Annotated in this window: 47 protein-coding genes (2 of these 47 only partly in view); 32 read left to right on the top strand and 15 right to left on the bottom strand. The window is 72.1% G+C overall.

The genetic code is table 11. The features are described from left to right. Both ACFYO9_RS15605 and ACFYO9_RS15600 read right to left on the bottom strand, forming a co-directional pair. Positions 1-850: the 5' portion of an NADH-ubiquinone oxidoreductase-F iron-sulfur binding region domain-containing protein gene (locus tag ACFYO9_RS15605; RefSeq protein WP_358775962.1), read on the bottom strand. Its footprint begins 743 nt before the window's first position; the window shows 850 of its 1593 coding nt (coding positions 1-850); its start codon is at positions 848-850; the stop codon falls past the left edge of the window. Beyond that, positions 847-2004, bottom strand: coding sequence for a hypothetical protein (locus ACFYO9_RS15600; RefSeq protein ID WP_358775960.1), 1158 nt, complete (start codon positions 2002-2004; stop codon positions 847-849). The genes ACFYO9_RS15605 and ACFYO9_RS15600 overlap by 4 nt, the downstream gene beginning before the upstream one ends. 428 nt (positions 2005-2432) lie before the next feature. Here ACFYO9_RS15600 and leuS point away from each other — a divergent pair, with 428 nt between their 5' ends. The 6 genes from leuS to ACFYO9_RS15570 all read left to right on the top strand — a co-directional run bounded on the left by leuS (position 2433) and on the right by ACFYO9_RS15570 (position 12336). Continuing rightward, positions 2433-5333 carry a leucine--tRNA ligase gene (gene leuS / locus ACFYO9_RS15595; protein ID WP_355808363.1) on the top strand — a complete coding sequence of 967 codons (2901 nt, stop codon included), beginning with the start codon at positions 2433-2435 and terminating at the stop codon, positions 5331-5333. A gap of 132 nt (positions 5334-5465) precedes the next feature. Beyond that, positions 5466-6164 carry a hypothetical protein gene (locus ACFYO9_RS15590; RefSeq protein ID WP_358775958.1) on the top strand — a complete coding sequence of 233 codons (699 nt, stop codon included), beginning with the start codon at positions 5466-5468 and terminating at the stop codon, positions 6162-6164. Positions 6165-6254: 90 nt separating this feature from the next. After that, on the top strand, positions 6255-7100 hold the full coding sequence (locus ACFYO9_RS15585; protein ID WP_358775956.1) for a DegV family protein: 846 nt from the start codon (positions 6255-6257) through the stop codon (positions 7098-7100). Positions 7101-7221: 121 nt separating this feature from the next. Further along, entirely contained in the window at positions 7222-8481 is a 1260-nt protein-coding gene (locus tag ACFYO9_RS15580) for a helix-hairpin-helix domain-containing protein (protein WP_388666325.1), read from the top strand. Further along, positions 8478-11147, top strand: a complete 2670-nt coding sequence (locus tag ACFYO9_RS15575) for a ComEC/Rec2 family competence protein (RefSeq protein WP_358775954.1) — start codon at positions 8478-8480, stop codon at positions 11145-11147. Before ACFYO9_RS15580 ends, ACFYO9_RS15575 begins: the two co-directional genes overlap by 4 nt. Before the next feature lie 307 nt (positions 11148-11454). Continuing rightward, positions 11455-12336, top strand: a complete 882-nt coding sequence (locus tag ACFYO9_RS15570; protein ID WP_355809012.1) for a YceI family protein — start codon at positions 11455-11457, stop codon at positions 12334-12336. A 105-nt stretch (positions 12337-12441) separates the two neighbouring features. Here the strand turns inward: ACFYO9_RS15570 and ACFYO9_RS15565 are convergent, their stop codons facing one another. Continuing rightward, positions 12442-12687, bottom strand: a complete 246-nt coding sequence (locus ACFYO9_RS15565) for a hypothetical protein (RefSeq protein WP_358775952.1) — start codon at positions 12685-12687, stop codon at positions 12442-12444. Between the two features lie 62 nt (positions 12688-12749). Here ACFYO9_RS15565 and holA point away from each other — a divergent pair, with 62 nt between their 5' ends. Beyond that, positions 12750-13736, top strand: a complete 987-nt coding sequence (gene holA / locus ACFYO9_RS15560; protein WP_355808379.1) for a DNA polymerase III subunit delta — start codon at positions 12750-12752, stop codon at positions 13734-13736. 555 nt (positions 13737-14291) lie between these two features. Here holA and rpsT read toward each other — a convergent pair. Further along, complete coding sequence (rpsT, locus tag ACFYO9_RS15555; protein WP_355808382.1) at positions 14292-14558, bottom strand: 30S ribosomal protein S20; 267 nt, start codon at positions 14556-14558, stop codon at positions 14292-14294. Between the two features lie 281 nt (positions 14559-14839). On the opposite strand from rpsT, the gene lepA reads away from it, so the two are divergent. Further along, positions 14840-16711 (top strand): translation elongation factor 4, encoded by a 1872-nt coding sequence (gene lepA, locus ACFYO9_RS15550; protein WP_355808385.1) that lies wholly within the window; start codon positions 14840-14842, stop codon positions 16709-16711. Positions 16712-16971: 260 nt separating this feature from the next. Then, positions 16972-18861: a long-chain fatty acid--CoA ligase gene (locus tag ACFYO9_RS15545; protein WP_358775950.1), complete on the top strand. Its 1890-nt coding sequence runs from the start codon at positions 16972-16974 to the stop codon at positions 18859-18861. 47 nt (positions 18862-18908) lie between these two features. Here the strand turns inward: ACFYO9_RS15545 and ACFYO9_RS15540 are convergent, their stop codons facing one another. Together ACFYO9_RS15540 and ACFYO9_RS15535 are read right to left on the bottom strand one after the other, a co-directional pair. Continuing rightward, complete coding sequence (locus ACFYO9_RS15540; protein WP_355808391.1) at positions 18909-19493, bottom strand: response regulator; 585 nt, start codon at positions 19491-19493, stop codon at positions 18909-18911. Between the two features lie 12 nt (positions 19494-19505). After that, the gene (locus tag ACFYO9_RS15535; protein ID WP_355809015.1) at positions 19506-23603 is read right to left on the bottom strand and encodes a HAMP domain-containing protein; all 4098 of its coding nucleotides are present in this window, start codon (positions 23601-23603) and stop codon (positions 19506-19508) included. Between the two features lie 219 nt (positions 23604-23822). On the opposite strand from ACFYO9_RS15535, the gene ACFYO9_RS15530 reads away from it, so the two are divergent. Beyond that, entirely contained in the window at positions 23823-25739 is a 1917-nt protein-coding gene (locus tag ACFYO9_RS15530) for a SpoIIE family protein phosphatase (protein ID WP_388666322.1), read from the top strand. A 40-nt stretch (positions 25740-25779) separates the two neighbouring features. After that, a complete protein-coding gene (gene hemW / locus ACFYO9_RS15525; RefSeq protein WP_355808394.1) occupies positions 25780-27012 on the top strand; it encodes a radical SAM family heme chaperone HemW in 1233 nt (410 codons plus the stop codon). 1070 nt (positions 27013-28082) lie between these two features. Here hemW and ACFYO9_RS15520 read toward each other — a convergent pair. Continuing rightward, complete coding sequence (locus ACFYO9_RS15520; protein ID WP_358778883.1) at positions 28083-28910, bottom strand: DUF3097 domain-containing protein; 828 nt, start codon at positions 28908-28910, stop codon at positions 28083-28085. A 35-nt stretch (positions 28911-28945) separates the two neighbouring features. Then, positions 28946-29686 carry an MBL fold metallo-hydrolase gene (locus ACFYO9_RS15515; RefSeq protein ID WP_388666319.1) on the bottom strand — a complete coding sequence of 247 codons (741 nt, stop codon included), beginning with the start codon at positions 29684-29686 and terminating at the stop codon, positions 28946-28948. 194 nt (positions 29687-29880) lie between these two features. On the opposite strand from ACFYO9_RS15515, the gene hrcA reads away from it, so the two are divergent. From hrcA to ACFYO9_RS15430, 17 genes are all read left to right on the top strand, one after another. Beyond that, entirely contained in the window at positions 29881-30897 is a 1017-nt protein-coding gene (gene hrcA, locus ACFYO9_RS15510) for a heat-inducible transcriptional repressor HrcA (RefSeq protein ID WP_358705168.1), read from the top strand. Beyond that, entirely contained in the window at positions 30898-32037 is a 1140-nt protein-coding gene (gene dnaJ / locus ACFYO9_RS15505; RefSeq protein ID WP_355808403.1) for a molecular chaperone DnaJ, read from the top strand. 416 nt (positions 32038-32453) lie between these two features. Then, positions 32454-33572 carry a nitronate monooxygenase gene (locus ACFYO9_RS15500; protein ID WP_355808406.1) on the top strand — a complete coding sequence of 373 codons (1119 nt, stop codon included), beginning with the start codon at positions 32454-32456 and terminating at the stop codon, positions 33570-33572. Next, positions 33569-34309, top strand: coding sequence for a 16S rRNA (uracil(1498)-N(3))-methyltransferase (locus tag ACFYO9_RS15495; protein WP_355808408.1), 741 nt, complete (start codon positions 33569-33571; stop codon positions 34307-34309). Before ACFYO9_RS15500 ends, ACFYO9_RS15495 begins: the two co-directional genes overlap by 4 nt. 41 nt (positions 34310-34350) lie before the next feature. Continuing rightward, positions 34351-34743: a VOC family protein gene (locus ACFYO9_RS15490; RefSeq protein ID WP_358778882.1), complete on the top strand. Its 393-nt coding sequence runs from the start codon at positions 34351-34353 to the stop codon at positions 34741-34743. A gap of 148 nt (positions 34744-34891) precedes the next feature. Then, entirely contained in the window at positions 34892-35479 is a 588-nt protein-coding gene (locus ACFYO9_RS15485) for a hypothetical protein (RefSeq protein ID WP_358778881.1), read from the top strand. A gap of 105 nt (positions 35480-35584) precedes the next feature. Beyond that, positions 35585-38821, top strand: coding sequence for a S41 family peptidase (locus ACFYO9_RS15480; protein ID WP_358778880.1), 3237 nt, complete (start codon positions 35585-35587; stop codon positions 38819-38821). A 148-nt stretch (positions 38822-38969) separates the two neighbouring features. After that, the gene (locus ACFYO9_RS15475; RefSeq protein ID WP_358705156.1) at positions 38970-39323 is read left to right on the top strand and encodes a histidine triad nucleotide-binding protein; all 354 of its coding nucleotides are present in this window, start codon (positions 38970-38972) and stop codon (positions 39321-39323) included. A 14-nt stretch (positions 39324-39337) separates the two neighbouring features. Continuing rightward, positions 39338-40243, top strand: coding sequence for a ribonuclease Z (locus tag ACFYO9_RS15470; RefSeq protein ID WP_358778879.1), 906 nt, complete (start codon positions 39338-39340; stop codon positions 40241-40243). A 33-nt stretch (positions 40244-40276) separates the two neighbouring features. Further along, positions 40277-41278 (top strand): adenosine deaminase, encoded by a 1002-nt coding sequence (locus tag ACFYO9_RS15465; RefSeq protein ID WP_358778878.1) that lies wholly within the window; start codon positions 40277-40279, stop codon positions 41276-41278. A gap of 167 nt (positions 41279-41445) precedes the next feature. Continuing rightward, entirely contained in the window at positions 41446-42636 is a 1191-nt protein-coding gene (locus ACFYO9_RS15460; RefSeq protein WP_358778877.1) for a macrolide family glycosyltransferase, read from the top strand. A 154-nt stretch (positions 42637-42790) separates the two neighbouring features. Then, positions 42791-44128: a glucarate dehydratase family protein gene (locus ACFYO9_RS15455; protein WP_358778876.1), complete on the top strand. Its 1338-nt coding sequence runs from the start codon at positions 42791-42793 to the stop codon at positions 44126-44128. 23 nt (positions 44129-44151) lie between these two features. Continuing rightward, positions 44152-45258, top strand: coding sequence for a PfkB family carbohydrate kinase (locus ACFYO9_RS15450; protein WP_358778875.1), 1107 nt, complete (start codon positions 44152-44154; stop codon positions 45256-45258). A gap of 200 nt (positions 45259-45458) precedes the next feature. Beyond that, positions 45459-46475 (top strand): PhoH family protein, encoded by a 1017-nt coding sequence (locus tag ACFYO9_RS15445; protein ID WP_358705144.1) that lies wholly within the window; start codon positions 45459-45461, stop codon positions 46473-46475. A gap of 12 nt (positions 46476-46487) precedes the next feature. Beyond that, complete coding sequence (gene ybeY, locus ACFYO9_RS15440; RefSeq protein WP_355808435.1) at positions 46488-46985, top strand: rRNA maturation RNase YbeY; 498 nt, start codon at positions 46488-46490, stop codon at positions 46983-46985. 4 nt (positions 46986-46989) lie between these two features. Further along, positions 46990-48306, top strand: a complete 1317-nt coding sequence (locus ACFYO9_RS15435; RefSeq protein WP_355808438.1) for a hemolysin family protein — start codon at positions 46990-46992, stop codon at positions 48304-48306. After that, entirely contained in the window at positions 48303-48659 is a 357-nt protein-coding gene (locus tag ACFYO9_RS15430) for an MmcQ/YjbR family DNA-binding protein (protein ID WP_355808441.1), read from the top strand. The genes ACFYO9_RS15435 and ACFYO9_RS15430 overlap by 4 nt, the downstream gene beginning before the upstream one ends. A gap of 204 nt (positions 48660-48863) precedes the next feature. On the opposite strand, the gene ACFYO9_RS15425 is transcribed toward ACFYO9_RS15430, so the two are convergent. Next, entirely contained in the window at positions 48864-48992 is a 129-nt protein-coding gene (locus tag ACFYO9_RS15425; RefSeq protein ID WP_355808444.1) for a hypothetical protein, read from the bottom strand. A 421-nt stretch (positions 48993-49413) separates the two neighbouring features. On the opposite strand from ACFYO9_RS15425, the gene ACFYO9_RS15420 reads away from it, so the two are divergent. The 3 genes from ACFYO9_RS15420 (at position 49414) to ACFYO9_RS15410 (ending at position 51043) form a co-directional block, all read left to right on the top strand. Beyond that, positions 49414-50313 carry a helix-turn-helix transcriptional regulator gene (locus ACFYO9_RS15420; protein ID WP_355808446.1) on the top strand — a complete coding sequence of 300 codons (900 nt, stop codon included), beginning with the start codon at positions 49414-49416 and terminating at the stop codon, positions 50311-50313. A 149-nt stretch (positions 50314-50462) separates the two neighbouring features. Then, positions 50463-50693 (top strand): DUF397 domain-containing protein, encoded by a 231-nt coding sequence (locus tag ACFYO9_RS15415; RefSeq protein ID WP_358778874.1) that lies wholly within the window; start codon positions 50463-50465, stop codon positions 50691-50693. Beyond that, the gene (locus tag ACFYO9_RS15410) at positions 50690-51043 is read left to right on the top strand and encodes a cytidine deaminase (protein ID WP_355808449.1); all 354 of its coding nucleotides are present in this window, start codon (positions 50690-50692) and stop codon (positions 51041-51043) included. The genes ACFYO9_RS15415 and ACFYO9_RS15410 overlap by 4 nt, the downstream gene beginning before the upstream one ends. Positions 51044-51200: 157 nt before the next feature. Here ACFYO9_RS15410 and ACFYO9_RS15405 read toward each other — a convergent pair whose 3' ends face one another. Both ACFYO9_RS15405 and ACFYO9_RS15400 read right to left on the bottom strand, forming a co-directional pair. Continuing rightward, positions 51201-51539 carry a P-II family nitrogen regulator gene (locus ACFYO9_RS15405; protein WP_358778873.1) on the bottom strand — a complete coding sequence of 113 codons (339 nt, stop codon included), beginning with the start codon at positions 51537-51539 and terminating at the stop codon, positions 51201-51203. Next, the gene (locus ACFYO9_RS15400; protein WP_358778872.1) at positions 51536-52834 is read right to left on the bottom strand and encodes an ammonium transporter; all 1299 of its coding nucleotides are present in this window, start codon (positions 52832-52834) and stop codon (positions 51536-51538) included. Before ACFYO9_RS15400 ends, ACFYO9_RS15405 begins: the two co-directional genes overlap by 4 nt. Before the next feature lie 155 nt (positions 52835-52989). Between ACFYO9_RS15400 and era the strand changes: the two genes are divergently transcribed. Continuing rightward, positions 52990-53952 (top strand): GTPase Era, encoded by a 963-nt coding sequence (era, locus tag ACFYO9_RS15395; protein ID WP_388666316.1) that lies wholly within the window; start codon positions 52990-52992, stop codon positions 53950-53952. Between the two features lie 66 nt (positions 53953-54018). On the opposite strand, the gene ACFYO9_RS15390 is transcribed toward era, so the two are convergent. The 4 genes from ACFYO9_RS15390 to ACFYO9_RS15375 all read right to left on the bottom strand — a co-directional run. Further along, positions 54019-55257 (bottom strand): MFS transporter, encoded by a 1239-nt coding sequence (locus ACFYO9_RS15390; RefSeq protein WP_358778871.1) that lies wholly within the window; start codon positions 55255-55257, stop codon positions 54019-54021. Next, a complete protein-coding gene (locus ACFYO9_RS15385; protein WP_355808462.1) occupies positions 55254-56624 on the bottom strand; it encodes a GH1 family beta-glucosidase in 1371 nt (456 codons plus the stop codon). The genes ACFYO9_RS15390 and ACFYO9_RS15385 overlap by 4 nt, the downstream gene beginning before the upstream one ends. A 99-nt stretch (positions 56625-56723) precedes the next feature. Next, positions 56724-56990 (bottom strand): protealysin inhibitor emfourin, encoded by a 267-nt coding sequence (locus ACFYO9_RS15380; protein ID WP_355808465.1) that lies wholly within the window; start codon positions 56988-56990, stop codon positions 56724-56726. 43 nt (positions 56991-57033) lie between these two features. Further along, a protein-coding gene (locus tag ACFYO9_RS15375) for a M4 family metallopeptidase (RefSeq protein ID WP_358705132.1) crosses the window boundary here: on the bottom strand, positions 57034-57671 show its 3' portion. Its footprint extends 442 nt past the window's final position; the window shows 638 of its 1080 coding nt (coding positions 443-1080); the start codon falls outside the window, past its right edge — the gene reads right to left on this strand; it ends in the stop codon at positions 57034-57036.

Below are 57671 nucleotides of genomic sequence, written 5' to 3'. Positions count from 1 at the left end.
GATAGCCGCCCGTGAGGACGCCCTGGGAGAGCGCGGGGGCGCCGGCGAGCTGGAGCACGTACTGCAACGGCACTCCGGTGGGCACCTCCACGACCATCGGCCGCGCGACCGCTCCGGAGAGGGTCAGCAGGACCGTGCCGGGCTCGTCGCGCAGACCGGTGCGGCAGTAGCGGTCGGCGCCGGCCCGGGCGGCGACGGCGAGTTGCGCGAAGGTCTCCGCGTTGGAGAGCAGGGTGGGGGCGCCGCCCACTCCGGAGTCGGCCGTGCGCACCTTGCGGCCCGGTGGCAGCGGCGGGCCGCCGTCCGCCGAGCGGACGAGGGCGGAGGACTCTCCGGTGACCATGCGCACCGGATTGCGCTGCACGCGCGCGCGGAGCGCCAGTCCGCGCCGGTCGCCCAGGCCGCGCTCGGCGAGCGCGGTGCGCATCGAGGCCTCGGTGGAGTCGCGTGTCACGCCGACCACGAGAGTGCGCGCCCCGAGGGCCTCGGCGGCCAGCAGGGCGCCGTCCAGGATGAGGTGGGGCGCGCGGTTGATGAGGACGGTGTCCTTGCGGCAGGCGGGCTCGTCCTCGCTGCCGTTGACGACGACCACGGGGCGAACACCGCGCCGTATCGCCGCGTCGGCGACGGCCCGCAGCTTCTGGGCGAAGGGGAAGCCCGCGCCGCCCCGGCCGCGCAGCGAGATGTGTTCCGCGAGCCGGGCGAGCGGCTCGCCCGCCATCGGTTCCAGGGGGCCGTGCACCTTCAGGTGCATGCCGAGGTCGAGGCGTTCGACGAGGTCGAAGCCCGAGGTGAGCAGGGGCAGGCCGACGACACGGACTTCGGGGACGTCGGGCAGCGGCGCGTTCACGGGTGGCCTCCGGTGGCGGCGTTCCAGGGCTCACCGGAGCTGGGGGCCTGGAAGGGCCGGGGCAGCGGCTCGGTGGCGGGGCCGGGGTCGTACACGGGGTCGTACACGGGATCGGGGTCGGGGTCGGGGGCGGGGGCGAGGGGCATGTCGTACGCGGGGTCGTAGACCGGCTGGGGCGCCGTGTCGTACGTGGGTGGCGGTGCGACGTAGGGGGATTCGGCGGGGGGTGGCGGACAGGGGGCGGGCCAGCGGCCGTCGGGGTCGGGGCGGGGCACGGTGACGGTGGGGTACGCGGCCGCGTGGGAGGCCAACGCGCGGTAGGCCGCCGAGATGCCGACGACGGGGTCGGTGGCCGGAGTGGTGGCGGTCGTGCCGGGCGGCGGGACGGAAGCGGTGTCCCGCGCGGGAGGGTCCTCCGGGGGCGGCGCGTCGGGCGCAGGTTCGAGCAGCGCCAGGATCCGCGCGGCGACCTTCCGCTTGATCGGCAGCGGGGCCGCGCGCAGGGCGACGGCCCCGGCGACGGCGACCAGGCACAGGCAGTACAGGGTGACGACCCAGGGCTTCGGCTGGCGGCCCGCGTACAGCCCGTGGACGAGCGCCGAGCACCAGGCGGGGTAGGCCAGCATGTGCAGCGCCCGCCAGCGCGACGCGATCCGCGCGGGAGAGGCGAAGGCGCTGCGCAGGGCGCCGGTGACCCCGGTGACGAGCATCAGCACGCCCGCGAGCGAGCCGAGGCCGATGAGTCCCGCGCTGCCGGTGACGCCGAGCCCGAAGGGCATCACGGCGCCGAACAGCGACACATGGTCGAGGGCGACCTTGATGGTGCCGTGCAGCAGCAGGAAGCCGACGGAGGCCACCGCGGTGGCCCGGTGCACGGCCTGGGCGAGCAGGCGCTGGCGCGAGTGCAGGAAGAGGCGGTCCGTGGCGACCAGGCCCCATAGGACGGCGGCGGTGAGCGAGACCAGGGACAGGACGCCGGCGGTGAAGTCGATGGCGGCCCGCAGGGCGTCGCTGCCCGCGAAGACGAGCACGGGTATCAGGAGCAGCGCTCCGGCGCTCAGGGCCCGCGAGAGCGGGAAGGAACCGGATGCGGACGAACGTGGAGACGATCGAGGGAGGGAACGGCTCTTGCGGTGCGGGTGCAGAGGGTTCATGGGGGCGGCTCCGAGAGGGTTCGGTCCGCCGCATGCTAAGTGGCTCCATACCGGTGGGTACGAGGTTTGAGTTATTGCGTTGTTATCAAAGCGCGACACGATCTTGGTGTTGCCCCGTTAGTGGCCGGTACGCGGAGTAACCCTTGGCCAGAGCTCGGCCCCTGTCGTCCCGGACGGCGTCCTCAGGTCGGGCCCGGGCGTCCCGGGCGGCGTCCGTGGAAGCTCGTCGCGGGCCGCGCGGGCGCTGCGGTACCCTGACGCCATGCGTGCCGTACGCCTTCTGCTTAGCGGGCCGCGCTGATCAGTCCCGACCGCCGGTGAATCGCGGTCGGCATCGGCGCGGCGTCCCCTCCTGTGCGAGGGGCATTTTTGTTTGACCAGCACGGTCAATTCCGCAGGCAGAGACGATCGATGGAGCTTTGAGGATCATGAGCGAGACGAATTCTGCTGCCGCCTCCGAGGTGGCCGCGCCGCACCGCTACACGGCCGCTCTGGCCGCTGAGATCGAGGCACGCTGGCAGGACTTCTGGGACGCCGACGGCACCTACGAGGCGCCGAACCCGAGCGGCGACCTGGCCGCGCGGACCGAGGCCGAGGCCGCGCTGGTGGCCAAGCCCAAGAAGTTCGTGATGGACATGTTCCCGTACCCCTCCGGAGCGGGCCTGCACGTCGGCCACCCCCTGGGATACATCGCCACGGACGTCTACGCGCGCTTCCAGCGCATGACCGGGCACAACGTCCTGCACACCCTGGGCTTCGACGCCTTCGGCCTGCCCGCCGAGCAGTACGCCGTGCAGACGGGCACCCACCCGCGGGTCTCCACCGAGTCCAACATCGAGAACATGAAGGCCCAGCTGCGCGCGCTGGGCCTGGGCCACGACAAGCGGCGGTCGTTCGCGACGATCGACCCCGAGTACTACAAGTGGACCCAGTGGATCTTCGTCCAGATCTTCAACTCCTGGTACGACGCCGACGCCGCCAAGGCCCGCCCGATCGCCGACCTGGTCGCGCAGTTCGAGAGCGGTGAGCGCGCCGTACCGGACTCCCCGCGCGCGTGGAGCGAACTGGACGCCGTGGAGCGCGCCGAGGTCCTGGGCCACTACCGCCTGGCCTACGCCTCCGACGCGCCCGTCAACTGGTGCCCCGGCCTGGGCACCGTCCTGGCCAACGAAGAGGTCACCGCCGACGGCCGCTCCGAGCGCGGCAACTTCCCCGTCTTCAAGGCCAAGCTGCGCCAGTGGAACATGCGCATCACCGCCTACGCCGACCGGCTGCTCGACGACCTGGACGCGCTGGACTGGCCCGAGGCCATCAAGCTGCAGCAGCGCAACTGGATCGGCCGCTCCGAAGGCGCCCGCGTGAGCTTCCCCGTGGGCATCGAGGGCGACGCCATCACCGTCTTCACCACCCGCCAGGACACCCTGTTCGGCGCGACCTACATGGTCCTGGCGCCCGAGCACGACCTGGTCGACAAGGTCATCCCCGAGACCTGGCCCGAGGGCACCCACGAGGTGTGGACCGGCGGCCACGCCACGCCCGCCGAGGCCGTCGCCAAGTACCGCGCGTTCGCCGCCGCCAAGTCCGACGTGGAGCGCCAGGCCGACGCCAAGGAGAAGACCGGCGTCTTCACCGGCGTCTACGCCACCAACCCGGTCAGCGGCGAGCAGGTCCCCGTCTTCATCGCCGACTACGTCCTGATGGGCTACGGCACCGGCGCGATCATGGCCGTCCCTGCGCACGACAGCCGCGACTTCGCCTTCGCCCGCGCGTTCAACCTGCCGATGCGCTGCGTGGTCGAGCCCTCGGACGACCGCGGCACCGACCCGAGGACCTGGGACGACGCCTTCTCCTCGTACGACGCGAAGCTGATCGACTCGGCCAACCCCGAGATCTCCCTGGACGGCATGGACGTCGACGGAGCCAAGGCCCGCATCACCGGCTGGCTGGCCACCCGCGGCATCGGCGAGGGCACCGTCAACTTCCGCCTGCGCGACTGGCTGTTCAGCCGCCAGCGCTACTGGGGCGAGCCCTTCCCGATCGTCTACGACGAGGACGGCGTCGCCCACGCGCTGCCCGAGTCGATGCTGCCCCTGGAGCTGCCGGAGGTCGACGACTACTCCCCGCGCACCTTCGAGCCGGACGACGCGGACACCTCCCCGGAGACCCCGCTGTCCCGCAACGAGGACTGGGTCAACGTCACCCTGGACCTGGGGGACGGGCCCAAGCAGTACCGCCGCGAGACCAACACCATGCCCAACTGGGCGGGTTCGTGCTGGTACGAACTGCGCTACCTGGACCCGCGCAACGACGAGCAGCTGGTCGACGCCGACGTTGAGCAGTACTGGATGGGCCCGCGCGAGGGACAGCCGACCGGCGGCGTCGACCTGTACGTGGGCGGCGCCGAGCACGCGGTGCTGCACCTGCTGTACGCGCGCTTCTGGTCGAAGGTCCTCTTCGACCTGGGCCACATCTCGTCGGCCGAGCCGTTCCACAAGCTGTACAACCAGGGCATGATCCAGGCGTACGTCTACCGGGACGCCCGCGGCTTCCCGGTGCCGGCCACCGAGGTCGAGGAGCGCGACGGGAAGTTCTTCTTCGAGGGCGAGCCGGTCAAGCGCGAGCTGGGCAAGATGGGCAAGTCCCTGAAGAACGCCGTCACGCCGGACGAGATCTGCGACGAGTACGGCGCGGACACCCTGCGCCTGTACGAGATGGCGATGGGCCCCTTGGACGTGTCGCGCCCGTGGGACACCCGCGCGGTCGTCGGCCAGTACCGCCTGCTGCAGCGGCTGTGGCGCCTGATCGTCGACGAGGCGACCGGTGAGGTCACCGTCGCCGACGTGGTCGAGGGCGACATCGACGCGAGCACCCTGCGTGCCCTGCACAAGGCGATCGACGGCGTCCGCCAGGACCTGGACGGCATGCGGTTCAACACCGCCATCGCCAAGATCACCGAGCTGAACAACCACCTGACGAAGGTGGGCGGCGCGGTGCCGAGGTCCGTCGCGGAGCGCCTGGTGCTGCTGATCGCGCCGCTGGCCCCGCACGTCGCCGAGGAGCTGTGGCGCAAGCTGGGCCACACCGACTCGGTGGTCCACCGGGACTTCCCGGTCGCGGACCCGGCGTACGTCGTGGACGAGTCCGTGACCTGCGTCGTGCAGATCAAGGGCAAGGTCAAGGCGCGCCTGGAGGTCTCCCCGTCGATCTCCGACGCCGAGCTGGAGAAGATCGCGCTGGCCGACGAGAAGGTCGTCGCCGCGCTGGACGGCGCCGGGATCCGCAAGGTGATCGTGCGGGCGCCGAAGCTGGTGAACATCGTTCCCGCGTAGCCGCGTAGCGCACGGCCGCATAGGGGTCTTCCCCTACGGGCAGGTTGGGGGTTCCGCTGGAACCCCCGGCCTGCCTTCTCCGTTTACCGTGGAAGGAGCCGAAGTTCCGGACGGGATGCGGAGAGGAGCGTCATGGAAGCCGTGGGCGCAATCGTGGCGCTGCTGGTGGTGCTCTTCCTGGTGCTGGGGGTGTACGCGACGGTGAAGGTGGTCCGCGCCGCCAAGCGAGGAGTGGACCGCACCATCCTGGAGGCCCGCAGGACCGTGGAGGACACCACGCTGCGGGCGAAGAGCTTCGGCCAGTTCGGCACGGCCGCCGAACTGGCCCAGCTGCGGCTCTCGTTGCGCTCGTCCATGCGCGCCACCCAGGACGTCCTGCACGCGGGCGCCGCCGAAGACGCCTCCCTGAAGGAGACGCTGAGCCTCTTCGACCGGCTCAGCACCCATGGGCACGAGCTGGACGACGAGCTCCGGCGCCTGGAGCGCGACCCGGACAAGGCCGCGCTCGCCGCACGCCTCCCCGATCTGCGGGAGCGCACGACGCAGATCACCAAGGCGGCCGACTCGCTGCGCTGGTCCGCGCGCGACCGGGCCCGCCGGTTCGCGGGCGACGACCTGGACGACCTGAGCACGCAGATCGATATGGAGGCGGGCGCGCTGCGGCACTGGACGACGGAACCGTCTTCCACCCAGTCCGCGGGACCGTCCGCGTCGACCGCCGGGCCGTCCCAACCCGCCGACTCGTCCGCACCGACCCCCGCGATCAACCCGCCCGCCTCTAGGCCCACCTATCCGTGGGAGAAGAAGACCAAGCCCGAAAGCACGACCTGATCCATCCGCCCGTCCGAGCAGTTTTCTCCGGAACCGGGTGCTCAGGGGCCGGGCTGCCGCCCGGCGGCACAGACAGGTAATCTCCAGCTCATGTCCCGCCATGTCGCGATCGTCACGGATTCAACGGCCTACCTGCCGCAAGGGACGATGGAGCGGCACGGCATCACCGCGGTGCCGCTGACCGTGGTCCTGGGGGACCAGGCGCTGGAAGAGGGTTCCGAGATCTCGGCCCGCTCCCTCGCCCAGGCGCTGCAGAAGCGGAAGTCGGTGACCACGTCCCGGCCCAGTCCCGAGGTCTTCGCGCAGACGTACCGCGAGGCGGCGGAGGCGGGCGCCACGGCCATCATCTCGCTGCACCTGTCCGCCGAGTTCTCCGGCACGTACGACGCCGCGGTCCTCGCAGCGAAGGAGGCACCGGTACCGGTACGGGTGGTGGACACCGGCATGGTCGCGATGGCCCTCGGCTTCTGCGCCCTCGAAGCGGCGCAGGCCGTGGAGGCGGGCGACTCGGTGGAGGAAGCGGTGACGGCGGCGGAGAAGCGGGCGTCCGGCACGTCCGCGTACTTCTACGTCGACACCCTCGAATATCTGCGCAGGGGCGGCCGTATCGGCGCCGCGCAGGCGCTGCTGGGCTCCGCGCTCGCCGTGAAGCCGCTGCTGAAGCTGGACGGCGGCCGCATCGACATGCTGGAGAAGGTGCGGACGGCGTCGAAGGCGATCGCCCGCCTCGAAGAGATCGTGGTCGAACGGGCCGGGACCGGCCAGGTCGACGTCGCGGTGCATCACCTGGCGGCGCCGGAGCGGGCGTCGACGCTCGCCGAGCGGCTCAGGGAACGGGTGCCGGGGCTCGCGGAGCTGCATGTGAGCGAGGTCGGCGCGGTGATCGGGGCGCACACGGGGCCGGGGCTGTTGGGGGCCGTGGTGTCGCCTCGGTGAGGTTCGCCTCCCTGGGCGCGGTTCACACTCGCGGGTGACGGAGTTATCCACAACTGCTGGGTAATCCACGGGAATTGACCAAGATCAACAACTTTTTCCCGTAATGCCTAACGTCGTCGGCATGACACTTCGATCACTCACCAGGACAGTTTCAGCGACGAGCGGGCCGGGGCGCGGCCCCATGTCCGACGGCCGCACGAGCCGACGCCACCCCCGCGGGCGAGTGCGGGGCGGCCGGGCCCCGGCGGGGGCGATGGGCGCGGAGGCGGTGAAGCTGCGTGCGGAGAGGCTCTTTGCCGAGGGGCAGGGGCAGGGGCTGGGGCTGGGACAGGGGCAGGGGTCGGTCTCAGGGCGGTCGGTCTCCGGGCAGGGGCGTGGGCCGTCGCAGGTGAAGACAGCAGCGCCGCCGCGGCCCGAGCCGCCACCACCGGCGCCGCCGCGTGCGCGGTGGCTGGACGGGGCGGCCACGGTTGCGGCGCCGGGGCCGGTGCCTGCGCGGAGGCCGTGGGGCGAGGGGGAGACCGCGCCGGAGCTCGCCCCCGGGTGGGCGCGGGGAGCCGGGGCGGCGGAAGCGCCGCTGGGCGAGGAGGAGCCCGCTCCAGACACGGGGACGACCGCGCGGCGCGGGCGGACCGGGGTCGGGCTCGCCGTCCGGGAGCGGCTGCCGGTGTGGCTGCAGGCGCGGTGCGGCCTCGAACGACGGGGTGTGATCGCACTCGTCGCCGTCCTGGTGATCGCGGCGACCTTCGCGGCTCAGCACTTTTGGGCGGGCAGGACCCAGCCGGTCCGGCCGCCCGAGGTGGTCCGTGCGGCGCGCACCGCCTCCGAGCGGGGCGCGGAGCCCGCCCCCGCGCCGGGACCGTCCCCGCAAGCGGGTCAGGCAGGACAGACGTCGACGCCCCCTGGTGGTTCCGGCGCCAAGATCGTCGTGGACGTCAGCGGAAAGGTCCGCCGGCCGGGTGTGCAGCGGTTGCCGGCCGGGTCCCGGGTGGCCGACGCCCTACGGGCCGCGGGCGGCGTCAAGCCCGGCGCGGAGACGGACGGCCTCAACCGCGCGCGGTTCCTCGTGGACGGCGAGCAGGTGGCGGTGGGCGTACCGGCGCCGGTCGCTGGGTCCGGCACGGGAGCCGGGGCGTCCGGAGGCGCGGGAAGCGGCGCGGCGGGAGGCGTCGGAGGGGCGACCACCACGGGCCCCGTCAGCCTGAACACGGCGACGGCAGAGCAGCTCGACGAACTGCCGGGCGTCGGACCCGTGTTGGCGCAGCACATCCTGGACTACCGCGCGGAGCACGGAGGTTTCCGCTCCATCGAGGAGCTCCGCGAGGTCAACGGCATCGGCGACCGGCGCTTCGCCGATCTCCAGGATCTCGTACGGCCATGACGCGCGCGGCAGTTCACCTCGCCTCCGGCCACCGCCTCGGCGCCGCACACCCGCGGCAGGAGGGCCCGGTCGACCTCCGGCTTGTGCCACCCGCGCTCGCGGCATGGGGGGCGGCCGCCCTGCTGCTGGACGCCCCACCCCGGTGGGTGATCGGCATCGTGGGGGGATGCGTCCTGGCAGCCGGCGCTCTCCTGGTGACCCTGGTGACGTGGACCGCGGCCGCGGGCCGGCGGCGATGGGGAAGACTTTCGGCGGCCGCCGTGCTCCTCTGCACCGCAGGGGCCGCGGCTTCGGCAGCACTGCACGGCGCGGACCTGCGCCGGGGCCCGATCCCCGGGCTGGCACGTGAGTACGCGCGGGTGGAAGCCGAGTTGCAGGTGACGTCCGACCCCCGGCGCACCAGGCCCCGAGTCGCCAGTGCGCACACGATGCCGCCTTCCGTGGTCCTGAACGCCGAGGTCGTCCGCGTCACGGAGACGGACGGCACGACGACCGAGACGCGCACACCGGTACTGGTCGTCGTACGCACAGAGGAGGAGCGGAAACGGGCCGGGCCCGGCGATGCCTGGCTGGGGCTGCTGCCGTCCACCCGGCTGCGGGTGGAGGCGAGGCTGGCCCCGCCCCTGCCGGAAGCGGACAAGGTGGCCGCCGTCCTCCGGGTGTCAGGGGAGGGGGCGCGGGCGCCGCGTGTGATCGGGGAGCCGTCCGGGGCGCAACGGGTGGCCGGGGCGTTGCGGGGTGGCTTGCGCGAAGCCACGGACGGGCTGCCGGCCGATGCCCGCGCGCTGCTCCCCGGACTCGTCATCGGGGACACGTCGCGCGTGCCGGCCGAGCTGGACCAGGCCTTCCGGGCGACCGACCTCACCCATTTGCTGGCCGTCAGCGGGGCGAACCTCACGATCGTCCTGGTCCTGCTCATCGGACCGCAGGGCACCGCCCAGCGGGTGGAACGACGCGGACTGGCGCCGAAGTTGGGCATCCCACTCCGCACGACGGCGTTGCTCGGCGGGGTGCTCACCCTCGGCTTCGTCATCGTCTGCAGACCCGATCCGAGCGTGCTGCGGGCCGCGGCCTGCGGACTGATCGCGCTTCTCGCCATCGCGACCGGGCGGCGCAGGTCCCTCATTCCCGCGCTGGCCACGGCGGTCCTGCTGCTGGTCCTGTACGACCCGTGGCTGGCGCGGAGTTACGGCTTCCTGCTGTCCGTCCTCGCCACCGGAGCGCTGCTCACCCTCGCGCCGCGCTGGGGTGACGCGCTGCGCGGGCGGGGCGTGCCGTCACGGTGGGCCGACGCGCTGGCCGCCGCGGCCGCGGCGCAGGCGGTGTGCGCGCCGGTGGTCGCCATCCTGGCGGCGCGGGTGAGTCTGGTGGCGGTGCCGTGCAATCTCCTCGCCGAGTTCGCCGTGGCGCCGGCCACGGTGCTGGGGTTCGCGGCCCTGGCTGCGGCGCCTGTCGCGATGCCGGTGGCCGAGGCGCTTGCGTGGTGCGCGAGTTGGCCGGTCGAGTGGATCGCGGAGATCGCCCGTACGGGGGCGGCGCTGCCGGGGAGCGGGGTCGACTGGCCGGACGGCTGGCGTGGCGGCTTCCTGTTGGCGCTCGCGACGGTGGCGCTCGTCCTGGCGGGGCGCAGGATCGTGCGGCATCCGTGGCTGATCGTGGCCTGCGCCGTGCTGCTCTTCCTGGTGGTCGTCCAGCCACCACCGGTCACCCGGGTGATCGCGGGCTGGCCGCCGCCGGGGTGGCGGATGGCGATGTGCGACGTGGGGCAGGGAGACGCCCTGGTGTTGGAGGCAGGGGACGGGGCCGGGGTGGTGGTCGACGCGGGACCCGACCCGGTCGCGGCCGACCGGTGCCTGCGTTCGCTCGGGGTCACTCGGGTGCCGCTGGTGCTGCTCACCCACTTTCACGCCGACCATGTCGCGGGGCTGCCGGGGGTGTTGCGAGGGCGAGAGGTGGGGGAGATCCAGACGACGGGGTTCCAGGAGCCGCCGGAGCAGGTGGAGTTCGTACGGGATCAGGCGGCGGCAGCGCGGGTGCCGGTGGTCCGGGCGGTCGTGGGGGAGCGGCGCCGGGCGGGCCCCCTGGACTGGCAGGTCCTGTGGCCGCCGGGTCCGTCCACTGACCCATCCGCTGCTCCATCCTCCGGCCCCACCGCTGCCCCACCCAAAGGCACGGCTGCGGGGCCGATGCCGAGACCTGAGGGACCGGGACCTGAGGGACTGAGGTCTGAGGGACCGAGACCCGAGGGGCCGAACGACGCGAGTGTTGCCCTGCTCGTGCGGACGGGTGGGCTGAGTCTGTTGCTCCTCGGGGATCTCGAACCGCCGGCCCAACGGGCTCTGTTGCGCTCGCCGGCTGCCGCGTGGCTCGGCTCCGTCGACGTGCTCAAGGTCGCGCATCACGGTTCGGCCCACCAGGATCCGGAGCTTCTGCGCAGGGTGGCGCCGCAGCTGGCGCTGATTTCCTGCGGTGCCGACAACTCGTACGGGCATCCGTCGCCGGTGACGGTCGCGGCGCTGCGGGCAGCGGGAGCAGAGGTGTTGCGCACGGACAGGGATGGGGCGATCGCGGTGAGGGGGTCGGGGGCGCGTTCGGGGGAACGGGCGGGGACGCGGACTGGGACGCGGACGGGGGCGCGGCTGGAGGTGGCGACGCGGCCGCCCTGACGCTCCTCCCCGGCACCGTTCCTCCCCGGCTCCGCTCCTCCCGGCACCGCTCCTCCGCGGCAACGCAGCACGTCGCCTCCACGGCAACGCGGCCGGCGCCCGCGCGGGGCTACCGCGGGGAACCCCGTCCTGACCTGGGGAGACGTATATCGTAGACAGGCAATTCGGGGTAGACGCGACAGTTCCAGCGCATCGGCCGCATTCCCTTGATCTGGGTCCGTGTTGCGTCTAAAGCCGCAACGGTGATCGAATGCCCTTTCGTTGCAGTGCGCAGGTGTTGTCAAGTAACGCGGGGATGTGTCGCAGGGTGTTCGGCCGTTGGCTGGGAAACCGTATGAATCGGGCCGGACGGACGGGGCCCTTGTCGGCGCTGACGGTGCCGTCGAAGGCGGGGGTGCTCAGTTGCCGGGTGCTCGACCCGGTCAACGAGCCGGTGCGGAACGCGGAGTTCGCGGTCAGCGACGCCATGGGGCGCAAGGTGGTCAGCGGGGGCACGGATCCGTTCGGCTCGTTCGTGACGGCCGTTCCGGCGGGGGACTACCGGCTCGCGGTGTCGGCGGACGGGTTCACCCCGTACCGGGCGAGCGCCACCGTGGGGGAGAACGCACACGCCTCCATCGGTGACGTCATGCTCCAGGTCGCCGCTCCGCCGACGCTGCCCGAGCCCGGGGAGTGGGAGATCGACCCGCTGCACTCGGCGGTCGGCTTCACCGCGCGCCACATCGGGCTCGCCCGTATCCGCGGCCGGTTCAACACCTTCGCGGGCGCGATACGGGTGGGGGAGCGGATGGAGGACTCCGCGATGCACGTCGTCATCGACGCGTCGTCCATCGACACCGCGGTCCAGATGCGCGACGACCACCTGCGGTCCGGCGACTTCCTGGACGTGGGACGCTTCCCGACGATGGAGTTCTACAGCGACCGCTTCGTGCACAAGGGCGGCAGCCGCTGGGCGATATCGGGCGGGCTGACGTTGCACGGGGTGACGCGGACGGTCACGCTCGACGCGGAGTATCTCGGGATCGGCAAGGGACTGGAGGGCGAGACGCGCGTCGCCTGCCGGGCCACCACGGAACTGCACCGTGACGACTTCACGATCACCTGGCAGACGATGCTCGCGCGCGGCATCGCGGCCGTCGGACACAGCATCACGATCGACCTGGACATCCAGATCATCCCGAAGACCTGAACGTCGCGACTGCGCGACCCGCACGACCCGCACGACCTGTGTGGCCCGCACGATCCGCACGACCTGCGCCACCCGCGCGACACCGCGCTCCCGGCCGAGGCGTCGCTACGGGGCTTCCAGCCAGCCCTCGTGCTCGGTGGCCAGGGCGTCGAGGGCCGTCGGGTCGAGCCGGGAGTCGGGGTCCTCGACCACGACCAGCCACTGGGCGTCCTCGGCGTCGTCCTCGCCGGCCAGGGCGTCGCGGACGAGCTGGGGTTCGTCGGCCACACCGAAACGGTCGGGGAGCTCTTCGGCCACCACTTCCGCGGCGTCGCGGTCGGGCAGTACCAGGACATGTCGTACGTCGGTCACGGCTCCATTCTGCGATACCGCCCGGGAGGGGCTGTCAGTGGCGCGTGGGATGCTGGACCGCGATGGCCAGGAAGACAGCAAACGACGATCCGCTCGCTCCCCTCACGCTCGCCGTGGGGCAGGAGGACCTGCTCCTCGACCGCGCCGTGCAGCAGGTGGTCGCGGCCGCCCGCGCCGCCGACGCGGACACGGACGTGCGCGACCTCACCTCCGACCAGTTGCAGCCCGGCACCCTCGCCGAACTGACCAGCCCGTCGCTCTTCGCCGAGCGCAAGGTCGTCGTGGTGCGGGGCGCGCAGGATCTGTCGGCGGACTCGGTCAAGGACGTCAAGGCGTACCTCGGGGCGCCGGTCGAGGAGATCACGCTCGTCCTGCTGCACGCGGGCGGCGCCAAGGGCAAGGGGCTGCTCGACGCGGCGCGCAAGGCCGGGGCCCGCGAGGTCGCCTGCCCGAAGATGACCAAGCCGGCGGACCGGCTCTCGTTCGTGCGCGGCGAGTTCCGGGTGCTCGGGCGTTCGGCGACGCCGGAGGCCTGCCAGGCCCTGGTCGACTCCATCGGCAGCGATCTGCGGGAGCTCGCCTCGGCGGTGTCGCAGCTGGTGGCGGACGTCGAGGGCACGATCGACGAAGAGGTCGTCGGGCGGTACTACACGGGCCGGGCGGAGGCCTCCAGCTTCACCGTGGCCGACCGGGCCGTCGAGGGCCGGGCCGCGGAGGCGCTGGAGGCCCTGCGGTGGTCCCTGTCGACCGGGGTCGCCCCCGTCATGATCACCAGCGCCCTCGCGCAGGGGGTCCGGGCGATCGGCAAGCTCTCCTCCGCGCGAGGGGGGCGCCCTGCCGATCTCGCCCGTGAGCTGGGCATGCCGCCCTGGAAGATCGACCGTGTGCGTCAGCAGATGCGGGGGTGGACCCCGGACGGGGTGGCGGCCGCGCTCACCGCGGTGGCGGCGGCTGACGCGGGCGTCAAGGGGGGCGGGGACGATCCGGAGTACGCGCTCGAGAAGGCCGTCGTCGCCATTGCTCGGGCCGCGCGGGCCCGGCGGGGCTAGCCCTGCGGGGGGGGGCGGGACCTTGAGGTGCGGGCCCCCTCCGGTACGGGCCCCCTTCGGCACGGGCCCCCTCCGGTGCGGGGCCCTCCGGGAGTGGGTGGGATTTCGTCTGCGGCTGCCTCGTGGCTTGTCGCGCAGTTCCCCGCGCCCCTGAGACCGGCACCGTGCGCGCCCCGCGCCGAGCGGCACACCCCGGACCGCAGCCACGACGCCCCTGACCGGCACCGGGCGCGCCCCGCACCGAGCGGCACACCCCGGAACACAAACAGCGCCCCGCCGGCCCCGGCACGGGCCCCGGCCCCAGCAGCCCCGGCCTCAGCAAGGCCCCGGCCTCAGCGCGCCCCCACCCCCGGCCTCAGCAAGGCCCCCGCCCCAGCGTGCCCCCACCCCCGGCCCGCCCCCGGACACAGCAATGCCCCCGGAGTGGGCCGGGGGCATCGTCGCAGCGTGGCGTACTGCTTGGTCTGTCCGCGATTCGAGGTAGAGGGCTCGAATTACCCTCGCGGAAGGATTGATCAGCGTTGATCAGCACCCCGGCGAACCGGGGCAGAGGCTTCAGCCCTTGAGGGTCGCGGCCTTCGTCGCAAGCGCCGACTTCTTGTTGGCGGCCTGGTTCTTGTGGATGACACCCTTGGAGACGGCCTTGTCGAGCTGGCGCGTGGCCTCACGCGTGAACTCGGCAGCCTTCTGGGCGTCACCGGCGGCAACGGCCTCGCGGGCCTTGCGGATCGCGGTCTTCAGGGAAGACTTGACCGCCTTGTTGCGCTGACGCGCCTTCTCGTTGGTCTTGATCCGCTTGATCTGGGACTTGATGTTCGCCACGAAAGAGCCTTTTCAGGTTCAGGTACTGCAGAGGTACTGCAGATGAGTGTTATGACACGCGCCTCGACGCTTGAGAGGGCTACGAGACACAGCTGCCCACGGTACCAGTCGCCCTCCGACCGGCCCAAACCGAGGGCCCGGAGCCCCGCCGCGGCCCCGCCGCACCCCTGCGACCGGCTCCGACCGGCCCAAACCGAGCGCAGTGCCCCGCCCATGGGACGATGGAGGCTACGTATAGATCCGACCCGAGGCGACAGGCGCCTCAAGAGACAGGACCCTGCGTGCCCGCGACCCCTAAGAATGTGCCCGAGCCGAGCCGTACGGACCCGGCGCTGATTCGCAATTTCTGCATCATCGCGCACATCGACCACGGCAAGTCCACGCTCGCCGACCGCATGCTGCAGCTCACCGGTGTGGTGGAGCAGCGGCAGATGCGTGCCCAGTACCTCGACCGCATGGACATCGAGCGCGAGCGCGGCATCACGATCAAGTCCCAGGCGGTGCGGCTGCCCTGGGCCCCGAGCGAGGGGCCGGATCAGGGCAGTACCCACATCCTCAACATGATCGACACCCCGGGCCACGTGGACTTCACGTATGAAGTCTCACGTTCGCTCGCGGCCTGTGAGGGCACGGTCCTCCTGGTCGACGCGGCCCAGGGCATCGAGGCGCAGACTCTCGCCAACCTCTACCTGGCGATGGAGAACGACCTCAAGATCGTCCCCGTACTGAACAAGATCGACCTGCCGGCCGCCCAGCCGGAGAAGTTCTCCGAGGAGCTCGCCAACCTCATCGGCTGCGAGCCGGAGGACGTGCTGAAGGTCTCCGCCAAGACCGGCATGGGCGTCGAGGCGCTGCTCGACAAGGTCGTCGCCGAGATCCCGCCGCCGGTCGGCGTCGCGGACGCCCCCGCCCGTGCGATGATCTTCGACTCGGTCTACGACTCCTACCGCGGCGTCGTGACGTACGTACGTGTCGTCGACGGCCAGCTGAACAAGCGCGAGCGGATCCGGATGATGTCCACCGGCGCCACGCACGAGCTCCTGGAGATCGGCGTCTCCTCGCCGGAGATGACCCCGGCCGACGGCATCGGCGTCGGCGAGGTGGGCTACATCATCACCGGCGTGAAGGACGTGCGGCAGTCCAAGGTCGGTGACACGATCACCTCCCTGAACAAGGGTGCGACCGAGGCGCTGGGCGGCTACAAGGACCCGAGGCCGATGGTCTTCTCGGGCCTGTATCCGCTGGACGGCTCGGACTACCCGGACCTGCGCGAGGCCCTGGACAAGCTGCAGCTCAACGACGCCGCGCTGGTCTACGAGCCGGAGACGTCGGCCGCGCTCGGCTTCGGCTTCCGCGTCGGCTTCCTGGGCCTCCTTCACCTCGACGTGATCCGCGAGCGCCTGGAGCGCGAGTTCGGGCTCGACCTGATCGCCACCGCCCCCAACGTGGTCTACCGCGTGATCATGGAGGACGGCACCGAGCACACGGTCACCAACCCGAGTGAATTCCCCGAGGGCAAGATCGACGAGGTGTACGAGCCGGTCGTGCGCGCCACGATCCTCGCGCCCAGCGAGTTCATCGGCTCGATCATGGAGCTGTGCCAGAACCGGCGCGGCGTCCTGCTCGGCATGGACTACCTCTCCGAGGACCGCGTCGAGATCCGCTACACGCTGCCGCTCGCCGAGATCGTCTTCGACTTCTTCGACCAGCTGAAGTCCAAGACCCGCGGTTACGCCTCGCTGGACTACGAGCCCACGGGCGAGCAGTCCGCGCAGCTCGTCAAGGTCGACATCCTGCTGCACGGCGACAAGGTCGACGCGTTCTCCGCGGTCACGCACAAGGACCAGGCGTACGCGTACGGCGTGCGGCTCGTCGCCAAGCTGCGCGAGCTCATCCCGCGGCAGGCCTTCGAGGTGCCCGTCCAGGCCGCGATTGGCTCCCGGGTCATCGCCCGCGAGACCATCCGCGCCATCCGCAAGGACGTCCTCGCCAAGTGCTACGGCGGTGACATCTCCCGTAAGCGGAAGCTGCTGGAGAAGCAGAAGGAGGGCAAGAAGCGGATGAAGATGGTCGGCTCCGTCGAGGTGCCGCAGGAAGCCTTCATCGCGGTGCTCTCCAGCGACGACAGCGGCGGCGGCAAGGCCAAGAAGTAGTCGTCGGGGCGCGGTCGAGGCGCTGCCACGCGGGCCCGGTGCACATGCGCACCGGGCCCGCGGCACGTTCCGGCGGGCCTGCTCGTTCCGTATGTGTGTCTGTGGGAAGTGACATCCAGTAGCCCCTTACGCGTCGGGCGTCCGGGCTCTACTCTGATCACCACTCGTAGGTTACTCGCAAGTTAAACAAGTAGCCCTGAGGGATGTAAGAAGCCAGCCGCCAGCCAGTTCGCCGCACTGTCGTGGGCCCGGAGGATGTCGTGAGCGACACACAGACCTTGATCGAGAACCGACCGCCCTCCGTGGCGCACCTCTTCCTGGAGCGCGTGGCGGCCACGCCGGACGCCGAGGCCTACCGCTATCCCGTCCCGGCGTCCTCCGGTGAGGGGCCCGACGAGTGGAAGGCGCTCAGCTGGGCGCAGGCCGCCGACCGTGTGCACGCCATCGCGGCGGGCCTGATCGAGCTCGGTCTGCGGGCCGAGGACCGGGTCGCCCTCGCCTCCTCCACCCGCGTCGAGTGGATCCTCGCCGACCTCGGCATCATGTGCGCCGGCGCCGCCACCACGACGATCTACCCGCAGACCAACGCCGGGGAGTCGGCGTTCATCCTCGCCGACTCCGGCAGCCGGGTGCTGGTCGCCGAGGACGCCGCACAGCTCGCCAAGGCCCGCGAGAAGCGCGCCGAGCTGCCCGAGCTGCGGCACGTCGTCGTGCTCGACGCGGCGGGCGCGGAGCCTGTCGACGGTGACCCCGATGGCTGGGTGCTGACCCTCGCCGACCTGGAGGCGCGCGGCGCGGCGCACCTGGAGAAGAACCCGGGCCTGGTCAAGGAGCGCATCGCGGCGATCACCGCCGACCAGCTCGCCACGCTCATCTACACCTCCGGCACCACCGGCAAGCCCAAGGGCGTGCGCCTGCCGCACGACAACTGGTCGTACATGGCCAAGGCCATCGCCTCGACCGGCCTGCTCGGCCCCGACGACGTGCAGTACCTGTGGCTGCCGCTCGCCCACGTCTTCGGCAAGGTGCTGACCTCCGGGCAGATCGAGCTCGGCCACATCACCGCCGTCGACGGCCGGGTCGACAAGATCATCGAGAATCTGCCGGTCGTGCAGCCGACGTACATGGCCGCCGTGCCCCGCATCTTCGAGAAGGTCTACAACGGCGTGGCCGCCAAGGCGCGGGCCGGCGGCGCGGCCAAGTACAAGATCTTCCAGTGGGCCGCCGAGGTCTCCCGCGAGTACGCGAAGACCAGCCAGGACAACTTCCGCAGGACGGGCACGCCCTCGGTGCCCTTCGCGCTGCGCGCCAAGCACAAGGCCGCCGACGCGCTCGTCTACTCCAAGCTGCGCGAGGCCTTCGGCGGGCGGCTGCGCGCCGCCGTCTCCGGCTCCGCCGCGCTCGCGCCCGAGATCGGCTACTTCTTCGCCGGCGCCGGCATCCACATCCTGGAGGGGTACGGCCTGACGGAGTCCTCCGCGGCCTCCTTCGTGAACCCGGGCGAGGCCTACCGCACCGGCACGGTCGGCAAGCCGCTGCCCGGCACCGAGGTGCGGATCGCCGACGACGGCGAGATCCTGCTGCGCGGCCCCGGCATCATGCAGGGCTACCACGGTCTGCCGGACAAGACGGCCGAGGTCCTGGAGTCCGACGGCTGGTTCCACACCGGGGACATCGGCGAGCTGTCCGTCGACGGCTATCTGCGGATCACCGACCGCAAGAAGGACCTGATCAAGACGTCCGGCGGCAAGTACATCGCGCCCGCCGAGGTCGAGGGCCAGTTCAAGGGCGTCTGTCCGTACGTCTCCAACATCCTGGTGCACGGCGCCGACCGGAACTTCTGCACCGCGCTCATCTCCCTCGACGAGCCCGCCATCCTCGACTGGGCCAAGGAGAACGGCCTGGAGGGCAAGTCGTACGCCGAGGTGTGCGCGGCCCCGGCCACGGTCGCCCTCGTCGAGGGTTATGTGAAGGAGCTCAACGAAGGCCTGCAGCGCTGGCAGACCATCAAGAAGTTCCGGCTGCTTCCGCGCGACCTCGACGTCGAGCACGGCGAGCTCACGCCCAGCCTGAAGCTCAAGCGCCCGGTCGTCGAGCGGGAGTACCGCCACCTCATCGACGAGATGTACGCGGGGTCGCGCGAGGCCTGAGCCCGCCGGGTGAGCCCGCGCCGCCCGCGGGCGGGACGTGGTGCCGTCTAGACGTCCCGCCCGCGGCGCATCTCCTGCACCAGCTCCTCCATGTGCGTGACGTGGCGGCGCAGTTCGAGGACGTCCTTGAGGCTGCTGGCCGCCATATGGGTCTCGATGGCCGTCAGACGGGCGGCCAGCTCGTCGAACTGACGCTGCTCCCTGGCCAGGATCCGCTCCAACTGCCGGTTTTTGCGGTGCAGTTCGAGGAAGACGGTGACCTTGGCGCGCAGCACCCACGGGTCGAAGGGCTTGGTGAGGTAGTCGGCGGCGCCCGTCGCGTAACCGCGGAAGGCGTAGCCCGCGTCGTTGTCGGTGCCCGTCAGGAAGATGATGGGCACGTCCTTCGTCTGGTCGAGCCGCTTGATGTTCGACGCGGTCTCGAAGCCGTCCATGCCGGGCATGCGGACGTCGAGCAGGATCACGGCGAATCGCTGGCGCAGGATCGCCTTCATGGCCTCCTCGCCGGAACGGGCCCGGACCAAGGGCTCGTTCAGGGATCCGAGGACAGCTTCGAGTGCCATCAAATTGTCCTCCATGTCGTCGACGAGGAGGATGCTCGCGCGGTTGTCGGTCGTGGCCTCAGCGCTCATGGTGACGGTGCCTCACTGGGGTGCCGGCGGAACAGCCTGCCCCTTCGGTGCGCACGGCTGTTCCGCGGCGGTGGATGCTGGGTCGGGGGAGATGGCCTCCCCGGTGTCGCCGGCCGCGCCCTCGGGGTCCAGGAGGGCGCAGACGACACCGAGGAGCTGGTCCACGTCCACGGGTTTCGGTACGTAGTCGGTGGCGCCCTGCGCGATGGCCTTCTCGCGGTCGCCGGGCATCGCCTTGGCGGTGAGGGCCACGATGGGCAGGCCCTGCCAGCGGGGGCTGCGGCGGATCGCGGCCATCGTCTCGTAGCCGTCCATCTCCGGCATCATGATGTCCATCAGGACGAGGTCGACGTCCGGGTTGCGCTCCAGCGTCTCGATGCCCTCGCGGCCGTTCTCCGCGTACAGGACGGGCATGCCGACGCGGCTGAGCACATGCGTGAGCGCGAAGACGTTGCGGATGTCGTCGTCGACGATGAGGACTCTGCGGCCCGGGAGTATGCGGCCCGGGCGCCCTTCCCGCCACTCCTCCAGCTTGGTCGGGGTGGGCCAGCTGTCGTCCGGCTCCAGCGTGCTGTGCGGGCGCTGGACGGCCTCTTCCACCGGCTCGGGCAGGAGCTGGGTGTGCGAGGCCGCGTACGCGATGGCGGCCGCGCCGTGGCCCGGGTGCACCACCGGCACGTACAGCGAGAAGGTCGAACCGCGGCCGGGGCGGCTCTCCGCGGTGATGCGCCCGCCGAGCAGGCCCGCGATCTCCCGGCTGATGGAGAGGCCGAGGCCGGTGCCGCCGTACTTGCGGTTGGTGGTGCCGTCGGCCTGCTGGAACGCCTCGAAGATCACCGGGAGTTGCTCGGCGGGGATACCGATCCCGGTGTCGCTGACCGCGAAGCAGAGCAGGTCGTCGTTGTCGTGCAGCATCCGGTCGCCGGCGCTCTCCTTGACCCGGCTGACCCGTAGCTCGACGCTGCCGGCCGAGGTGAACTTCACCGCGTTGGACAGGAGGTTGCGCAGGATCTGCTGCAGGCGCTGCTCGTCGGAGAACATCTCGCGCGGCACGTCCTCGCCCACCGACACGTCGAAGGCGAGGCCGCGGTCGAGGGTGAGCGGGCGGAACGTCGCGTGGACGTAGTCGAGGACCTTGATGAGCGGGAGCTTCTTGGGCCGTACGTCCATCCGGCCCGCCTCGATCTTCGACAGGTCCAGGATGTCGTTGATGAGCTGCAGCAGGTCCGAGCCCGAGCGGTGGATGGTCGTCGCGAACTGCACCTCCTGGTCGGAGAGGTGGTTGTCGGGGTTGTCGGAGAGCAGCCGGGCCAGGATGAGCAGGGAGTTGAGCGGGGTGCGCAGCTCGTGCGACATGTTCGCCAGGAACTCCGACTTGTACTGGGAGCTGGTGGCGAGCAGCGCGGCCTTCTCCTCCAGTTCGGCGTTGGAGCGGCGCAACTCCGCCTGCTGGCGCTGCAGTTCGTCCGAGCGCTCCTGGAGCTGGATGGCGAGCCGCTGCGACTCGCCGAGCAGCGACTCCGTACGGGAGTTGGCGATGATGGTGTTGATCGCGACGCCGATGGTGTTCACGAACTGGTCGAAGAAGGCCAGGTGGACGTCGGAGAAGCGGGAGAACGTCGCCAACTCGATGACGCCGAGCAGCTTGTCCTCGAAGAGGATCGGGATGATGACGACCGTGGCGGGCGCCGCGTCCCCGAGCCCCGAATGGATCTTGATGTACTCGGGCGGCACCTCCTCGACGAGGATCCGCTTCTTCTCCAGCGCCGCCTGGCGCACCAGCCCCTGCGCGGGCATCCCGCCGGTGTCGACGACCGAGCCCTGCGCCGCGCCGTACCCGGCGATGAACGCGAGGCCCTTGGCGGTGACCTGGGTGGGCGCCGGGGTCTCCGCGGTGTCCGGGTCGGCGAGGAAGAAGGCGCCGTACTGCGCGTTCACCAGCGGGGTCAGCTCGCGCAGGATCAGGTCGGCGACCTCCATCAGGTCGCGGTGGCCCTGCATCAGACCGGCCAGGCGGGCGAGGTTGGACTCCAGCCAGTCCTTGGCGCGGGTGGTCTCGCGGAGGTTGGAGACCATGAGGTTGATGTTGTCCTTGAGGTCGGTGACCTCGCCGCGCGTCTCGACGGTGATGGCGCGCGTCATGTCGCCCTGGGCCACCGCGGAGGCGACCTCGGCGATGGCGCGGACCTGGGTGGTGAGGTTCAGCGCGAGCTCGTTCACGTTCGTCGTCAGGCGCTTCCAGGTGCCGTACACGCCCTCGACCCGGGCCTGGCCGCCCAGCTGGCCCTCCGAGCCGACCTCGCGCGCCACCCGGGTGACCTCGGAGGAGAACGAGGAGAGCGTGTCCACCATGGTGTTGATGGTGGTCTTCAGCTCCAGGATCTCGCCGCGCGCGTCCACGTCGATCTTCTTGGACAGGTCGCCCTGCGCCACCGCGGTCGCGACCTGCGCGATGTTGCGGACCTGGCCGGTGAGGTTGTCCGCCATGTAGTTGACGTTGTCGGTGAGGTCCTTCCACACGCCCGATACGCCGAGGACCTGCGCGCGGCCGCCGAGCCGGCCGTCCGTGCCGACCTCGCGGGCCACCCGGGTGACCTCGTCGGCGAAGGCGCGCAGCTGCTCCACCATCGTGTTGACGGTGTCCTTCAGCTCCAGGATCTCGCCGCGCGCGGTGACCGTGATCATCTTGGACAGGTCGCCGTTGGCGACGGCCGTGGTGACCTGGGCGATGTTGCGGACCTGAGAGGTCAGGTTCGACGCCATGAAGTTGACGTTGTCGGTGAGGTCCTTCCACACGCCCGAGACCCCGCGGACCTGGGCCTGGCCGCCGAGGTTGCCCTCGGTGCCGACCTCGCGGGCCACGCGGGTGACCTCGTCGGCGAAGGCGGACAGCTGGTCGACCATCGTGTTGATCGTCGACTTCAGCTCCAGGATCTCGCCCTTCGCCTCGACCGTGATCTTCTTGCCGAGGTCGCCCTGGGCGACGGCCGTCGAGACGAGCGCGATGTTCCGCACCTGCGAGGTGAGGTTGTCCGCCATGAAGTTGACGTTGTCCGTGAGGTCCTTCCAGACCCCGGACACGCCCCGCACCTGCGCGCGGCCGCCGAGATTCCCCTCGGTGCCGACCTCGCGCGCCACGCGGGTGACCTCGTCGGCGAAGGCGGACAGCTGGTCCACCATCGTGTTCACCGTCGACTTCAGCTCCAGGATCTCCCCCCGGGCGTCGACGGTGATCTTCTGGCTCAGGTCGCCGTTGGCCACGGCGGTCGTCACCTGGGCGATGTTGCGGACCTGCGAGGTGAGGTTCGACGCCATGAAGTTGACGTTGTCGGTGAGGTCCTTCCACACGCCCGACACCCCGCGCGCCTGCGCGCGGCCGCCCAGCTGCCCCTCCGTACCCACCTCGCGGGCCACCCGGGTCACCTCCGCGGCGAACGCGGAGAGCTGCTCCACCATGGTGTTGACGGTCAGCTTCAGTTCGAGGAGCTCGCCGGTGGCCTCGACGGTGACCGTACGGGTCAGGTCGCCCTGCGCCACCGCCGTGGTGACCAGGGCGATGTCGCGCACCTGGGCGGTGAGCCGGGACGCCATCGTGTTGACGGCCTCGGTGACGTCCCGCCAACTGCCGGAGAGCCCGCGCACCTTGGCCCGCCCGCCGAGCCGCCCCTCCGTGCCGACCTCGCGGGCGACCCGGGTGACTTCCCCCGTGAAGAGGGACAGCTGATCGACCATCGTGTTGACGGCGCGGCCCAAGCGGCGCAGATCGCCCCGCAGCTCCCGGGTGCCGTCGTGCAGGTCGACGCGCTGGGTGAGGTCGCCGCCCGCCACCGCGTTCAGTACGCGCGTCGCGTTCGCCGCCGGGGCGACCAGCGCGTCGAGCAGGGTGTTGACCTCCGACACGCGCGCCGCCCACCGGCCCTGGCCCGGGCTCGCGGCGAACCGCTCGTCGAGCCGGCCGTGGCGTATGATCTCCCGCCGCACGCGCACGAGTTCGCCGTCGAAGTGCAGCGAACGGTCGAGCATCTCGTTGAAGGTCGCGTACAGCTCGGCGGTGATGCCGTCGCCGACCGGGTCGACCTTGGTGAAGTCCCCGTCCCGCGCGGCGCGCATGGCGGCGAGAAGCGGGCGCAGCTGACACATGGCTGAATCCGGACCGGATCCGACGCTCTGCGCGGGGACCGTGACGCGGTCTTCCCTCAGCGCAGGCATAGCACTGTTCTCACTCATAACGGCCCACTTCAGTGACTCGGTGCTTATGGGCATGGTCAGTCTGTCACCCTGTCGGTGTTGCCTGAGGCGTAATCGCCCGAACTGCTCAGGAGCCGAACCGTGGGGTCCATTCCGATGCAACGGGAGACCGAATATCGTTCCTCCGCCCTGGCGCCGGGTCGTGCCGGACCGCCGATGGTGGTGCGTACGTCGCTGCCCGGGAACCCTCTCGCGCCGGCCGCCGCACGCAAGTTCGTACGAGCGGCGCTCGCCGACTGGACCGAGCTCGGCCTGCCCGCCGCCAGGGGTTTCACCGACCGCCTCGCCGACGACTCGGTGCTGCTGGTCAGCGAGTTGGTGACGAACGCCGTCGTGCACGCGGGCACCGCCGTCGAACTGCTCTGCCGTCTCGACGACGCGGTGCCGGGCGAGAGCACGGAGACCCTCGTCATCGAGGTCTCCGACCACCACCCCTCCCGCGCCGTGCGCAGCGAGCAGCGCCCCCAGCCGCCCGGCACCCCCGAGTACGGGCGCGGTCTGCAACTCGTCGCGACGCTCTCCGAGTCCTGGGGCATCACCTACCGCGCGGGCACCAAGACCGTCTGGGCCCGGCTGCCCCTCGACGGCGTCGAGGCCGTCCACGAGATCGAGTCGTACGCGAGCGAGCAGGCGCTGCAGCGCGGACTGCGCGCCGCCGAGATCCTCGCGCCGCTGCCCAAGCACGCCCCGCACGACACGGAGTGGGTCAACCGCGGCGCGCTCACCTTCCTCGCCGAGGCGTCCGACCTGCTGGCCGGCCAGTTCGACGAGAACCTGGTGGCCGCCCTCGCCGGACAGCTGCTCGTGCCGCGGCTCGCGGACTGGTGCGCGGTGTGGCTGGAGGACGCGTCGGAAGGCGCGGGGCATGCGGCGACCGGGGCGTCCGGGGCGCGGCTCGCCCGCGTCTGGCACAGCAGCGAACACCGCATGGAGGAGCTGCGCCGCGTCCTGGAGAAGGAGCCGCCCCGGCTGCCCGAGGCGGCGGGCTCCAGCGCCTTCCCCGTGCCCTGGCCCGGCGAGGTCCTGCCCGGCGGGACCGCGGGCGCGGCGCTGGCCTACCGCCTGGTCGCGGGCGGCCGCGCGCTGGGCACGCTCGTGATCGGCCGGGCGGGGCTCGTCCGGTTCGCCGACGAGGTCACCGGCCTCATCGAGGACTTCGCCCGCCGCGTGGCGCTCGCCATCAGCACCGCGCGCCGCTACCAGCGCCAGGCCAACATCAGCCAGGTGCTGCAACGCGGGCTGCTGCCCAGCAAGGTCGCGGAGATCCCCGGCGTGGAGAGCGGCGTGGTCTACGAACCGCGCGACAAGGGCGGCCCCGGCGGCGACTTCTACGACGTGTTCCAGGCGGGCGAGGGCCGCTGGTGCTTCGCCCTCGGCGACGTGCAGGGCAAGGGCCCCGAGGCGGCCGTCGTCATCGGCCTCGCCCGCCCCTGGCTGCGGCTGCTCGCCCGCGAGGGCTACCAGGTCGCGGAGGTCATGGACCGGCTCAACCAGCTGCTCCTGGACGACGCGACGGAGGCGGCGGACGCGGCGGCGGCGGTCGTCGCGGTGGCGGGCGGCCAGGGCGTCTCCCCGGACGGGCCCACCTCGCGCTTCCTCTCGCTCCTGTACGGGGAGCTCGTTCCGTACGAAGGGGGCGTGCGCTGCACCATCGCGTGCGCCGGGCATCCGTTGCCGCTGCTCATGTCGCCCGACGGCGAGGTGCGGGAGGCGGCCACCCCGCAGATGCTGCTCGGGGTGCTCGACGACGAGACGTACACGAGCGGGACCTTCGAGCTGCGGGCCGGCGAGACGCTCCTGTGCGTCACGGACGGGGTGACCGAGCGGCGCTCGGGAGGGCTCCTGTTCGACGACGACAACGGCCTGGCACAGGCGCTGGCCGGCTGCGCGGGGCTCGACGCGGTGCTGGTGGCGGAGCGGATCCGGCGGCTCGTGCACGAGTTCTCCGACCGGCCGCCGGACGACGACCTGGCGCTGCTGGTGCTGCGGGCGGGGTGAGCGGAACGGCGGCCGCCCGCCGTGCGGGACAATCGAAGGTATGCCTTCCGCACTGCCCGACGGCGAGCCCATGCCCGAGGACGGGTCGCTCCCCGCGTCCGCCCTGGCCGGCGCGGCCTCCCGCCCCCTCGGCTTCTACCTGCACGTCCCGTACTGCGCCACGCGCTGCGGCTACTGCGACTTCAACACCTACACCGCGACCGAGCTGCGCGGCTCCGGCGGAGTGCTCGCCTCCCGCGACAACTACGCGGACACCCTGACCGACGAGGTGCGGCTCGCCCGCAAGGTCCTCGGCGACGACCCGCGGCCGGTCCGCACCGTCTTCGTCGGGGGCGGTACGCCGACGCTGCTCGCCGCGGGCGATCTCGTACGGATGCTGGGTGCCGTACGGGACGAGTTCGGGCTCGCGGACGACGCGGAGATCACCACGGAGGCGAACCCCGAGTCGGTCGACGCGGCGTACCTGGCGGAGCTGCGGGAGGGCGGCTTCAACCGGATCTCCTTCGGCATGCAGAGCGCGAAGCAGCACGTCCTGAAGATCCTCGACCGCACGCACACGCCGGGGCGGCCCGAGGCGTGCGTGGCCGAGGCGCGGGCGGCGGGCTTCGAGCACGTGAACCTCGACCTGATCTACGGCACGCCGGGGGAGACCGACGACGACTGGCGCGCCTCGCTCGACGCGGCGATCGGCGCGGGCCCGGACCACGTGAGCGCCTACGCGCTGATCGTGGAGGAGGGCACGCAGCTGGCGCGGCGGATCCGGCGCGGGGAGGTGCCGATGACCGACGACGACGTGCACGCGGACCGGTACCTGATCGCCGACGAGGTGCTCGGGGGCGCGGGCTTCTCCTGGTACGAGGTGTCCAACTGGGCCACGTCCGAGGCGGGCCGCTGCCTGCACAACGAGCTGTACTGGCGGGGTGCGGACTGGTGGGGGGCCGGGCCGGGGGCGCACAGCCACGTGGGGGGCGTGCGGTGGTGGAACGTCAAGCATCCCGGGGCGTACGCGGGGGCGCTGGCGGGGGGTGGGTCGCCCGGAGCCGGGCGAGAACTCCTCTCCGCGGAGGACCGACGAGTGGAACGCATCCTCCTCGAGCTCAGGCTGCGCGACGGCTGCCCGCTGTCGCTCCTCAGGGAGGAGGGGCTCTCGGCCTCGCGCCGGGCGCTGGAGGAGGGCCTCCTGGAACGCACCCCGTACGCGGAGGGCCGCGCGGTCCTCACCCTGCGGGGCCGCCTGCTGGCGGATGCGGTGGTACGGGACCTGGTGGACTGACCCTGGCCCCTGGGCCTCCCGCACCCTCGATCCGGCGCCCGGCGCCGGGGCGGGTGGGGCCCCCGCCGCTCCGCGCCGGGCCCAGGCGGGGGTGGGCTCCCCCGACCCCCCTCTGACGGCACAAACAGCCCCGCCGCTCCGCGGCGGATGTTCCCCACCCACCCACCCGTTTACCCCGCGCCGCATGGTTGGAGTAGGGGCGGGTGGGTGAACCCACCTCGCGCTGTGCGGCTGGAGTGGGGGCTGGGTGGGTGGGTTTTCGGGTCGCGGGGTTCGGTTGGGGTGGGTGGGGTCACCTCGTGCCGCTCGGCTGGAGTAGGCCCGGGTGGGTGGGCTTTCGCCGCGACGTCCGGTTGGGGTGGGGGCACCGGGTGGGTGGGTTTTCGCGTCGCGATGTCTGGCTGGAGTGGGGCTCGGGTGGGTGGGGTCACTTCGCGACGTCCGGTTGGAGTGGGCCGTGGTGGGTGGATTCACCGCGACGTCCGGTTGGAGTGGGGGCCGGGGGGGGTGGGTTTTCGCGTCGGGGGGTTCGGTTGGCATGAGGGCTGGGTGGGAGTCACCGCGCCGTCCGGCTGGAGTGGGGGCCGGGTGGGACGGTTTTCGCGTCGCAGGGTTCGGCTGGAGTGAGGCACCGGGTGGGTGGGGCTTCACCTCGCGGCGTACTGCTGACGTGGGGTGGAGGCGGGTGGGTGGGTTGTGTCCCCGCCTCGTACTGCTGGGGTAGGGCGGGCGTCGTGCGGTTGCCCGGGGCTGGAAGCGTTCACGCCCCGCGGTGTCGCCCCACCGGGCCGCACCCGCGTACGAGACGGGAGGGGACGTGGGGGTATGTGCGCACGGAGCACCGAGCACGCTGTAGCAATGTTGTTCGCGAGGCGTGGCGAACAGTGGATGGCGAGTACGCACATACCCCCGCGGCCCCGCACCCAAAAACAAACCCAAGGCGCAGACGCCCACGCTCCCGCGGCCCCGCACCCAAAAACAAACCCAAGGCGCAGACGCCCACGCCCCCGTGGCCCGCACCCACAAACGAACCCAAGGCGACACCCGCCCAGGGCACCCCCGCCAACCCCCTACGCCAGCGTCACGAAGTCGATCAGTTCCTCCACGCGGCCCAGGAGTGCCGGCTCCAGGTCCTTGTAGCTGCGCACCGAGCCCAGGATCCGCTGCCACGCCGCCCCCGTGTTCTCCGGCCAGCCGAGCGCCCGGCACACGCCGGTCTTCCAGTCCTGGCCCCGCGGGACCCTGGGCCACTCCGCGATGCCGACCGACGCCGGCTTCACCGCCTCCCAGACGTCGATGTAGGGGTGGCCCACCACCAACGCGTGCGCGCTCGTGACCTCCGCCGCGATGCGGGACTCCTTGGAGCCGGGGACCAGGTGGTCCACGAGGACGCCGAGGCGCGCGTCCGGACCCGGTGCGAACTCCGCGACGATCGCGGGCAGGTCGTCGATGCCCTCCAGGTACTCCACGACCACGCCCTCGATGCGCAGGTCGTCGCCCCAGACCCGTTCCACCAGCTCCGCGTCGTGCCGCCCCTCCACGTAGATGCGCCCCGCCCGGGCGACCCGGGCCCGCGCCCCGGGCACGGCCACCGACCCGGAGGCCGTACGGGAGGGCCGGGGCGAGGGCGAGGAAGGTGAACCCGCCGCGGGGCGGACCAGCGTCACAGGGCGGCCGTCCAGGAGGAACCCCCGCGGCTCCATGGGAAAGACGCGGTGCTTGCCGAAGCGGTCCTCCAGCGTCACCGTCGGCCCCTGCGCCGTCTTCTCGCACCGGATCACCGCCCCGCAGAAACCGGTGGTCAGCTCCTCGACCACGAGGCCGGCGTCCGCCGCCACCTCCGGTACGGGCTTCGGCTTCTTCCAGGGGGGCGTGAGATCGGCGGAGTACTGGCGCATTCTGCCGACGATAGGAAGAGTCGCGGCCGACCGGGTCACGACACGCCGAAGCGCTCCGCCAGCGTGTCGCGCTGCGCGCGGACAAAGGCCGCATTCACCGCGGCACCGTGCCCCGGCACGTACACCGCGTCCTCGCCGCCGAGGTCGAGGAGCCGGTCCAGCGCCGCCGACCAGTGCCGCGGCGCCGCGTCCGGACCCGCCTGCGGTTCGCCCGACTCCTCGACGAGGTCTCCGCAGAAGACCACCTCCCGCCCGCCGTCGGTGCCCGGCACCAGGACCGCCAGATCGTGCGCGGTGTGCCCGGGGCCGACGTTCGCGAGCAGCACCTGGACGCCGCCCAGGTCGAGCGTCCACTCCCCGCACACCAGATGGTGCGGGCGGACCAGGAGGTCGGCCGCCTCGGCCGCCGCCCCCGCGTCGAGACCGTGCCGCACCGCGTCCGCGCGCAGCTCGTCGCGCCGCTCGGTGAGGACCGTCTCGACGCCCACCGCCCCGTACACCCGCACCCCCGCGAAGGCCGCCGCCCCGAGCACGTGGTCGAAGTGCGGGTGGGTGAGTGCGAGATGGGTCACCCGGCGGGCGCCGCCGAGGACGCGGCGGGCAGCGGTGCGCAGGGCCGCGCCCTCGGCCAGGCTCGACCCCGCCTCGATCATGAGCGCCGCGTCGTCGCCGACGACCAGCCCCGCCGTGCAGTCCCAGACGGGCAGCCGCCGCCGCCCCACCCGCGGCGCCAGCCGTTCCCAGCCCGCCGCTTCCCATGCCGGCCTCACGTCCATACGGTGACGCTATCCGCACCGGCCGTCTCCGGCAGGACACCGGGGGGCCGCCCTTGCCGGGGCCGTACCCCACGCCCGTACACTGACCCTTTGGAAGACTGGCACTCACCCGCGGGGAGTGCCAGGCGGGGGCTCGGGGGACACCGGGGCCCGTCGCGGACCGTGGACGACGCAGACAGCTGGAGGTGTGCGCGATGCTCAATGAACGCAGGCTCGAAGTGCTGCGCGCCATCGTCCATGACTATGTCGGGACGGAGGAGCCCGTCGGCTCCAAGGCGCTCACCGAGCGGCACCGTCTGGGGGTCTCCCCGGCCACCGTCCGCAACGACATGGCCGCGCTGGAGGAGGAGGGGTTCATCGCCCAGCCGCACACCAGCGCCGGGCGCATCCCGACGGACAAGGGCTACCGCCTGTTCGTCGACAGGCTCGCCGGTGTGAAGCCGATGACCGCGCCCGAGCGCCGGGCCATCCAGAACTTCCTGGACGGCGCCGTCGACCTCGACGACGTGGTGGGGCGCACGGTGCGGCTGCTCGCGCAGTTGACGCGGCAGGTCGCCGTCGTGCAGTACCCCTCGCTCACGCGGTCCACGGTGCGGCACGTGGAGTTGCTCTCGCTGGCTCCCGCGCGGCTGATGCTCGTACTGATCACGGACACCGGCCGGGTCGAGCAGCGGATGATCGACTGCCCGGCGCCGTTCGGCGAGAGTGCGCTCGCGGATCTGCGGGCGCGGCTCAACAGCCGGGTGGCGGGCCGCCGCTTCACGGATGTGCCGCAGCTCGTGCAGGATCTGCCCGAGGCCTTCGAGACCGAGGACCGCGGCACCGTGTCGACGGTCCTCGCCACCCTCCTCGAGACGCTCGTGGAGGAGACAGAGGAGCGGTTGATGATCGGCGGCACCGCCAATCTCACCCGCTTCGGACATGACTTTCCCCTCACCATCCGGCCCGTGCTGGAGGCACTGGAGGAGCAGGTCGTGCTCCTCAAGTTGCTTGGTGAGGTACAGGATTCGGGTATGGCCGTACGGATCGGTCACGAGAACGCCCATGAGGGACTCAGCTCCACGTCCGTGGTCTCGGTCGGCTACGGTTCGGGGAGCGAGGCAGTCGCCAAACTCGGCGTGGTCGGACCGACCCGCATGGACTATCCGGGAACGATGGGAGCAGTACGCGCAGTGGCACGTTACGTCGGACAGATCCTGGCGGAGTCGTAAGTGGCCACGGACTACTACGCCGTACTCGGCGTGCGCCGCGACGCTTCCCAGGACGAAATCAAGAAGGCCTTCCGCAGGCTGGCGCGTGAGCTTCACCCGGACGTGAATCCGGACCCGAAGACTCAGGAGCGCTTCAAGGAGATCAACGCCGCGTACGAGGTGTTGTCGGACCCGCAGAAGAAGCAGGTCTACGACCTCGGCGGGGATCCGCTGTCCCAGGCGGGCGGCGGCGGAGGCGCGGGCGGCTTCGGCGCCGGTGGCTTCGGCAACTTCTCCGACATCATGGACGCGTTCTTCGGTACGGCGTCGCAGCGCGGGCCCCGCTCGCGCACGCGCCGCGGCCAGGACGCCATGATCCGCCTGGAGATCGACCTCGACGAGGCGGCCTTCGGCACCACCAAGGACATCCAGGTCGACACGGCGGTCGTCTGTACGACCTGCAGCGGTGAAGGCGCCGCGCCGGGGACGTCCGCCCAGACGTGTGACATGTGCCGCGGTCGCGGTGAGGTGTCGCAGGTCACGCGGTCCTTCCTCGGCCAGGTCATGACCTCGCGGCCCTGCCCGCAGTGCCAGGGGTTCGGCACGGTCGTGCCCACCCCGTGCCCCGAGTGCGCCGGCGACGGCCGCATCCGGTCGCGGCGGACGCTCACCGTGAAGATCCCGGCCGGTGTCGACAACGGCACCCGGATCCAGCTCGCGGGCGAGGGCGAGGTCGGCCCCGGCGGCGGCCCCGCGGGCGACCTGTACGTGGAGATCCACGAGCTGCCGCACGAGGTCTTCCAGCGGCGCGGCGACGATCTGCACTGCACGGTGACCATCCCGATGACGGCGGCGGCGCTCGGCACGAAGGTGCCGTTGAAGACGCTCGACGGCATGGAGGAGATCGACATCCGGCCGGGCACGCAGTCCGGCCAGTCGGTCCCGCTGCACGGCCGCGGCATCACGCATCTGCGCGGCGGCGGCCGCGGTGACCTCATCGTGCACGTCGAGGTCCTCACGCCCACGAAGCTCGATGCCGAGCAGGAGCGGGTGCTGCGGGAGCTGGCGCAGCTGCGGGGCGAGGAACGGCCCACGGGGCAGTTCCAGCCGGGGCAGCAGGGGTTGTTCTCGCGGCTCAAGGATGCGTTCAACGGGCGGTAGCGCCTGGAGCGGTGACTTCGGCCCCCGGCGACGGTTCCTCCGTGCCGGGGGCTTTGTCTGTCGTCTCGTCCGCGGGTGGTGGGGGCTGGTCGCGCAGTTCCCCGCGCCCCTAAAAGCACCGCCCGCGCCCCCCCTGGCGGGCCGCGCAGCGGCCCGTTCAGGGGCGCGGGGAACTGCGCGAGCAACCCCAGGCGGCCCGCACCCGCCAGCGGGGTGTAGGGGGCAGACGGGCCGGCGCGCCCCTGGGGGCCGCGTAGCGGGCCCTGAAGGGGCGCGGGGAACTGCGCGAGCAACCCAGCACGGCCCGCACCCGCCGGGCGGGGGCCAGAGGGCAGACGAGGCGGCGCACGCCAGACGCACGCCCGGCGCGGGGTACGCGATTCGGTGCGGGTCAAGACGCGTGGCACGATGCGTGCATGAGCTCCGCACCTACCGATCTCTGCCGCCACCCGATCGTGCAGGCGCCCATGGCGGGCGGCGCCAGTGGGCCGCAGCTGGCCGCCGCCGTCGCCGAGGCCGGTGGGCTCGGGTTCCTCGCCGCCGGGTACAAGACCGCCGACGGGATGTACCAGGAGATCAAACAGGTGCGGGGGCTCACCTCGCGGCCCTTCGGCGTCAACCTGTTCATGCCGCAGCCCGACACCGCGGACGCCGCCGCCGTCGAGGTCTACCGCAGCCAGCTCGCCGGCGAGGCGACCTGGTACGAGACGGAACTCGGCGACCCCGACAGCGGACGCGACGACGGCTACGACGCCAAGCTCGCGATCCTGCTCGACGACCCGGTGCCGCTGGTCTCCTTCACCTTCGGCTGTCCCACCCGCGACGTCCTCGACGCCTTCGCCCGGGTCGGCACCCAGACCGTCGTCACCGTCACCACGGCCGAGGAGGCCCAGACCGCCCAGTGGGCCGGCGCCGACGCCGTCTGTGTGCAGGGCATCGAGGCGGGCGGGCACCAGGGGACGCACCGGGACAACCCCGAGACCGACGGCGCCGGGATCGGGCTGCTCTCCCTCATCACCCAGGTCCGCGAGACCGTGCAGATCCCCATCGTCGCGGCGGGCGGCCTGATGCGCGGCGCGCAGATCGCCGCGGTGCTCGCGGCGGGCGCGGACGCGGCACAGCTCGGCACCGCCTTCCTGGTCACCCCCGAGTCGGGCGCCAACCCGCTGCACAAGCAGGCCCTGACCAACCCCTTGTTCGTCCGCACGGAGCTGACCCGCGCCTTCTCCGGCCGGCCCGCCCGCGGCCTGGTCAACCGGTTCATGCGCGAGCACGGCCCGTACGCCCCCGCCGCCTACCCGCAGGTCCACCACCTCACCAGCGGTCTGCGCAAGGCCGCGGCGAAGGCCGGGGACGCCCAGGCCATGGCGCTCTGGGCCGGGCAGGGCCACCGGCTCGCCAGGGAGCTGCCCGCCGGACAGCTCGTGGAGGTGCTCGCCGCCGAACTGGCCGAGGCCAGGGCCGCGTCGGCGGGCGGCGCTCCGGGCCTGCCGGGAACCCCGGGCACTCCGGGCACGCCGGGCGGTGCGGTGTGACCGCGCCCGTCTTCGTCGTCGAGGACGTCACCGCGGGCGGCGACGGACGGTACGTACTGGACGGGCCCGAGGGGCGGCACGCCGTCTCCGTGAAGCGGCTGCGCGCCGGTGAGGACGTCGTCCTGACCGACGGGGCCGGGCGGTGGGCCCGGTGCGAGGTCCTCGGCACGGAGGGCAAGGACCGCCTCGTGCTGTCCATGGACGCCGTGTCGGAGGAGCCCGAGGAGTCGCCGCGCATCACCGTCGTGCAGGCCCTGCCCAAGGGCGACCGGGGCGAACTGGCCGTGGAGACCATGACGGAGACCGGCGTCGACGCCGTCGTCCCGTGGACCGCCGCGCGCTGCATCACGCAGTGGAAGGGCGACCGCGGCCTCAAGGCCCTCGCCAAGTGGCGGGCCACCGCGCGCGAGGCGGGCAAGCAGTCGCGCCGCGTCCGCTTCCCCGAGGTGGCCGACGCCGCCTCGACCAAGCAGGTCGCGGCCCTCCTCGCGGACGCCGACTTCGCGGCCGTCCTGCACGAGGAGGGCAGCGAGCCGCTGGCCACCGCCCAACTTCCCGCCGCCGGACACATCGTGCTGGTCGTCGGCCCCGAAGGGGGCGTATCGCCGGACGAGTTGGCGGCCTTCTCGGACGCGGGCGCGAAGCCGTACCGTCTGGGACGCAGCGTGCTGCGCACGTCGACGGCGGGGACGGCGGCGACCGCGCTGCTGCTCGGGCGGACGGGCCGCTGGTCCTGACCCCACCCCTTTGAAGGCTGACGGCCACATGGGAGGCCACGTTGGAACTCGCCCAGGTCCGGCTGCTCGTCACGGACTTCCCCGCCTGTTACCGCTTCTACGCCCATGTCCTCGGCCTCAAGCCCCAGTCGGGCGCCGAGGAGGGCCCGTACGAGAAGTTCAGCCCGGCCGTGGGCGCCGCGGGCATCGCGCTGCAGGACCGCTCGATGATGGCCGGACTCCTCGGCGAGCTGGCCGAGCAGGCGTCCGGGCACCGCTCGCTGGTGGTGCTGCGGGTCGACGACCTGGACGCGTACTGCGCGCGGATCGTCGAACACGGGGGCGTCCTCGCGCACGGCCCGGCCCCGATGACCGAACGCATGCGGGTGGCCCATCTCAAGGACCCCGAGGGGAACTTGGTGGAGCTCCAGGAGTGGCAGCTGCTGCGTTCCTGAGGAATCGTTCCCGCCGAAAGCCACTGGGCGCATCGGACGCAAACCGGTCTACCGCCCCGCCGCCCGCGGTGGCACCCTGCCGCACATGGGGGCATTGAGGCGCATACGACACCGATCGGCGTACCGCTCACCGTCACGGCCGGTCCGCGTGCGGCGGCTGGGGATCGCGGCCGCTCTGGCGACCGCCGCCGCGCTCGGCATGACCGCGTGCGATCCGGTCGACGCCGGGATGAACACCTCGGCGGTCGCGTTCACCACCGACCAGGTGGCCACCAGAGCGCTGGAGCGGCAACACGCCGACGTGGCCTGGCTCAGCTGCACCGGCCGGTTCGACGGCAAGGTGACGCCGGGGAACCAGAAGTCCGCCCGCGGCACCGCGATCCGTGTCGACTGCCAGGGCGAGACCGACAACGGCAAGAAGATCACCCTCAAGGGCAAGGTGCGCTCGCTCGTCGACGGCGACTGCGTCCGCGGCGACCTCAGGGCCTGGATCGACGGCAAGCAGTGGTTCCGCGTCGGCGTGCTGGGCAACTGCGCCGAGGGCGACGGCGACAACGGCGGGGGCGGCGGGACCGAGCCGTCCCAGCCCAGGCCGGCCCCGCCCCGGCCGACCCTCACTCACCGCCCGCCGCCCTCCCACGAGCAGCCCCGGCCCGCGCCCACCACCACCGTCACCGTGACCGTCACCGCGGACCCGCCGCCCAAGCCCACCTGCCCCTGCACGCCCGGCAAATGAGCCGGTGGCGGCGGCGGGCGGCACCGGGCGCGACACCGGGCGCGGTGTCGGGCAAGTGATCGAAACCGCTGTCGGCGCAGGCCGAGGCTGCCTAGGCTGGCCGGTGTGACAGAGGCAGCGCACACCACCGCGTATCTCCGATTCCCGCACATCCACGGCGAGTTGGCCGCCTTCACGGCCGAGGACGACGTCTGGGTCGCACCCCTGGACGGGGGCCGCGCCTGGCGGGTCAGCGCCGACAACATGCCCGTGAACCACCCCCGGTTCTCCCCGGACGGCACGACCGTCGCCTGGACCTCCACCCGCGACGGAGCCCCCGAGGTGCACATCGCGCCCCTGGACGGCGGCCGGTCCGAGCGGCTGACGTACTGGGGGAGCGGGAAGACCGCCGTGCGCGGCTGGACCCCCGACGGGCGGGTCCTCGCGGTCAGTTCGGCCGGCCAGGCCTCGCTGCGCCGCACCTGGGCGCGGGCCGTCCCGCTCGACGGCGGACCCGCGGCCACCCTGCCGTATGGCATCGTCGGCGACGTGGCGCACGGCCCCGACGGGCAGGTCCTGCTGCTCTCCGCGCCGATGGGGCGCGAGGCCGCCTGGTGGAAGCGGTACCGGGGCGGCACCGCGGGCAAACTGTGGATCCGGCGGCCCGGCGACGAGGGGGACGACGGCGACACCCCCTTCGTACGCGTCCACGAAGAGGTCGACGGGAACATCGAGTACCCGCTCTGGGTCGGCGGGCGCATCGCCTTCCTCTGCGACCACGAGGGCGTCGGCGCGGTCTACTCCTCGCTGCCCGACGGCTCGGACCTGCGCAGGCACAGCGGCGTCGACGGGTTCTACGCGCGCCACGCGGCCACCGACGGCACCCGCGTCGTGTACGCGTCCGCCGGCCGACTCTGGCTCCTGGACGACCTGGTGGAGGCCGAGCCGCGCCCGCTGGACATCCGGCTCGGCGGACAGCGCACCGACCTGCAGCCGCACCGGATCTCCGCCGCCCGCTCGTTCGGCGCCGCCGCGCCCGACCACACCGGACGCGGCAGCGCCGTCTCCGTGCGCGGCTCCGTGCACTGGGTGACGCACCGCGAGGGACCCGCCCGCGCGCTCGCCGCCGAGCCCGGCGTGCGCGCCCGGCTGCCCCGCACCTTCCGCGTGCAGGGCGAGGAACACGTCGTGTGGGTGACGGACGCCGAGGGCGACGAGGCGCTGGAGTTCGCGCCGGCCACCGGGGCCGCGCCCGGCGCCACGCCCCGCAGGCTCGCCGCGGGACAGCTCGGCCGGGTCCTCTCGCTGGCCATGGCGCCCGACGGCTCCCGCGCCGCCGTCGCCTCGCACGACGGCCGGGTGCTGCTCGTCGAGCGGGAGACCGGCGAGGTCCGCGAGGTCGACCGCAGCGAGGACGGCGACGCCTCCGGGCTCGTCTTCTCGCCCGACTCCGCGTGGCTCGCCTGGTCGCACCCGGGACCGGATCCGCTGCGCCAGCTCAAGCTCGCCAACACCGCCGACCTGTCGGTCTGTGAGGCCACCCCGCTGCGCTTTCGCGACTACGCGCCGGCGTTCACCCTCGACGGCAAACACCTGGCGTTCCTCTCCGCCCGCGCCTTCGACCCGGTCTACGACGAGCACGTCTTCGACCTCGCCTTCGTCGGCGGCTCACGGCCGCACCTGATCACCCTGGCCGCGGCCACCCCCTCGCCCTTCGGACCCCAGCGGCACGGCAGGGCCTTCGAGGCGCAGGACGGCGCGGGCGCCGAGACCCCCGACAGCGAGGGCGCACCCGTCACCCGCATCGACTTCGACGGCCTCGCCGACCGCATCGTGCCCTTCCCCGTCGAGGCCGCCCGCTACAGCACCCTGCGCGCCGCCAAGGACGGCCTGCTCTGGCTGCGCCACCCGGTGCGCGGCGTCCTCGGCGCCTCCCGCGCCACCCCGCACGACCCGGACCCGAAGACCGCGCTCGAACGGTACGACCTCGGCCGGCACCGCATCGAGGAACTCGCCACGGACGCCGACCACTTCGCGGTCACCGGCGACGGCAAGCGGGTGCTGCTGCGGACCGACGGAAAGCTGAAGGTCGTGCCGAGCGACCGGCGCCCCTCCGGCGACGACGACAGCGACTCGAACATCACCGTCGACCTCTCCCGGGTCCGGCACCTGGTCGACCCGGCCGCCGAGTGGCGCCAGATGTACGAGGAGACGGGCCGCCTCATGCGGGACAACTTCTGGCGGCCCGACATGGGCGGCGTCGACTGGGACGGCGTCCTGGAGCGCTACCGCCCCGTCCTCGCCCGCGTCGCCACCCACGACGACCTCGTCGACCTGCTGTGGGAGGTGCACGGCGAGCTCGGCACCTCCCACGCGTACGTCGTGCCGGGCGGGCACGGCGGCGCACACCGCCAGGGGCTGCTCGGCGCGGACCTGACGCGCGGCGACGACGGTCTGTGGCGCATCGACCGGATCCTGCCCTCGGAGACGTCCGACCCGGCGGCGCGCTCCCCGCTGGCCGCGCCCGGCGTCGCGGTCCGCCCCGGCGACGCGGTCATCGAGGTCGACGGCCGTCCCGTCGACACCGTCGCCGGCCCGGGACCGCTGCTCGTCGGCACCGCGGGCAAGCCCGTCGAGCTGACCATCTCGCCGTCCGGGGGCGGCGATCCGCGGCACGCCGTGGTGATCCCCGTCGACGACGAGGAGCCGCTGCGCTACCACGCCTGGGTCGCCGACCGGCGGGCCTACGTCCACGCACGCTCCGCAGGCCGGCTCGGCTACCTCCACGTGCCCGACATGCAGGCGCCCGGCTGGGCGCAGATCCACCGCGACCTGCGCGTCGAGGTCGCCCGCGAGGGCCTGGTCGTGGACGTGCGGGAGAACCGCGGCGGCCACACCTCCCAGCTCGTCGTGGAGAAGCTGGCGCGCCGCGTCGTCGGCTGGGACTCGCCCCGCGGCGCGCGCCCCTCCAGCTACCCGATGGACGCGCCGCGCGGCCCGGTCGTCGCCGTCGCCAACGAGTTCTCCGGCTCCGACGGCGACATCGTCAACGCCGCGATCAAGGCGCTCGGCATCGGCCCCGTCGTGGGCACCCGCACCTGGGGCGGCGTCGTCGGCATCGACAGCCGCTACCACCTGGTCGACGGGACCCTGGTGACCCAGCCGAAGTACGCCTTCTGGCTGGAGGGGCAGGGGTGGGGCGTCGAGAATCACGGCGTCGACCCCGACGTCGAGGTCGTCACCACCCCCGACGACCACGCGGCGGGCCGTGACCCGCAGCTGGACGAGGCGATCCGGCTGGCCCTCGCCGCGCTGGCGGAGAACCCGGCGAAGACGGCGCCGGCCCTGCCGGAGGCGGAGTGACCCTGCTCCGGGCGCCCTGGCCCGGCCCTGCGGCGTCCGTGCCCGGACCAGGGCGCCCGCGCCCGGGCCGATAGCATGCCGAAGGTACTGATCTTTCCCATCGTGCTCATGTCGAGCATCGTGCTCACGTCCAGCTAGGAGGCGGCCCATGGCGGGCGAAGCGCAAAGCGACTGCCTGTTCTGCAAGATCGTCGCGGGTGACGTGCCGGCGACCGTCGTCCGGGAGACCGAGACGACCCTCTGCTTCCGCGACATCAACCCGCAGGCGCCGACCCACGTCCTGGTGATCCCCAAGGTGCACCACCCGGACGCCGCGTCGCTGGCCGCCGCCGAACCGCGGATCGCCGCGGACGTGCTCCACGAGGCGGGCGAGGTCGCGGCCCAGGAGGGGGCGGAGAGCTACCGCATCGTCTTCAACACCGGCACCGGCGCCGGCCAGACCGTCTTTCACGCGCACGCGCACGTCCTGGGCGGCCGCGGCCTCCAGTGGCCCCCCGGATAGCGGGGCCGCACTCCTTGTCCGTACGCGAACTGGTGGTGCTCGGCACCGCCAGCCAGGTCCCCACCCGGCACCGCAACCACAACGGCTACGTGCTGCTCTGGGACGGCCAGGGCATCATGTTCGACCCCGGCGAGGGCACCCAGCGGCAGATGCTGCGCGCCGGGGTCGCCGCCCACGACCTGCACCGGATCTGCGTCACGCACTTCCACGGCGACCACAGCCTGGGCCTGGCCGGGGTGATCCAGCGCATCAACCTCGACCGCGTCCCGCACCCCGTCACCGCCCACTACCCGGCGTCGGGGCAGCACTTCTTCGACCGGCTGCGGTACGCGACGGCCTACCGCGAGACCGTGCGGCTCGGTGAGGTGCCGGTGGCCGGGGACGGGCCGCTGGCCACCACCGCCTCGTACACCCTCGACGCGATGAGGCTCTCGCACCCGGTCGAGTCCTTCGGCTACCGCGTCACCGAGCCCGACGGGCGCCGGATGCTGCCCGAGCGGCTCGCCGCGCACGGCATCAAGGGCCCCGACGTCGGACGGCTGCAGAAAGAGGGCAGCCTCGGCGGCGTCACCCTCGACGAGGTCAGCGAGGTGCGGCGCGGGCAGCGGTTCGCCTTCGTGATGGACACCCGGCTCTGCGACGGCGTGCACGCGCTCGCCGAGGGCTGCGACATGCTCGTCATCGAGTCGACCTTCCTCGACGAGGACGAACGACTCGCCACCGACCACGGGCACCTGACGGCCGGTCAGGCCGCCCGGGTGGCCCTCGACGCGGGCGTGCGCCACCTCGTCCTGACGCATTTCAGCCAGCGTTACCCCGACCCGGCCGCCTACGAACAGCAGGCCCGCGCCGCCGGCTTCGCCGGCGAACTCACCGTCGCCCGCGACCTGTTGCGCGTCCCCCTGCCCAAGCGCACCTGAACCACCCCTCCCCGAACTGAGCGAGACCGCACCATGCCGATCCCCAAGGCCGAACTCCACCTGCACATCGAAGGCACCCTCGAACCCGAGCTGGCCTTCGCCCTCGCCGCGCGCAACGGCGTCGAACTCCCCTACGCCGACACCGAAGAGCTCCGCAAGGCCTACCTCTTCGACGACCTGCAGAGCTTCCTCAACCTCTACTACCGGCTGATGGCCGTGCTGCGCACCGAGGCCGACTTCGAGGAGCTCGCGGACGCCTACCTCGCCCGCGCCGCCGCCCAGGGCGTGCGCCACGCGGAGATCTTCTTCGACCCGCAGGCGCACACGGCGCGCGGCGTCCCGATCGCCACCGTCATCGAGGGCCTCGCGCGCGCCCTGGACCGCAGCGAGGAGCGGCACGGCGTCTCCACGCGGCTCATCATGTGCTTCCTGCGCGACCAGTCCGCCGACTCCGCCCTGGAGACCCTGACGGCCGCCGAGCCGCACCTGCACCGGATCATCGGCATCGGCCTGGACTCGGCCGAGGTCGGCCACCCGCCCGCCAAGTTCAAGGAGGTGTACGCGGCCGCCGCCGCCCGGGGTCTGCGCCTCGTCGCGCACGCCGGCGAGGAGGGGCCGCCCGCGTACATCACGGAGGCACTCGACGTGCTGCGGGTCGAGCGCATCGACCACGGCCTGCGCTGCATGGAGGACCCGGACCTCGTGGAGCGCCTGGTCCGCGACCGCGTCCCGCTCACGCTCTGCCCCCTCTCGAACGTCCGGCTGCGCACCATCGACGTGCTGGAGGACCACCCGCTGCCGAAGATGCTGGACGCGGGCCTCATGTGCACGGTCAACTCCGACGACCCGGCCTACTTCGGCGGCTACGCGGAGGACAACTTCCACGCCGTGCGCGAGGCCCTGGGGCTCGACCAGGAGCGGCTGCGCACGCTCGCGCGGAACTCCTTCGAGGCGGCGTTCCTCGACCGGGACGCGGCGGACGAGGCGCTGCGGGCGCGGTACCTCGCCGAGGTCGAGGCTTATTCGTTCGACTGACGGCCGGGGGGCGGGATACCGTCCCGCTCATGGACACCATCGCGCAGATCTACGGCTGACACGACTCATCGGCCCCCGCCCGCCCCGCGTGCCGTCGCACGCCCCGGGGCCGTGGCGGTGGGCCGTCGTGTCCACATCCGTAGCTTTCCGTACGCGAAGGAACTCCCATGTCATCCCGTCGACTTGCCCGTCGCCGTGCCCACATCGCCATGATCGGCGTCCCGATGGTCAGCCACGTGCTGCCCGGCCTCGAGGTCATCCGTGAGCTGGTGGCGCGCGGCCACCGGGTCAGTTACGCCAACGACCCGGCGACCGCCGCTCTGATCGAGCCCACCGGCGCCGAACTGGTCGCCTGCGCATCGACGCTCCCGTTCCGCGACAACATCTGGCCCGAGGACCCCATCGAGGCCAGCTCGCTCTTCCTCGACGACGCGATGGCGGTGCTTCCGCAGCTCCACGCGGCGTTCGACGACGACCCCGCCGACCTGTACCTGTACGACATCGGTGCCTACGTCGCCCGTGCGCTCGCCGAGGCGCAGGGCAGGCCGCTCGTCCAGCTCTCGCCCACCTTCGTGGCCTGGGGCGGTTACCAGGAGGAGGTGGGCGCGGCCATCGCCCAACTGCCGGGCGCCGACGCCCTGGAAACGCGGTTCAAGGAGTGGCTCGCCGGGTGCGGGGCCACCACGCTGGACGTCGGGGAGTTCTCCGGTGTGCCGCCGCGGGGCATCGCCACCGTCCCGCGGGCCATGCAACCGCACGCCGACACCGTCGACCCCGACCGGATCGACTTCGTCGGGCCCTGCCTCGGCGACCGCGCCCGGCAGCAGAGCTGGACCCGGCCTGCGGGCGCGGACAAGGTCCTCTTCGTCTCGCTCGGCTCCTCGTACACCACGCAGCCGGAGTTCTACCGCCAGTGCGTGGCCGCCTTCGGGAACCTCCCGGGCTGGCACGTGGTGCTGCAGATCGGCAAGCACGTGGATCCCGCGGAGCTCGGCCCCGACCTGCCGGGGAACATCGAAGTCTGCTCCTGGGCGCCGCAGTTGGCGGTCCTGGAGCAGGCCGACGCGTTCGTCACCCACGCGGGCATGGGCAGCAGTTCGGAGGGCCTCTTCTACGGGGTGCCGATGATCGCCGTGCCGCAGGGCGCGGAGCAGCCGATGAACGCGGACCGGCTCGTGGAGTTGGGGGTCGCCCGCCGTGTCGACACGGGTTCCGCGACTGCGGGCGTGCTGCGGGACGCGCTGCTTGCGCTGACCTCCGACCCCGAAGTCGCGCGCAGGTGCGCCGCGTTGCGGGCGGAGGCCCGTGCGGAGGGCGGGGCGTCCAGGGCCGCCGACCTGATCGAGGCCGAGCTGTAACGCTCCGCCGGGCCGGGTGGCGCTCTGGCTGCGGCCTCGCCGCGGCTGGTCGCGCAGTTCCCCGCGCCCCTCTCGCAGTTCCCCGAGCCCCCTGGCAGGGCTCGGGGAACTGTCCCATTGACGGCGTGCGTTCGCGTACCTAGTCTCCGTTCTCATGTATGGACAGCGCTCCGGCAGTCTCGTCATCGAAGAGGTCCGTCTCACCCCCGTCCTCGTCGCCGACCCGCCGCTCCTCAACACCCAGGGCGTGCACCAGCCCTACACGCCCCGGCTGATCATCGAGGTGGTCACGGCCGGTGGAGTCACGGGGATCGGGGAGACGTACGGCGACACCGGATACCTGGACCTGGCGCGGCCCTTCGCCGCGCGGCTCGTCGGGCGCGAAGTCAGCGATCTGAACGGGCTGTTCACACTCGCGGACGAGCTGGCCGTCGACGCCGCCCGGGTCGACGACTCCGTGGACGGCGGCGGGCTGCGCGGCGTGCGCAGCGCGGACAAGCTGCGGCTCTCCGTCGTCTCCGGGTTTGAGGTGGCGTGCCACGACGCGCTCGGCAAGGCGCTCGGACTGCCCGTGCACGCGCTGCTCGGCGGCAAGGTGCGCGACACCGTGGAGTACAGCGCGTACCTCTTCTACAAGTGGGCCGACCACCCCGCCTCCTACGGGTGGGCCGAACACCCGGGCGTCACCAGCGAGCCGGACGACGGGTGGGGCGCCGCGCTCGACCCGGCCGGGGTCGTCGCCCAGGCCCGGCTCTTCACCGAGCGGTACGGCTTCACCTCCTTCAAGCTCAAGGGCGGCGTCTTCCCGCCCGACGAGGAGATCGCCGCGATCCGCGCCCTCGCCGACGCGTTCCCCGGCCTGCCGCTGCGGCTCGACCCCAACGGCGCCTGGTCCACGGCGACCTCGCTGAAGGTCGCGGCCGAACTCGGCGACGTACTGGAGTACTTGGAGGACCCGGCGCTCGGCACGCCCGCGATGGCGGAGGTCGCCGCCGGCACGCGCGTGCCGCTCGCCACCAACATGTGCGTGACGACCTTCGAGGAGATACCGGAGGCCTTCGCGAAGAAGGCCGTCCGGGTGGTGCTCTGCGACCACCACTACTGGGGCGGGCTGCGGCGCACCCGTGAACTGGCCGCGCTCTGCCGCACCTTCGGGGTGGACCTCTCCATGCACTCCAACACCCATCTGGGGATCAGCCTGGCCGCGATGACCCAGGTGGCGGCGACCGTGCCCGGCCTGCGCCACGCCTGCGACTCGCACTACCCCTGGCAGAGCGAGGACGTCCTGACCGAACGGCTGCGGTTCGACGGCGGCCGGGTGGCCGTCACCGACACGCCGGGCCTCGGCGTCGAGCTCGACCGGGAGCGGCTCGCCGCCCTGCACGCGCGCTGGCTCGACGCGGAGTTCCGGGCGATGCGGGAGCGGGACGACGCGGCGGCGATGCGGGTGGCCGACCCCGCGTGGGAGGCCCCTGCCGTGCCGCGCTGGTAGCGCCCGTCCGTTACGTTGCCTGCATGGTCGTACCCGTAAAGCCCACCATCGACCCGCTGAAGGCGGCCCGCAGAGCCGGTGATCCGGACTGCGACGTCTACCTCACCGGCACGGTCTTCCTCGACATCATCTTCACCGGCCTCGACTCCGCGCCGGTGCGCGGGACCGAGTCCTGGGCGCGCGGCATGGGGTCGAGCCCCGGCGGCGTCGCGAACATGGCGACCGCGCTCGCCCGGCTCGGTCTGCACACCTCGCTCGCCGCGGCCTTCGGCGACGACCACTACGGGGAGTACTGCTGGGACGCCCTCGAACAGGGCGAGGGCATCGACCTCACCCCGTCACGGACCGTGCCCGGCTGGCACTCGCCGGTGACGGTCTCCATGGCGTACGAGGGCGAGCGCACCATGGTGAGCCACGGCCACGAGCCGCCGCCGGACGCCGGCGCGCCGGACGGCGGCGCCCCCTCGTGCCCGCCCCGCGCCCGCGCCGCCGTCGCCTCCCTCACCCCCGGCGCCGGCGCCGCCCCGTGGATCGCGCAGGCCGCCCGGAGCGGGACGCGGATCTTCGCCGACGTCGGCTGGGACGACACCGGCCGCTGGGACCTCGCGGCCCTGCCCGACCTGCGGCACTGCGAGGCGTTCCTGCCCAACGCGGAGGAGGCGATGCGCTACACCCGCACCTCCTGCCCGCGCGCCGCGGCCCATGCCCTCACCGAACACGTGCCGCTGGCCGTGGTGACGCTGGGCGCCGAGGGCGCGTACGCGGTGGACCGCAGAACCGGCGAGACCGCCGAGGTCCCGGCCATCGCGGTCGAGGCGCTCGATCCCACCGGGGCGGGGGATGTCTTCGTCGCGGGCTTCGTCACCGGGACGCTCGCGGACTGGCCGCTCGCCGACCGTCTCGCCTTCGCGGGCCTGACGGCGGCGCTCTCCGTGCAGGAGTTCGGCGGCTCCCTTTCGGCGCCCGGCTGGGCGGAGGTGGGGGCCTGGTGGCGCCGGGTGCGGGAGGTCGAGGACCAGGATCCGCTGGCCCTGCGCCGGTACGCGTTCCTGGACGGCCTGCTGCCCTCGACGAACCGCCCGTGGCCGCTGCGGCGGGCGGTGCCGACGATCGGCTTCAGGTCGGCGTAGCCGGGCGGCGGGGGCGAGGGAGGCTCCGCGGGGGCCCCGGGAAGATCCGGTGGGCGGCGGTGGTTGCGAAAGCAGGCAACGGATGCGACGAAAAGACTTACGGCACTGACAGTGCCGCGTCGTACTCTTGGCAGTGCAAGGCTGTCACGCGGCCACCAAGCCCCGCACGAGGAGGATGAGCAGGCCTTCAGAGCCGGCCCATGACTCAGACACCCACGACTCACACCGACGGGCAGGACCAGGCCCGAGCCCACTTCACCGTCCCCGCGAGCCATCCGATGGTGACGGTCCTCGGCTCCGGCGACGCCCTGCTGCGGGTGATCGAGAAGGCCTTCCCGGCGGCCGACATCCATGTCCGGGGCAACGAGATCAGCGCCGCGGGCAGCGCCCCCGAAGTGGCCCTGATCCAGCGCTTGTTCGACGAGATGATGCTGGTGCTCCGCACCGGTCAGCCGATGACGGAGGACGCAGTGGAACGCTCGATCGCCATGCTGAGGGCGGACGAGAGCGGCACCGGCGCGGAGGAGACCCCCGCCGAGGTCCTCACGCAGAACATCCTCTCCTCCCGCGGCCGCACCATCCGCCCCAAGACGCTGAACCAGAAGCGGTACGTCGACGCGATCGACAAGCACACCATCGTCTTCGGCATCGGCCCCGCGGGCACCGGCAAGACCTACCTCGCCATGGCCAAGGCCGTGCAGGCCCTGCAGTCCAAGCAGGTCAACCGCATCATCCTGACCCGCCCCGCGGTGGAGGCCGGCGAGCGCCTCGGCTTCCTGCCCGGCACGCTGTACGAGAAGATCGACCCGTATCTGCGCCCGCTCTACGACGCCCTGCACGACATGCTGGACCCCGACTCGATCCCGCGGCTGATGGCGGCGGGCACGATCGAGGTGGCCCCGCTGGCGTACATGCGCGGCAGAACATTGAACGACGCGTTCATCATCCTCGACGAGGCGCAGAACACCAGCGCCGAGCAGATGAAGATGTTCCTCACCCGCCTCGGCTTCGACTCCAAGATCGTCATCACCGGTGACATCACCCAGGTCGACCTGCCCGGCGGTACCAAGAGCGGCCTGCGCGAGGTGCAGCGGATCCTCGACGGCGTGGAGGACATCCACTTCTCGCGGCTCACGTCCAACGACGTGGTCCGGCACAAGCTGGTCGGCCGTATCGTCGACGCGTACGAGCAGCACGACAGCCGCGACGGGAAGTAGACCAGCACCACCATGTCGATCGACGTCAACAACGAATCCGGAACCGAGGTCGACGAGCAGGCGATCCTCGACATCGCCCGCTACGCCCTCACGCGGATGCGCATCCACCCGCTCTCCGAGCTCTCGGTGATCGTGGTGGACGCCGACGCCATGGAGCAGCTGCACATCCAGTGGATGGACCTGCCGGGGCCGACGGACGTCATGTCCTTCCCGATGGACGAGCTGCGGCCGCCCATGAAGGACGACGACGAGCCCCCGCAGGGCCTCCTCGGCGACATCGTGCTCTGCCCCGAGGTCGCGACCCAGCAGGGCAAGGACGCCCCGACGCAGCACTCCATGGACGAGGAGCTCCAGCTCCTCACCGTCCACGGCGTGCTGCACCTGCTCGGGTACGACCACGAGGAGCCCGACGAGAAGGCCGAGATGTTCGGCCTGCAGGCCGCGATCGTCGACGGCTGGCGCGGCGAGCAGGGCCTGACCGGCCCCTCGCCGGCCCCCACGGTCTCCTGACGCCATGAGTCCTCAGCTGATCGCCGGTGCCGTCGCCCTCGTGGTGGTGGCCTGGCTCGCCGCCTGCGCCGAGGCGGGCATCGCCCGGGTCTCCAGCTTCCGCGCGGAGGAGGCGGCCCGCTCCGGGCGGCGCGGCAGCGCGAAGCTCGCGCAGGTCGCCGCGGACCCGACCCGCTATCTCAACGTGGCGCTGCTCGTGCGGGTGGCGTGCGAGATGGCCGCCGCGGCCCTGGTGACCTACGCCTGTCTGCGGGAGTTCGACGAGACCTGGCAGGCGCTGGCCGTCGCCATCGGCGTGATGGTCCTCGTCAGCTATGTCGCCGTCGGGGTCTCGCCGCGCACCATCGGCCGCCAGCACCCGCTGAACACGGCCACCGCGGCGGCGTACGTGCTGCTGCCGCTGGCCCGCGTCATGGGCCCCATCCCGCCGCTGCTGATCCTCATCGGCAACGCCCTCACGCCCGGCAAGGGCTTCCGGCGCGGACCGTTCGCCTCCGAGGCCGAGCTGCGCGCGATGGTGGACCTCGCCGAGAAGGAGTCCCTGATCGAGGACGAGGAGCGGCGCATGGTCCACTCCGTCTTCGAGCTCGGCGACACCCTCGTACGCGAAGTCATGGTGCCCCGCACCGACTTGGTGGCCATCGAGCGGTTCAAGACGATCCGCCAGGCGCTCACCCTCGCCCTGCGTTCCGGCTTCTCGCGCATCCCCGTCACGGGGGAGAGCGAGGACGACGTCGTCGGCATGGTGTATCTGAAGGACCTGGCGCGCAAGACGCACATCAACCGCGAGAGCGAGTCGGATCTGGTGTCCACCGCGATGCGCCCGGCGACCTTCGTGCCCGACACGAAGAACGCCGGCGACCTGCTGCGCGAGATGCAGCAGGAGCGCAACCACGTGGCCGTGGTCATCGACGAGTACGGCGGCACGGCCGGCATCGTGACCATCGAGGACATCCTGGAGGAGATCGTCGGCGAGATCACCGACGAGTACGACCGCGAGCTGCCGCCCGTGGAGGAGCTCGCCGACGGCTGCTACCGCGTGACGGCCCGGCTCGACATCGGCGACCTCGGGGAGCTCTTCGGCTTCGACGAGTTCGACGACGAGGACGTCGAGACGGTGGGCGGTCTGCTCGCCAAGCGCCTCGGCCGGGTCCCGATCGCCGGGGCGTCGGCGGTCGTGCCGCTGCCGGACGAGCGGGAGTTGAAGCTCACCGCGGAGTCGGCGGCGGGCCGGCGCAACCGCATCATGACGGTCCTCGTGGAGCCGGTCACGGTCGGCGGGCACGGCGAGGGCGGCGCGAAGGAGCGGGAGAGCGCATGACACCGGAGGCCCTGCGCACGTTCTGCCTCTCCTTCAACGGGGCGGTGGAGGAGTTCCCCTTCACCCCGGAGACCTCGGTCTTCAAGGTGGCCGGGAAGATGTTCGCGCTCACGGCGCTCGACGGGCGTCCGCTCACCGTCAACCTCAAATGTGAGCCGGAGATCGCCGTCCGGCTGCGGGCCGCGCATCCCGAGATCGTCCCCGGCTGGCACATGAACAAGCGGCACTGGAACACCGTCTCGGTCGCCGCGGGACTGCCGGACCGGCAGGTCAAGGAGCTCATCGAGGACTCGTACGACCTGGTGGTGGCGGGCCTGCCCCGGGCGGAGCGACTGCGCCTCGACCGCCCCTGAGGGGCGCGCACGGTCCGGGACGCACCGTGCAGAGTGTCCCGACAGCCCCTCGCCATCGGGGTGGCGGGGCGGCAGAATGGAGGGACAGGCGGATCCGAACCGCTCCCACTCCGGGCTGCCGGCCAAGGGAACTCGGAGTGGAAACGTCGTGCGTTGGCGTCCGCCGCAGCTGGCCCCGGCCCTCAGGTCGGGGTCAGTCCCTTTTCACACGTGGAGCACCCACCTGTCGATGATCTGCTGGATCACGTAGACGAGGCTGGCACTCTGGGCCGACAGCGCGACCCAGTCGGTCCACCTGCGAGGGGTTCGGCGCCCGTCCGGCTTCTCGGCCATCGGGCTGTTCTCCTTCCTGGTTCCACGCGAGTCGTGGATACCGCGGTGAGCCACGAACGGGTGGCACCAGGAAGGGGGAACCGACGTGCGACGGCACTCGATGGTGTGGTGGTGTGCCGTCTCGGTGCTGATCTCAACCTCCTTGCGGCGACGGCCAGTTGAGCAGGCTACCCTCTTCCATATCGTAGCCCGCACGTCGCGACATGGGTAGTGCTGTCGGACACGTCGCCGAAAGTGGGGTCGCGAAGTGCGATATAGCTACCCGAGAACTGTCGGCCCGTACGGCCCCGTGCGGTTGCCGCATCGGGGGACCTCGGGTCTCCTGACAGTGGCGTGAACTGTCGTCCCGGAAGGTCTCGATGAGTAAGCTGCTAGTCTGCTACGTTGCACCTCGCACGGTCCGGTTGGGGGTGGAGCCATCATGAGCGCACCAAGTGCGGCACTTCAGCGGCTCCGGCTGCGCACGGAGCTCCGCAAGGCACGGACCGCCGCCGAGCTCACCCAGCGGCAGGTGGCCGCCAAGATGGAGTGGAGCCCCTCCAAGCTGATCCGCATCGAGGCGGGTGAGGTCGGCATCTCCGTCAACGACCTGCGGCCGCTTCTGGAGGCGTACGGGATCAGGGACCGCCGGCGCATCGAGGCGCTGCTCGATCTCGCGCGGGGCAGCAGGAAGATGCCGTACACCGAGTACCGCGACCTGTACAGCAAGGAGTTCCTCAACTACCTCGCCCTTGAGGCGTCCTCCGCGATCGTGCGGACGTACAACTCCCTCCAGGTGCCCGGTCCGCTGCAGACCGAGGAGTACGGCCGGGCCATCATGCGCGCCTACGACAAGGGCATCTCCGACGAGGTGATCGACCGCGCCGTCGAGGTGCGGCTCTCCCGTCAGGAGACGCTGACATCGGGCGAGCGCGAGGTGTTCTACATCCTCGACGAGTCCGTGGTGCGCCGCCAGGTCGGTGGACGCGGCGTGATGCGGGCCCAGTTGGAGCGGCTCGCGGAGCTGGCCGACCTGCCGCGCGTGACGATCCAGATCCTCCCGTTCAGCGTCGGCGCGCACCCCGGCATCCAGGGCCCCTTCACGCTCTTCGAGTTCGAGGCCGACGAGATGCCCGACTCGCTCTACCTGGAGAACCCGCGCGGCGACTCCTACAGCAGCAACGCCCCGGAGGAGAGCGGGCGTTACCTGGAGAGGTTCTGGGAACTGGAGGACCTCGCCATCAAGGACCGCACGGTGGACCTGCTCCGGTTGCTCGCCGCCCGGGCCGAGGAGGGCGCCGACGACCTGGACCGGCTGGTCCCATCCGCCGAAGAAGGCTGATCCTTCCCCGACTCTCCCCGGGTGCGGGCACCTTGGCGTGAAACGCGTTGTTCAGATCCGTATGACGCGCCGTTATCCTGGAAGAGGTGCTACGTGCCTCTGCACCAGCCATGGCGGCTGGCCTTCCGCACCCGGGGTGGAGGACGAGCGTGGGCAGCACATGGGCATGGCGCAAGAGCAGTGCGAGTGGGGGCGCGAGCGACGACTGCGTGGAGATCGCCTGGACCGGGGAGACGGTCCTGATCCGCGACTCCGCGCGCCCCCGGGGAGCGGTCCTCGCGGTGGACCCGGCTGCCTGGACCGCCTTCGTCTCCTGGGGGCCGGCCCATCCGATGGCGGTGGCGGCGGAGCCGGGTGTGCTCCGTATGCTCGGGGCATGACTGAGAGTGCCGCGCTTGATGCCGAGGACCGCAAGATCGTGACCCTGGCCCGTTCCGCCCGGGCCCGCAACGGTGTGCCCGAGGGGGCGGCCGTGCGGGACGAGACGGGGCGGACCTATGTGGCGGGGACGGTTGCGCTGGCCTCGCTCCAGCTGTCCGCGCTGCGGACCGCGGTGGCGATGGCGGTGGCGTCCGGGGCGGAGTCGCTTGAGGCGGCGGCGGTCGTCTCCGGGTCGGCGGAGGTCACCCCCGAGGATCTCGCCGCCGTACGGGACCTCGGCGGGGCCGGGACGCCGGTGTTCCTCGCGGGGGCCGACGGGGAGGTCCGGGTGCGGGTGGAGGCGGGCTGAGGTTGTGCCTCCGGCGGTTCCTTCCCCGATCCCGCCCCTTCCCGAATTCCCCGGCTCCGCCGGCCGTGGCTCGGCCCCACGGCTTCAGTCCCCGCCGACTTCGCCCCCGGGGCTCCGCCCCGGACCCCGCTCCTCAAACGCCGGAGGGGCTGATTCCTCACACCGCGTCAGGTCCCCGTTCCCCCGTCCGCACCCGCACCACCGTCTCCACCGGTACCGCCCAGACCTTGCCGTCGCCGATCTTGCCCGTGTGGGCCGCGCGCACGATCGCGTCGATGGCCGCGTCCGCGTCCGGGTCCGTGACCACCACCTCGACGCGGACCTTGGGGACCAGGTCCACCCGGTACTCCGCGCCCCGGTAGACCTCCGTGTGGCCGCGCTGGCGGCCGTAGCCGCTGGCCTCGGTGACCGTCAGGCCGTCCACGCCGAGTTCCTGGAGCGCCGTCTTCACCTCGTTCAGGCGGAACGGCTTGATGACCGCGGTGATCAGCTTCATGCGACGTGGCTCCCCTTCTTCACCGAGGCGGAGCCCACGGGGCCCACCAGGACGCCGTGATCGTAGGCGCTCTCCGCGTGCTGTGTCTGGTCCAGGCCCGTCTGCTCGTCCTCCGCCGACACCCGGAAGCCCATCAGCCTGTCGACGCCCTTCCCGATGCCGTACGTGACGGCGAAGGTGTACGCCGCCACGGCGAGCACCGCCACCGTCTGCTTGCCCAGCTGCGCCGCGCCGCCCCCGTAGAACAGGCCCTCCGCGCCCCGCGTCATCGTGGCCGTCGCGAACAGGCCGATCAGGAGCGTGCCGACGACGCCGCCCACCAGGTGCACGCCGACCACGTCGAGGGAGTCGTCGTAGCCCAGGCGGAACTTCCACGCGACGGCGTACGAGCAGACGACGCCCGCCGCGAGACCGATCGCCGCCGCGCCGGGGATGCCGACCACCCCGCACGAGGGCGTGATCGCGACCAGGCCCGCCACCGCGCCGGACGCCGCGCCGAACGTGGTGGGGTGGCCGTCGCGGCGCTGCTCCACGAAGAGCCAGCCGAGCAGCCCCGTGCAGCCGGCGACCAACGTGTTGAGCAGGGAAGCCGCCGCCAGGCCGTTCGCGCCGAGCGCCGAGCCGCCGTTGAAGCCGAGCCACCCGAACCAGAGCAGGCCCGCGCCCATCAGGACCATGGGCAGGTTGTGCGGGCGCATCGCCTCCTTGCGGAACCCGATGCGCGGGCCGAGCACCAGGCACAGGGCGAGGCCCGAGGCGCCCGACGCGATCTCGACGACCAGGCCGCCCGCGAAGTCGAGGGCGCCGAGGGAGTCCGCGATCCAGCCGCCCGGACCCCACACCCAGTGCGCGACGGGAACGTATACGAGCAGCGTCCACACCGGCACGAACACCAGCCAGGCCGCGAACCTGGTCCGGTCCGCGACGGCGCCGCTGATCAGCGCCGCCGTGATGACGGCGAAGGTGAGCTGGAAGGTGGTGAAGAGCAGCGTCGGCACCGTGCCGGTCAGGCTGTCCGGGCCGATGCCCGCCATGCCCGCCTGGTCGAGTCCGCCGATCAGGCCGGCGAAGACGTCGTCGCCGAAGGCCAGGGAGTACCCGGCGACCAGCCACACCACGGTGACCAGGGCGATCGAGACGAAGGACATGAGCAGCATGTTCAGGACACTCTTCGTGCGGACCATGCCGCCGTAGAAGAGGGCGAGGCCCGGCGTCATCAGGAGGACGAGCGCGGTGGCCGCGAGCAGCCAGGCGGTGTCGCCCGTGTCGAGGTGGGGGGCGGCGAAGGACGTCATGGGGGGAGAGCGTCACCGCCGCGCGTTTCGTAACGGGCAACCGCGGGTTTCCGCCGTGTTTCGTGTCGCCGGGCCGGGACGTGGGCCGTCCTTCGCGCCGTCGCCGGGTCCCCGGCGGGCGGTGCGGTGCGGCGGGGCTCCGGGGATCAGGGACAATGGGCGCCATGAGCGTTCGTACCCCGTCATCAGCCGAGCCGTCCGAGGCCGTCCACCGCGCCGGCTTCGCCTGCTTCGTCGGCCGCCCCAACGCGGGCAAGTCCACCCTCACGAACGCTCTGGTCGGCAAGAAGGTCGCGATCACCGCGAACCAGCCGCAGACCACGCGGCACACGGTCCGCGGCATCGTGCACCGTCCCGACGCCCAGATGATCCTGGTCGACACCCCGGGCCTGCACAAGCCGCGCACCCTCCTCGGCGAGCGGCTCAACGACGTCGTGCGCACGACGTGGGCCGAGGTCGACGTCATCGGCTTCTGTCTGCCCGCGAACGAGAAGCTCGGCCCCGGCGACCGGTTCATCGCCAAGGAGCTCGCCTCCATCAAGAAGACGCCGAAGATCGCGATCGTCACCAAGACCGACCTCGTCGACAGCAAGACGCTCGCCGAGCAGCTCATCGCCATCGACCAGCTCGGCACGGAGCTCGGCTTCCAGTGGGCCGAGATCGTCCCGGTGTCGGCCGTCGGCGACCAGCAGGTCGGGCTGCTCGCCGACCTGATCGTGCCGCTGCTGCCCGAGGGCCCCGCGCTCTACCCCGAGGGCGACCTCACCGACGAGCCCGAGCAGGTCATGGTCGCCGAGCTGATCCGCGAGGCCGCGCTCGAAGGGGTGCGCGACGAACTGCCGCACTCCATCGCCGTCGTGGTGGAGGAGATGCTGCCGCGCGAGGACCGGCCCGCCGACAAGCCGCTCCTGGACATCCACGCGTTCGTCTACATCGAGCGGCCCAGCCAGAAGGGCATCATCATCGGCCCGAAGGGCAAGCGCCTGAAGGACGTCGGCATCAAGTCCCGCAAGCAGATCGAGGCGCTGCTGGGCACGCCGGTCTTCCTGGACCTCCATGTGAAGGTGGCGAAGGACTGGCAGCGGGACCCTCGCCAGCTTCGCAAGCTCGGGTTCTGAGACGCTCTTCGGCTGGGGGCGCGTCGTGGCTGGGCGCGCAGTTCCCCGCGCCCTTGACGGGTCGCGTCAGTCCACGCCCCTGATCCGCGTCACGAGGACCGCCCCCGCAAGACCCACCACCGCCGCCGTCAGGTACAGCGTCCGGTAGCCGCCCAGGTACGTCACGATCGGCGCCGCCATGGCCGGGGCCGCCACCTGGGGAAGGGAGTTGGCGATGTTGATGACGCCGAGATCCCTGCCCCGGTCCATGGCCGTGGGCAGCACGTCCGTCATCAGGGCGAAGTCCACCGAGGTGAAGACGCCGAAGCCGATGCCGAGCACCGCCGCCGCGACGAGCGCGCCCGGCCAGGTCTGCCAGAGCGCGAGCAGCCCCGTCGCCCCCGCCATCAGCGCCCCCGACCAGAGCACGAAGGGCTTGCGCCGGCCCACCCGGTCCGACCAGGCGCCGCCCACCACGACGGTGGCCAGCATCGTCGCGCCGTTCACCGCCGTCAGGATCAGGACGCCCTCGTCCGGGTCGGCGTAGTCGAGGCCGTCGCGCAGGAAGTACAGCAGGTAGAGCAGCACCACCGAGTTGCTGACGTTGATCAGGAACCGGGTCAGCCAGGCCCAGGCGAGGTCTGGGTGGCGGCGCGGGCTCAGCCGGAACCCGGCGAGGAACGCCCGCCGGTCCCACGGCGGCCGGTCGGCGGCCGCGAGCCGCGGATCACGGTGGCGTACGACATGGGGCGCCACGCCCACCACGGTGAACAGGGCGCACGCCGCGTACCCCGCGCCCGTCCCGCCCGCCACCGTCGCGAGCCCCGTGCCGACGACCACGCCGAGCAGCTGCGCCGCCCCCAGCCAGCCGCCCACCGAGCCCCGCTGCAGCCGGGGCACGTGGTCCGGGACGGCGGCGGTGACCGCGGCGAAGGCGGCGTTCAGGGTGAGCTGGACCAGGCACCAGCCCGCCGCGAGCCACCACACCGAGCCCGCGGCGGCGAGCAGCAGCAGCGCGACGGCGCCGCCCGCCGTGCCCGCCACGATCCACGGGGTGCGCCGGCCCCACCGGGACGTGGTGCGGTCCGAGACCGCGCCGAAGAGCGGGTTCGCGGCCAGCGAGACCACCGCGCCGGCCCCCGTCACCCAGGCGAGCACCGACTCCTTCGACGTGCCGGCGGGGGCGAGGTCCTCCGCCTGCACGGCGAGCAGGATCTGCAGCGGCCCGTACCAGCCCACCCAGATCGCGCCGTTGGCGAGGGACAGCGTGGCCGTCCAGCCCCGGCCGACCCGCTCCGTCGGCTCCCGCAGCGCGGCCCCGGTCATGGGCGGCGCGCCCGCAGCACCTCGCGCAGCCAGTGGTACGACGCCTTCGGGGTGCGCGTCTGCGTGGCGTGGTCGACGTGCACCAGGCCGAACCTGCGCCGGAACCCCTCCGCCCACTCGAAGTTGTCGATGAGCGACCAGACGAAGTAGCCGCGCACGTCCACCCCGGCGTCCAACGCCCGGTGCAGCGCCCGCAGATGGCCGTCCAGATAGGCGATCCGCTCCTGGTCGTCCAGGCCCTCGTACGAGCAGCCGTTCTCGGTGATCACCAGGGGCGGGAGACGGTCGGCGTAGCGGTCGCGGAAGGCGGTGAGCAGTTCGGTCAGGGCCTCGGGGACGACCGGCCAGCCGAAGTCGGTGACCGGGTGGCCCTCGATCTCCCGCGGCGAGAAGGGGAGTTCGGGCGGGAGCGCGACCCCGGCGAACTCCCCGCCGGTGCCCCCGGGGAGCGGGGCGCCCACCTTCGTCGGCTGGTAGAAGTTGATCCCGTACCAGTCGAGCGGCTCCGCGATGACCGACAGGTCGGCGTCGATGTCGTCGCCGGGCATGAGCTCCGCGATGCCGTCCGGATAGCGGCCGAGCAGCAGCGGGTCGGCGAAGAGGCGGTTGAGGAGCAGGTCGTAGAAGTCGGCGGCGGCCGTGTCCTCGGGGTCGGCGGAGGCCGGCCAGGTGGGGCCGTGCGAGTTGGCGATGCCGATGTCGTGGGCGCCGGCCGCGCGCAGTGCCCGTACCGCGAGGCCGTGCGCGAGGAGCTGGTGGTGGGCGGCGGGCAGCGCGTCGAAGAGGAGGCGCTCACCGGGGGCGTGCTGACCGAGGGCGTGGCCGAGCAGGGTGTGTTCCGCCGGTTCGTTGAGGGTGATCCACTTGGTGACGCGGTCGCCGATGCGGGCCGCGACCACCGCCGCGTAGTCGGCGAACCGCTCGGCGGTCCGGCGGTCAAGCCAGCCGCCCGCCTCGTGCAGGACCAGCGGGGTGTCCCAGTGGAAGAGGGTCGCGACGGGGCGTACGCCCGCGGCGCACAGTTCGTCCACCAGGCGGTCGTAGAAGTCGAGGCCGGCCGGGTTGACGGCGCCGGCGCCGGTGGGCAGGACCCGCGGCCAGGAGACCGAGAAGCGGTACGCGTCCACGCCGAGGTCACGGACGAGCGCGACGTCCTCGCGGTAGCGGTGGTAGTGGTCGCAGGCGACCTCGGCCGTGCTGCCGTCCTTCACGTTGCCCGGCACGGCCGTGAACGCGTCCCACACCGAGGCGCCGCGCCGGTCGGCGGCGCCCTCGATCTGGTGGGCCGATGTGGAGACGCCCCACAGGAAGTCGTGGGGGAAGGAGGGGAGGGGTTCGCTCGCCGGTGTCGCCGCACTCGCTGCCATGGGCGGGATCTTCCGGACCGGCGCGTGCCGAAGTCAATGGGCGTGCGGCTATAAGTTGAACAAAGCTCAGCTTTTCTCCGGAGCTGGGCGCCTTCCGTATTACGCGCCTTCCTTCAGCACCCGCGAGATCAGCTTCCGCTGCGGCTCGGTCAGCCGCGGGTCCGCGCAGTACACCGTCCGCCCGTCCACCGTCAGCTGGTACTGGAAGCCGTCCGGCACCCCGACGGGCGGCGTGCTCCCTCCCTCGGTCAGGGCCTGTTCGGCCAGGTCGTGCCAGTCCGGGGCATCGGCCAGCTCCGAGGTGTCCACCTCGGCGCGCCGGTCGATGCCCGCGAACCCTCCGGTCCGCCTCACCTGGATACGCATGGGTCCTGTCTACTGCACCGGGTGGGCGGCCGGTAGCGCGCCGTCAGCCGTCCGTGGCCGGCACCTTGACCGTGGACCACGCGTCGACGACGGCCTTGAGCTCGTCCCCGTCGCCGTACTTCGCGCGCGCCGCCGCGACGGTCAGCTTCGCGAAGTCGCTGAAGGACGCGTCCTGCGCCAGCTCGCCGCCGGTCAGCACGGCGTACCAGATCTCCCCGGCCCGCTCCCACGAGTGACCGCCGAGCGCGTCGGCGACCAGGTAGAACGCGCGGTTGGGGATGCCCGAGTTGATGTGCACGCCGCCGTTGTCGCGGCCGGTCTTGACGAAGTGGTCCATGTCGGCGGGCTGCGGGTCCTTGCCGAGCACGTCGTCGTCGTACGCCGTGCCGGGCTCCTTCATGGAGCGCAGCGCCGTGCCGGTGACGCGCGGGGCGAGCAGGCCCGCACCGATCAGCCAGTCGGCGTCGGCGGCGGTCTGGCCGAGCGTGTACTGCTTGATCATCGAGCCGAAGACGTCCGACAGGGACTCGTTGAGCGCGCCCGGCTGGCCGAAGTACGTGAGGTTCGCCGTGTACTGCGTGACGCCGTGGGTCAGCTCGTGGCCGATGACGTCCACGGGGATGGTGAAGTCCAGGAAGATCTCGCCGTCACCGTCGCCGAACACCATCTGCTCGCCGTTCC

This window comes from Streptomyces sp. NPDC005863, from assembly GCF_042871345.1.
GTDB lineage: Bacteria > Actinomycetota > Actinomycetes > Streptomycetales > Streptomycetaceae > Streptomyces.
Note: the sequence above shows the minus strand (reverse complement) of the source record. Positions and strands in the feature narration are given on the sequence as shown.

Coding starts and splice junctions, on each gene's coding strand:
- ACFYO9_RS15590 (WP_358775958.1), top strand. CDS start 5,466: ATGGAAGCCGTGGGCGCAATCGTGGCGCTGCTGGTGGTGCTCTTCCTG.
- ACFYO9_RS15400 (WP_358778872.1), bottom strand. CDS start 52,834: ATGACGTCCTTCGCCGCCCCCCACCTCGACACGGGCGACACCGCCTGG.
- ACFYO9_RS15385 (WP_355808462.1), bottom strand. CDS start 56,624: ATGGCAGCGAGTGCGGCGACACCGGCGAGCGAACCCCTCCCCTCCTTC.
- ACFYO9_RS15435 (WP_355808438.1), top strand. CDS start 46,990: ATGAGTCCTCAGCTGATCGCCGGTGCCGTCGCCCTCGTGGTGGTGGCC.
- ACFYO9_RS15460 (WP_358778877.1), top strand. CDS start 41,446: ATGTCATCCCGTCGACTTGCCCGTCGCCGTGCCCACATCGCCATGATC.
- ACFYO9_RS15465 (WP_358778878.1), top strand. CDS start 40,277: ATGCCGATCCCCAAGGCCGAACTCCACCTGCACATCGAAGGCACCCTC.
- ACFYO9_RS15500 (WP_355808406.1), top strand. CDS start 32,454: ATGAGCTCCGCACCTACCGATCTCTGCCGCCACCCGATCGTGCAGGCG.
- ACFYO9_RS15455 (WP_358778876.1), top strand. CDS start 42,791: ATGTATGGACAGCGCTCCGGCAGTCTCGTCATCGAAGAGGTCCGTCTC.
- ACFYO9_RS15580 (WP_388666325.1), top strand. CDS start 7,222: ATGACACTTCGATCACTCACCAGGACAGTTTCAGCGACGAGCGGGCCG.
- hrcA (WP_358705168.1), top strand. CDS start 29,881: ATGCTCAATGAACGCAGGCTCGAAGTGCTGCGCGCCATCGTCCATGAC.
- ACFYO9_RS15600 (WP_358775960.1), bottom strand. CDS start 2,004: ATGAACCCTCTGCACCCGCACCGCAAGAGCCGTTCCCTCCCTCGATCG.
- era (WP_388666316.1), top strand. CDS start 52,990: ATGGGCGCCATGAGCGTTCGTACCCCGTCATCAGCCGAGCCGTCCGAG.
- ACFYO9_RS15535 (WP_355809015.1), bottom strand. CDS start 23,603: ATGCGCGCCGCGCGGGACGGGGACTTCACCAAGGTCGACCCGGTCGGC.
- ACFYO9_RS15420 (WP_355808446.1), top strand. CDS start 49,414: ATGAGCGCACCAAGTGCGGCACTTCAGCGGCTCCGGCTGCGCACGGAG.
- ybeY (WP_355808435.1), top strand. CDS start 46,488: ATGTCGATCGACGTCAACAACGAATCCGGAACCGAGGTCGACGAGCAG.
- ACFYO9_RS15450 (WP_358778875.1), top strand. CDS start 44,152: ATGGTCGTACCCGTAAAGCCCACCATCGACCCGCTGAAGGCGGCCCGC.
- ACFYO9_RS15405 (WP_358778873.1), bottom strand. CDS start 51,539: ATGAAGCTGATCACCGCGGTCATCAAGCCGTTCCGCCTGAACGAGGTG.
- leuS (WP_355808363.1), top strand. CDS start 2,433: ATGAGCGAGACGAATTCTGCTGCCGCCTCCGAGGTGGCCGCGCCGCAC.
- ACFYO9_RS15425 (WP_355808444.1), bottom strand. CDS start 48,992: ATGGCCGAGAAGCCGGACGGGCGCCGAACCCCTCGCAGGTGGACCGAC.
- ACFYO9_RS15380 (WP_355808465.1), bottom strand. CDS start 56,990: ATGCGTATCCAGGTGAGGCGGACCGGAGGGTTCGCGGGCATCGACCGG.
- hemW (WP_355808394.1), top strand. CDS start 25,780: ATGCCTTCCGCACTGCCCGACGGCGAGCCCATGCCCGAGGACGGGTCG.
- ACFYO9_RS15445 (WP_358705144.1), top strand. CDS start 45,459: ATGACTCAGACACCCACGACTCACACCGACGGGCAGGACCAGGCCCGA.
- ACFYO9_RS15390 (WP_358778871.1), bottom strand. CDS start 55,257: ATGACCGGGGCCGCGCTGCGGGAGCCGACGGAGCGGGTCGGCCGGGGC.
- ACFYO9_RS15430 (WP_355808441.1), top strand. CDS start 48,303: ATGACACCGGAGGCCCTGCGCACGTTCTGCCTCTCCTTCAACGGGGCG.
- ACFYO9_RS15540 (WP_355808391.1), bottom strand. CDS start 19,493: ATGAGCGCTGAGGCCACGACCGACAACCGCGCGAGCATCCTCCTCGTC.
- ACFYO9_RS15515 (WP_388666319.1), bottom strand. CDS start 29,686: ATGGACGTGAGGCCGGCATGGGAAGCGGCGGGCTGGGAACGGCTGGCG.
- holA (WP_355808379.1), top strand. CDS start 12,750: ATGGCCAGGAAGACAGCAAACGACGATCCGCTCGCTCCCCTCACGCTC.
- ACFYO9_RS15575 (WP_358775954.1), top strand. CDS start 8,478: ATGACGCGCGCGGCAGTTCACCTCGCCTCCGGCCACCGCCTCGGCGCC.
- ACFYO9_RS15520 (WP_358778883.1), bottom strand. CDS start 28,910: ATGCGCCAGTACTCCGCCGATCTCACGCCCCCCTGGAAGAAGCCGAAG.
- ACFYO9_RS15410 (WP_355808449.1), top strand. CDS start 50,690: ATGACTGAGAGTGCCGCGCTTGATGCCGAGGACCGCAAGATCGTGACC.
- ACFYO9_RS15585 (WP_358775956.1), top strand. CDS start 6,255: ATGTCCCGCCATGTCGCGATCGTCACGGATTCAACGGCCTACCTGCCG.
- ACFYO9_RS15475 (WP_358705156.1), top strand. CDS start 38,970: ATGGCGGGCGAAGCGCAAAGCGACTGCCTGTTCTGCAAGATCGTCGCG.